The organism is Nocardia sp. NPDC058244 (assembly GCF_042882065.1).
Classification (GTDB): domain Bacteria; phylum Actinomycetota; class Actinomycetes; order Mycobacteriales; family Mycobacteriaceae; genus Nocardia.
In genome coordinates this window covers 165,488-222,432 of the sequence record NZ_JBHVWX010000004.1, presented here as the reverse complement: position 1 = coordinate 222,432, position 56,945 = coordinate 165,488, and the positions used below count along the sequence as shown (strand labels likewise).

Genomic DNA, 56,945 nt, shown 5'->3' with positions numbered 1-56,945 from the left:
ACCTGCAGACCGAAAAGGACAGGGCCACCGGCACACTCGTCAACATCAGCGGGCACGCCCATATCGATGTCCCGCTGTACTGGCAGCAGTGGAAACTCGACTCCCCCGCCCTGAGCAAGACCGCGGCGGCCATCGTGGCGGCCGCCGCGGACAAGCTGATCCAGCCGACGCGCTGATCGGCGAACCGTCACGTGGCGCTGATCAGACCTTCTTCACCACACTGGACTTCAGCTGCATCGGGCCGATGCCGTCCACCTTGCAGTCGATGTCGTGATCGCCGACGCCCTGCACCAGGCGAATATTGCGCACCTTGGTGCCCGCCTTGATGCCGGTCGGGCTGCCCTTGACCTTCAGGGTCTTGACCACGGTCACGGTGTCGCCGTCGGCGAGCACATTGCCCACGGCGTCGCGGATCACGTCCTCACCCGCGTCGTCGGCGCCCACGGGCGTCCACTCGTTGGCGCACTCCGGGCACACCAGCAGGGCGCCGAGCTCGTAGGTGTATTCGCAGGAACAGGCGGGACACGGGGGCAGCGAATCGCTCATCGGTAGTCCTTCGGGGCGGGTGATCAAGCGGCGGAGAGGAATTCGACGAGGACGCGGTTGATCTCGTCGGGCTGTTCGAGGTAGCCGTAGTGCCCGCAGCGTTCGATCTCGGCGTAGCGGGCGCCCGGGATCGCCTCGGCGACCTCGCGGCAGAACCGCGGCGGCACCATCTGGTCGTCGGCGAATCCGACGACGAGGCTGGGCACGGTGATCCCGCGGTAGGCCGCGCGCCGGTCCTGGGAGCGGTCCATCCCCAGCTGGGCGCGGGTGCCGGGGGTGCCCTTGCCCGAGGTGAATTCGAAGATGTCGAGCCACTCCTGAGCCTTGGCGGGGTCGGCCAGGGTGTGCGGGGACAGGTTCAGCATCGCCTTGACCGCCGCCGCGTACTCCGGCGGCAGCGCAATTCCCTTGTCGAACAACGCCTGTTCACCACGGTTGAGCGTGCTCGACACCGGATGCGGCCGCGCGGTGGCGGCGAACATCACCGCCTTGCCCAGCAGTTCGGGCCGCGCCAGCGCCAGCTCGGCCACCACCCGCGAGCCCATCGACGTCCCGACCACGTGTGCGGGCGCGCCCAGCTGCTCGATCAGCGCGGCCGTGTCGCCGACCAGGTCGGCCATGCTGATCCCCGCCGCCGATTCCGACGACGGCGCGATCCCCCGATTGTCGACCGTGACGACCTGGAAGCCCGCCTTCACCAGGGCGGGCACCTGATAGGTCCGCCAGACCCGGCCTGGACTGCCGCTGCCCATCACGAGCAGGACGAGCGGCCCCGACCCGGTGACGTCGTAGTTGAGCTGGATGCCGTTGAGCGAGGCGAGGGGCATATCTCTCCTGTTAGCCTGTTTGCTAAAGTTAGAAAACACCATACCGCCACAGCAGGACGGGGTTCGCCGCGGTGCCAGGACTGAGCAGGCCGCTGTACCAGATGAAGGCCGACTTCTTCAAAACCCTCGGCCACCCGGTCCGCATCCGGGTGCTGGAGCTGCTCAGCGAACGCGAACACGCGGTCTCGGAGATGCTGCCCGAGGTCGGCGTCGAGGCCGCGAATCTGTCGCAGCAGCTCGCGATCCTGCGCCGGGCCGGATTGGTGACCGCGCGCCGCGAGGGACTCTCGGTGACCTACGAACTCACCTCGCCGCGCGTGAAGGAGCTGCTGGTCGTGGCTCGCGCGATCCTCACCGGCGTCGTCGCCGGACAGGCCGAACTCCTCGAGAACCCCGAGTCCACCGTGGCCTGATCCCCTCCTCTTTCCCGCAGCTCTACCGCCGCCCATTGATTGCAGACTTTCTAAATTAGCCACCTAGCAAGTTGACAAGGAGAACATCCGTGACCGCGAGTTCCGCGCCGACGACGGTTCCGACCGACCATCCGGCCATCCTGCGCTGGGTCGACGAGATCGCCGCGCTGACCACCCCCGACCGCGTCGTCTGGTGCGACGGGTCCCGTGCCGAATGGGATCGCCTGACCGGCGAACTCGTCGAAAAGGGCACCTTCGTCCGGCTCACCGGCAAGCCCAACTCCTTCTGGTGCGCCTCCGACCCCGACGACGTCGCCCGCGTCGAGGACCGCACCTTCATCTGCTCCGCCGACGCGGCCGACGCGGGACCGACCAACAATTGGGTCGACCCGGTCGACATGCGCACCGTCATGACCGAGCACTACCGCGGCGCGATGACGGGCCGCACGATGTACGTCATCGCCTTCTGCATGGGCCCGCTCGACGCCGCCGAACCGAAGTTCGGGGTGCAGATCAGCGACTCGCCGTACGTGGCGGCGTCCATGCAGATCATGACCCGCTCGGGCACCCCGGTCTGGGAAAAGCTCACCGGCGACACCGAATTCGTGCGGTGCCTGCATTCGGTCGGCGCGCCGCTGGCGGCCGGCCAGGCCGACGTGCCGTGGCCGTGCGACAGCACCAAATACATCGCGCACTTCCCCGAATCACGCACCATCTGGAGCTACGGCTCCGGCTACGGCGGCAACGCCCTGCTCGGCAAGAAGTGCTTCGCGCTGCGCATCGCCTCGGTGATCGGGCGCGACGAGGGCTGGCTGGCCGAACACATGCTCATCCTCAAACTCACCTCGCCGCAGGGCCGCACGCACTATGTGGCCGCCGCGTTCCCGTCCTCCTGCGGCAAGACCAACCTGGCGATGCTGGAGCCCGCGCTGCCCGGCTGGCAGGCCGAGACCATCGGCGACGACATCGCCTGGCTGCGTTTCGGCGCCGACGGCCGGTTGTACGCGGTGAACCCGGAGGCCGGATTCTTCGGTGTCGCGCCCGGCACCGGCGCGCGCACCAACCCCAACGCGATCGCCACCATCGACCGCGGCAACTCCATCTTCACCAACACCGCGCTCACCGATCAGGGCGACGTGTGGTGGGAGGGCCTGACCAAGGAACCGCCGGCGCACCTCACCGACTGGCGCGGCGACGACTGGACCCCGGACTCCGGAACCCCTGCCGCACATCCGAATTCGCGCTACTGCACGCCGATCGAACAGTGCCCGTCGGTGGCGCCGGAATGGAACGACCCGACCGGCGTGCCGATCTCGGCGATCTTCTTCGGCGGCCGCCGCGCGAGCACGGTGCCGCTGATCGCCGAGACCTTCGACTGGGCGCACGGGGTATTCACCGCGTCGGTGCTGTCCTCGGAGACCACGGCGGCGGCCACCGGCGCGGTCGGCGTCGTACGGCGGGATCCGATGGCGATGCTGCCGTTCCTCGGCTATCACGTGGGCGACTACTTCGCGCACTGGCTGCGGCTCGGCGCGGCCGCCGACGCCACGAAGCTGCCGAAGATCTTCCAGGTCAACTGGTTCCGGCGCGACGCCGACGGCACCTTCCTGTGGCCCGGCTTCGGTGACAACGTGCGCGTGCTGAAGTGGGCGCTGGAACGCCTCGACGGCACCGCCGACGCCGAGTGGACGCCGATCGGCTTCGTCCCCACCACGGGCGCGCTGGATCTGGCCGGGTTCGACGACGCCGACCGCGCGCTGGTCGAACGGGCACTGGCCGTCGACGTGGACGAGTGGGTCACCGAGACCCGGTCCATCGACGAGTGGTTCGCCGGTATCGGCGGCAACCGGCTACCGGACGCGTTGCGCGAGCAGCTGGCCGCGCTGAAATTGCGTCTGCTCGGCAACCGCTGACCATGCGGGCACTGCTGCCGACCTGGTCGGAGTGGAAGCCCGCCTTCCGGGCGCCGGGCACGGATCTGATGGCGGGGCTGATCGTGGCGCTGGTGGCACTGCCGCTGGCGCTGGGATTCGGCATCAGTTCCGGGCTCGGCGCCGCCGCCGGTCTGGCGACGGCGATCGTGGCCGGTGCGCTGGCCGCGGTGTTCGGCGGCTCACGCTTTCAGGTGTCGGGACCGACCGGCGCCATGACCGTGGTGCTGGTGCCGATCGTGCACGAACACGGCGCGTCCGGGGTGCTGACCGTCGGGCTGATGGCGGGTGTGTTGCTGATGGCGCTGGCCTTCGCCGGTGTCGGCCGTGCGGTGCGGTTCATGCCGGCTCCGGTGATCGAGGGATTCACCGCGGGGATCGCGGTCGTGATCGCGCTGCAACAGGTTCCGGGCGCGCTGGGGGTATCGGGAGCCGAGGGCGAGAAGGTCTGGCAGTCGGCCTTCGACGCCGTGCGCCGGTTCGCCGAGCATCCGGACGCGACCGCGCCGGTGACGGCACTCGTCGTCGCCGTGGCGATCCTGATCGGGGGACGGTTCCTGCCGAAGCTGCCGTTCGCGCTGGTCGCCGTCGTCGCGGCGACGGTCGTCGCGAGCGTTTTCGATCTGCATCTCACCCGGATCGGGGCGATCCCGGCCGGGCTGCCCGCGCCGTCGCTCGACTTCGTGCAGTGGGGCGCATTGTCCGGGCTGCTGCTGCCCGCGCTGGCGGTCGCCGCGCTCGCCGCCCTCGAATCGTTGCTGTCGGCCACCGCGGCCGACGCCATGGCGGTCGGCACCCGGCACGATCCCGATCGCGAACTGTTCGGCCAGGGCCTGGCCAATATCGCCGCGCCGCTGTTCGGCGGTGTGCCCGCGACCGGCGCCATCGCCAGGACCGCGGTCAATGTGCGGTCCGGTGCGAGGACGCGGCTGGCGGCGCTCTTCCACGCGGTGGTGCTGGCCGCGATCGTCTCTCTGGCCGCCGGGCTGGTCGCCGACATCCCGATCGCGGCGCTGGCCGGTGTGCTGCTGGCAACCACGGTGCGGATGGTGGAAGCGGCGTCGCTGGCCGCGATCGCCCGCGCGTCGCGGGGGGACGCGATCGTCATGGCACTCACATTCCTCGTGACGGTGGCGTTCGACCTGGTCACCGCGGTGGTGGTCGGTATCGGCATCGCGCTGGTGCTCGCGGTGCGCGCGGTCGCGCGGGAGGCGAGCATGCAGCAGGTACCGCTGGACGAGGGCGACCATCTCGGCGAGGAACACGACCTGCTGCGCGACCATATCGTCGCCTATCGCATCGACGGCCCGCTGTTCTTCGCCGCCGCTCACCGCTTCCTGCTGGAGCTGTCCGAGGTCGCCGACGTGCGGGTGGTGATCCTGCGGATGTCGCGCGTCACCGCCCTCGACACCACCGGCGCCCTGGTCCTCGCCGACGCCGTGCGCAAGCTCCAGCACCGCCACATCACCGTGCTCATGTCCGGACTGCGCGACGACCATCGCGCCCGCCTCGCCACCATGGGCGCGCTGCCCGCCGGCGGCGACGACGCGGTGTTCCCCGACACCGGCACCGCCATCGGCTATGCCCGCCGCTTCCTCCCCACCCACCGAACCCACTGAGCACGAGCGCCACCCGGCACCACCCGGCCACTGGGTGCCGCAGCCATTACGCGGCATCCACCGTGCAGACAGCTGGAGCATCTCCCCCACCGCGACTCGGGCCGGGAACCAGCACGCTGGTGGACGGCACACCTCGCGTGACTCCGGCAACGGAAAGCAGCACGGCTGGGCGGCAGCACGGCGGAGCGGCAGCACGTCGGAGCGGCAGCACGGCGGGGTTCGACCGGCTGGCGGAGCCGGGGCCGGGGCCGGGCAGTGGCGCGACGCCGCCGTGAGCACGATGTCGATCCGCTGGTCGCAGCGGCGTATCCGGGGCGGTGCGCGGAACCGGCTGTGGGACAAGGGAGCCCGCGTCTCACGCGAGGTCGGTGCGGAACTGTCTGCGGTAGGCGGTCGGGGTGCGACCGGTCGCGGCGCCTAGGTGGGTGCGCAGGCTCACCGTGGCGCCGAGGCCGCGTGATGGCGCGACGCCGACGTGAGCGCGATGTCGATCTGCCTGCCCCAGCGATTGTCCGAGGCTGGTCGTCGAACTGGCTGTGGTGCAAGGGAACTCGCGACTCAGGTGGGGTCGGTGCGGAACTGTCTGCGATACGCGGTCGGGGTGAGGCCGGTCGCGGCGGCTAGGTGGGTGCGCAGGTTCACCGTGGTGCCGAGGCCGCGTGGTGGCGCGACGCCGAGTGAGCGCGATATCGATCTGCCGGTCCCAGCGGTTGTCCGAGGCGGGGCGTCGAACTGGTTGTGGTGCAAGGGAACTCGTGGATCAGGCGGGGTCGGCGCGGAACTGTCTGCGATACGCGGTCGGGGTGAGGCCGGTCGCAGCGGCTAGGTGGGTGCGCAAGTTCGCCGTGGTGCCGAGGCTGCTCGCGGTGGCGACCCGGTCGATCGGGAGGTCGCTCGCTTCGAGGAGGCGGCGGGCGTGGTCGAGGCGGCGGGCGGTGAGCCAGGACAGTGGGGTGCAGCCGAGTTCGGCGCGGAAGCGGCGGTGCAGGGTGGCCACGCTCACGCAGGCGTGGGTGGCGAGGTCGGCGACCGTGATCGGTTCGGTGGCATGGTGTTCGGCCCATTCCACCGTCGGCGCCAGGGACGGACCGGGGTCGCGGGGCACCGGGCGGTCGATGAACTGGCGCTGGCCGCCGCGGCGGTGCGCGGCGAAGACCAGGCGGCGGGCGACCGCGGTGGCGATCTCGGTGCCGTGGTCGCGGCCGACCAGGTACAGGGCGAGGTCGAGGGCCGCCGCGCTGCCCGCCGAGGTGAGGATGTCGCCGTCGTCGATGAACAGCACGGCGTCGTCGACCGCGGTCTCCGGGAAGCGGCGGCGGAACTCGGCCGCCCACTGCCAGTGCAGGGTGACGGTGCGGCCGGTCAGCACCCCGGCCTCGGCGAGGGTGAACGCCCCGCTGCACATACCCACCAGCCGGGCGCCACGGGCGTGCGCGCGGGCGATCGCCGCGAGGACGGCTGGATGCCGTGGGGTACCGGTGTCGGGGCGGTTCGGGACGATCACGGTGTCGGCGGCGTCGAGCAGGGTGAGGTCGGCCAGGCCGGTCATGGTGAAGAAGTTCTGCCGCATCGGCACCTCGCGCCGGTGCGCGCAGAGCCGGAAGTCGTAGAGCAGGCCGCCGATCTCGGGCCGCTCGATCCCGAACACCTCGGTCATGCAGGCGAGCTCGAACGGATTGGACCCGTCGTCGACGAGCGCCGCGATGCGGTGCAGTCCCGGCTGCGAGAAATCTTGCGACATGTGCCATTCATCGCACTGTTCGGCCCGCCACCGCAACCGCGACGATGAGGCATGACCGATCGACCGATGAATATCGACACCGCGCTCGCCAGCTTCGACACCCTGTGGAGCCCGCGCATCCTGGCCCGCGTCAACGACTGGGATGTCCGCCTGGCCAAGGTGCGCGGCGAGCACCTGTGGCACGCCCACCACGACACCGACGAGTTCTTCCTCGTCCTCGACGGCACCCTCGACATCGGCCTGCGCGCACCGGACCGTCGAATCACCCTGCACCGCAACGACACCTACGTCGTCCCGCGCGGCGTCGAGCACCGCCCGTCCTCGACCGAGGGCGCCACGCTGCTGCTGTTCGAACCCGCGGGCACCCTGACCACCGGTGACTATGCGGGCGAGGTCCCCGCCCACATCACCGCCACCACCGGCACCGCGCTCACCTGAGGCGGGACACCCCCGGCCGATGACCTGAGCGCACCGATTCCACGCCCCGGCCGAATACGGCAGCGGCGGCGCTGCCCAGCCGGACTGGAGGGGTCGGAGGCCACGGGCCGACCGCAGAAGGGCAGCGCAACCCAGCCGGATGGGGCCGGAGGCCGAACACAGAAGGCCGGCGCTGCCCAGCCGGACTGGGGTCGGAGGCCACAGGCCGAACACAGAAGGGCAGCGCAGCCCAGCCGGACGGGGCCGGAGGCTGAACTCAGAAGGGCAGCGCAGCCCAGCCGGACGGGGCCGGAGGCCGAACACAGAAGGCCGACGTAGCCCAGCTGGCCGGAGGCCGGAGGCCGCACGGCCGAGATCCGCCGGACCGGGCGCGATCGTCACGACCGCAGCGGAGGTTCGTCCGGTCAGCCCGCGGTCGCGGCGAAGTACGCGGTGCGCACGGCGACCTCCGGCGGGGGCGGGAAGTCGGGGTTGCCCGAGCCGAGCGGGCCGACCTGCACCGTCCACGTGCTCGACGACGTGTCGACCGCGGTGCGCGCGTTCGCGGGCTGGAGCACCACATCGTGGCTGCCACCGTCGCAGGAGTACGCGCCGACCAATCCGTCGGAGCGCCCACCCCACGCACCGCCGACCCGGATGCGGCAGTGCCTGCCGTCGGCCAGTTCCAGCGCCCACGGCTCGGGCGACTCGGTGCGGCCGACCGGCGTGAGCTGCGGTGTCACCGTGTAGCGCCGCAGCGTGCGCTGCCAGGGATCACTCGCGCAGAGCAGGGTGGTGTTGCCCGGCGGTGCCCAGCAGACATCGGCCGAGTCGGCGGACGCGCCGCAGCCGGAGTAGATACCGGGGGTGTTCCCCGAACGGCTGGGTTCGGCGTATTTGCAGTCCAGCGCGCCGTACGGATCGGGGCTGACGATGGCGAAGCCGTCGGTTGCCTGCCCGGCGGCGGTCACCGCGACGACCGAGACGACGGTGGTCGCCGGGCCGGACGGGGCGAGTGTGATCTGGCCCGAGGTGACCGGCGCCCCGGGGGCGGTCGTCGGGCCGGGTGTCCCTGGCTGCCCGGACGCCTGAGTCGGCGTCGCGCCCGACGGACCCGGCAGCCCGGTCGCCTGGGTCGGCGTCGCGCCGGACGGTGCCGGTGGCGCCGTCGACTGGGTCGGCGTCGCACCCGACGGTTGCCCGGTCGGCGTCGCGGAATCCGGCGACGACGAACATCCGGCGAGAACGATCAGCGCCGCGCCCACCGCACCGGCAACTCTTGCTCGAACAGTCATAGCCACCCCTGGGTTCGACGAGCCCGACCTACGCGTTGTCCATCGACCGTCAGCGCGAATCCGTTAACTGGGCAACGCGGTTCGGGCGTCGCTGGCCCCGACCACCTTCGCCGACAGCGACCGGATCGCGTCGCTCTCGGCCGCGTCGAGCCGGTCGACGAACACATCGCGCACCAGCTCGACATGCTCGGGCGCGGCCCGGCCGAGCACCGCGCGACCCTCCTCGGTCAGCGAGACGACGATCCCGCGCGCGTCGTCCTCGGCGGGCCTGCGGTCGACGAGCCCGCGCGCGGCCATCCGGGCCAGCTGCTTGGACAGCCGGGACTTGTCCCAGCACACCTCGCTCGCCAGTTCCTTGGCCCGCAGGCACCCGTTCGGCGTGGCGGAGAGCGGCACCATCAGCTCGTAGTCGGCCATCGACAGGCCGTGCTCGGCCAGCCCGGCCGCGATCGCCGCGTCCAGGCGCTGGCGCATGCGGATATAGGCCTGCCAGGTCTGCTGCTCTTCCTCGGTCAACCATCGGGTCACGGGAATGATCCTAGAACCTATTTGGTTGACATGGAAACAAAGCACGTGACCGACCAGGAGGCGCATCCCATGCCCGCAATCACCGTCGACGACATCATGGTGCTGCCCCGGCTGCCCCGGCCCGATGTCACCGAGACCCAGCGACCCGTCCGCCAGATCGTCACCGCCGCGCGCCAGCAGGAAGGCGCGGGCTTCGAGGTGACCCGCCCGTTCCCGAGCATCGATCTGCGCTCGGCCGACCCGTTCATCCTGCTCGACCAGATGGGGCCCGTCGCCTACGAGCCCTACGAGGCCAAGGGCGCGCCCTGGCATCCGCACCGCGGCTTCGAGACCGTCACCTACATGCTCGATGGCACCATGGTCCACCACGATTCCCAGGGTGGCGGCGGCGTCATCAGCGAGGGCGACACCCAGTGGATGACCGCGGGTTCGGGCATGCTGCACGACGAACTGCCCGAGGAGAAGCTCGTCATCTCCGGCGGCACCTTCCACGGCATCCAGCTGTGGGTGAACCTGCCGCGGGCGAACAAATTCGCCACCCCGCGCTACCAGGACCTGCGCGCGAGCGAACTGACCCTGGTCAGCTCGCACGACGGCGGCGCGCTCGTGCGTGTCATCGCCGGGGAGCTCGGCGGCTTCGCCGGTCCCGGCTCCACCTACACCCCGATCGCCTACGCGCACGCCTCGCTGGTACCCGGCGCCCAGCTGGAGACGCCGTGGCCCAAGGACTACACCGCGATGGCCTACGTGCTCTCCGGCAGCGGCACCGTCGGCGTCGATCGCAGGCCGATCAGCGCCGGCCAGCTCGTGGTCTTCGGCAAGGGCGACGCCATCACCCTGACCGCCGACCGCACCCAGCACAGCAGCACCGGCGATCTCGAGGTCCTGTTGCTCGGCGGAATGCCGTTGCGCGAACCCGTGATCCAGTACGGACCGTTCGTCATGAACACCCGGGAGGAAATCATTCAGGCCATGGAGGATTTCCAGGCCGGTCGAATGGGTACTGTTCCTGCCGAACATTCGACCGGACGCCGCCTGGGCGAATAACCGACCGCGATTCGCGGCGATTGGGGGCACCCGCGCGGTTGACAACCGGACGCCCCGTTCACGATTGTGGACGGGGCCGCCCGGGGTGCCAAGTGTCCGGGCCCACAACCGAACCGCAGCAGACATCGAGGAATTCATGAACGTTCGCCGGCTCTCCGTGAGCCTCGCCGCCGCAGGTCTCACCCTGCTCGCCGTCCCCGCCGCCCACGCCGATGTGGTGTCGGGCTCGGCGGGCACCGGCTCCTCCAGCTTCGACTCGCTCCTCGGCGCGACCGGCTCGGCCAACCTGGTCCAGTCCGGCTCGGCCGGCGGTGCCTTCCGCAGCTGCGACGACGCGATCGCGGCCGGGCGCGCCCCGCTGTTCCGCGGCGAAGCGGGCTACTCCCCCCACCTCGACCCCGACGGTGACGGGCTGGCCTGCCCCACGCAGTAGTCCCGCGCTCGAACAAGAACACCCGATGTGGCTCGGCCACATCGGGTGTTTTGTTTCGCCTGCTGGGTCAGCGGCGGAAGATCTTGACCAGGACCAGGCCTGCCACCAGGGCACCTGCGCCGATCAGCGTGTATTTGACCTTCGGCTCGTTCAACTTGGCGACCACGATCGCCTTGGTGTCGTCCGCGATCCGCTGTGGATCGGCGCGCACCGCCAGTTCGTCGAGCGTCGTCGCCAACCGGGCGCGCGCGATCTCGATCTCGCGCTCGATCCGGTCGGTGTCGTCCTTGGCCACCGTCACCTCCAATATGTGTCTGCTGCTCGCCGACGAGTCTATCCATGCGTTCGCCGGACCCGGTCGGTTACCGTGCGGTGGTGACCGACAACCATCGCCTCTCCCCCGGAGACACCGCCCCCGCATTCACACTGCCCGACGCCGACGGCAAGGACGTGTCGCTGTCGGACTACCGCGGCCGCAAGGTGATCGTCTACTTCTACCCGGCCGCCAGCACCCCCGGCTGCACCAAGCAGGCCTGCGATTTCCGCGACAACCTCGCCGAACTCGGCGGCGCAGGCATCGACGTCATCGGCATCTCGCCGGACAAGCCGGCCAAGCTGGCCAAGTTCCGCGACACCGAGGGCCTGACCTTCCCGCTGCTGTCCGATCCCGAGCGCGACGTGCTCAAGGAGTGGGGCGCGTTCGGCGAGAAGATGATGTACGGCAAGACCGTCACCGGCGTCATCCGCTCGACCTTCCTGGTCGACGAGCAGGGCAAGATCGAGCTCGCCCAGTACAACGTCCGCGCCACCGGCCACGTCGCCAAGCTGCGCCGCGACCTGTCGGTGTAGTCAGCCGCCGAAGGTGCGGATGAACACCTCGTAGCCGTCGAGCAGGCGAGCCAGCCCGAACTCGAAATCGGCTGCGCTCCAGTCGATATCGTCGGCGTCGAAGGCGGAGGCGGTCAGCGCGGCCGACACCGAGGGAAAGCGCTGCGGGTCGAGCACCCGCGCGAGTACCGAGGCGAAGTCGCCGTCCTCCTCCGCCTGCAGGTCGCGCACGGCCCGCCGCTTTCCCACCACGAACATCGACAGGTTCATCACCAACTGGAGCTTGACCGGCTCGGGCACCGCCGTCTCGCCGAGCACCCGCAGCCCGGCGTCGAGCCAGGCCATGTTGTTGGGCCCCAGTGGCGGCCGGTTCAGCGGGATGTCGACCCACCACGGATGTCTGCCGATCCGCTCGAACTCCGCGCTCGCCCACTGCTCGAGCCCGGCCCGCCACGGCGTCCCGGCCGCGATCACCGGCGGCACGCCGACCACCCGGTCCAGCAGCAGGTCTTCCAGCGTGTTCTTGCTGTCGACATAGCGATACAGCGACATGGCGGTGAAGCCGAGCTGCTTGGCGACCCGGCCCATCGACAGCGCCGCGTAGCCCTCCGCGTCGGCCACCTCGACGGCGGCGTCGAGGATCTGCTCGAGGGTCAGCGTGCGCCGGGGTCCGCGGGTGCCGGGCTGACCCAGCCCCCACATCAGCTCGACCGCCTTCGGTAGCGCCGCGTCCGTCATCCACTCTTCTCCTCCGCTCGGGTCGACTCTAGCGGGACCACTCTTGCGCCGATTAACTGCTTACTCTATAAACTATGTTTATCTCATAAACAGTTTCTCGATCGGAGAACTCATGACGCTCGAACCAACGCCCGCCCTCTCGGTCCGTCGGCTGCGCAAGAGCTTCGGCGCGCGGGTCGTGCTCGACGACCTCGAGCTCGAGGTCGCGCCCGGCACCGTCTTCGCGCTGCTCGGACCCAACGGCGCGGGCAAGACCACCCTGGTCCGCATCCTGGCCACGCTCGTCCGGCCCGATCAGGGCGACGCGCACGTCTTCGGGCACGACGCCGTGCGGGCGGCCGACACCGTGCGCGGCCTGATCGGCGTCACCGGGCAGTACGCCGCCGTCGACGGCGTCCTCACCGGTGCCGAGAACCTGCGGCTCACCGGCAGGCTGCTGCACCTGGGCACCGCCGAGACCCGGCGCCGCGGCGCCGACCTGCTCGACCGCTTCGACCTCGCCGACGCCGCCGACCGGCCGGTGTCCGCCTACTCCGGCGGCATGCGCCGCAGGCTCGACCTCGCCATGAGCCTGATGGGCAGGCCGCGCCTGGTCTTCCTGGACGAACCGACCACCGGCCTCGACCCGCGCAGCCGCCGCGACCTCTGGACCGCGATCCGCGACCTCGCGGCCCAGGGCACCACCGTCTTCCTCACCACGCAGTACCTGGAGGAGGCCGACCAGCTGGCCGACCGGATCGCCGTGCTCGACGGCGGGCGCATCGTCGCCGACGGCACGCCGGAGGAACTCAAACGGCTCGTCCCCGGCGGGCACCTCCGGTTCCGCTTCGCCGACCAGCGCCTGCTCGCGGCCGCCGCGCACGCCGTGGGCGACCAGGCGGGCCACCTCGACCCCGAGCAGCTGACCCTGCAGGTGCCCTCGGACGGCAGCGCGGTCGAGATCAAGCGGCTGCTCGACCGTTTCGCCGAGCTCGACATCGCCATCGACCAGCTCAGCGTGCACACCCCCGACCTCGACGACGTCTTCTTCGCGCTGACCGGCCGCGCCCACCGGGCCGCGTCGGCCGCCTGAACTCCCACGAAACGAGACCGACCATGACCACCCAGTCCCCCGTGCGCATCGCCCAGGACTCGATCACCATGCTGGACCGCAATATCCGGCACACCGTGCGCAGTCCCGACACGATGATCATGACCATCGCGCTGCCGGTGATGATCCTGCTGATGTTCGTCTACGTCTTCGGCGGCGCGATGCAGGCGGGCCCCGGCCCCTACATCGACTACGTGGTGCCCGGAATCATCCTGCTGTGCGCGGGTTTCGGTGCCTCCACCACGGCGGTGGCGCTGTCGACCGATCTGGCCGAGGGCATCATCGACCGGTTCCGCACCATGGCCATCGCCCGGTCGGCGGTGCTCACCGGCCATGTCGCCGAGAGCGTGCTGCGCAATCTGCTCACCTCCGCCGTCGTGATCGGGGTGGCGGTGGCGCTCGGCTTCCGGCCGACCACCGATCCGCTGCGCTGGCTCGGTGTCCTCGGGGTGCTCGCGATGTTCGTCTTCGCGCTGTCCTGGCTCGCCGCGGCGCTGGGCCTGCTCGCCCGGAATCCGGAGGCGGCCAACGGCTTCACCTTCTTCTTCATGTTCCTGCCGTACGTGAGCAGCGCGTTCGTGCCGACCGAGACGATGCCGACCTGGTTGCACACCTTCGCCGAGCACCAGCCGGTGACCCCGGTGATCGAGACGATGCGCGGGCTGCTGATGGGCACGCCGATCGGTGACAGCGCGCTGCTCGCCGTGCTGTGGTGCGCGGGCATCGCGATCGCCGGATATCTCGCGGCCGGTATGCTGTTCCGCCGCCGGACCAGCGTCTGACCGACGAGCAAGGGGCCGCGCGACGAATCGCGCGGCCCCTTTCCCGTGTCGCGGGCGGACTAGTCGGCCGAGGCCGAACGCGGGCCCTCCGGCACCGGCGCCTGGGCGGGCTGCATCCCCATCGGGATGCCGGTGCCCGGCAGGGTCGGCGCCGCGGCGGGCGTCTGCGGGACGACCGGTGCGGCGGGTTCCAGCGGCAGCGGCTCGTCCTGCGGCGCGTCACCGTAGAGCTGGGTGGGGTACTCGAGCGGGAACCGGCTCGGGTCGACCAGCTGCGGATTCGGCGACACCGTCTCGTACGGCGAGGTCGTCGACGGCTCGGCCGCCGGGCTCACCTGCAGGCCGCTGCTGGAACCGACGCCGCCGGTCGAGCCGGTCTCCGCGGACCCGGTGTCGGCCGTCTCGTGCAGCTGCGGCCCCGGCGACGCGACCGGCTCGGCCGGATGCGCACCGGGCTCGGAGGACACCGCGGTGTTGTCGACCGCCTGCGGCCCGCCGTTCATCACCGCGTACGACCCACCGGCGACGAGCCCGCCTGCCAGCAGGCTCGCGGCCGCGGCCACCAGCGCCGTGCCCCGCTTGGAGTGCGCGGCGGCGGCCACCGGCACGTCGACGGAATCACCGAGCGCGACCAGCGCGGCACCGGCGGCGGGGGCGAACGGCGCGAGCCGGCACGGCAGCACCGGCACGCCGAACCCGGCGGCCGCCTCGCGCACCGCGGGCGCGTCGGCGGTCGAGCCGACCAGCACCACCGCGCCCGGCTTCACCCCGGCCGCCTCGAACTGGTCCCAGGCCGCCGACACACCGGCGCGCAGCGCGTCGGGGGTCGGCGCGCCGGTCTGCGCGGAGGCGGCGAGCACGCGATGCCTGCCGGGATCGAGCAGGGTCATCGCCTGGTGACCCGGCACGGCCTCGTAGACCAGCAGATTGTCGAATTCGTCGAGCCAGGTCATCGCGCCCGCGACGAACAGATGCGCCGATTTGGCCGAGACCAGCGACGCCGTGCGCCACGGTGTCGACGCCAGCCGGGTGACGATCGCGCGCCGCTCGGCGGCATCGCGGTAACTCACTGCCACTCCGGCGATCTCGTGCTCGTCGTCGAGTTCGGCGGCCATCGTGTCCAGCGCGGTCTGCACCGCGACGGCGACCTCCGCCTTGCTGTCCCCGCCCGCACGCACCGTGCGCCGCAGCAGCATCCGGTCGGTGAGGGTCGCGCCCGACTCGGCGAAGGCGACCGCGTGCACGGCGCCTCGCTCGGTGCTGACGCCGAGGGTGATCACAGATCCTGCAGCCACAAGTCATGCCTTCCCTGTGCGAAACGATGCGGGACGGGACCGCACGGGGCCCATCACTTCGCGGTAGGTCGGTTGCGACGAGAGATCGCCGCGAATAAGCGTGCGGATGCACGCACGCTCATCTGATGATTCGTCACCAGCTGTGGCATGGATGGGAGGAATTTCGCCCAGTTGTTGACACGCTGTCGGTAGACGCGTGTCGGGGATGTGTGTATACCGCTAGCCTGGATGGGTGGAAGTACACGCGCAGGCCCGGTCCAAGCAGAGCCGTCCGGACCCTGCGCTGGAATTGCAGGACGACCCGCAGGAGCTGATGCCGCGCAAGCGGCCCACCCAGGAACGCAGCAAGCGCAAGTTCGACGCGCTGCTGGCGTCCTCGCGCGAACTGCTCGTCGAGGTCGGTTTCGAATCGTTCACCTGTGAAGAGGTCGCGCAGCGCGCCGAGGTGCCGATCGGCACCCTGTACCAGTTCTTCGCCAACAAGTACGTGATCGTCTGCGAGCTCAATCGGCAAGACCTGGTGGCGGTTTCCCGTGAGCTCGCCGATTTCCACGGCGAGGTGCCGTCGCTGGACTGGCTGCGGCACATGAACCAGTTCGTCGACCACCTGGCCGGCCTGTGGACCACCGATCCCTCGCGGCGCGAGGTGTGGCTGGCCATGCAGTCGACCCCGTCCACCCGGGCGACGGGCGCGCTGCACGAGAAGGAATTCGCCGAGGTGGTCTCGCAGATGCTGCGGCCGCTGACGCCGCGCACCCCGCGCGCCCGGCGCACGATGATGGCCGAGGTGCTCGTACACGTCGTCTACTCGATGCTGAACTTCTCCGTGCAAGACGAGCAGTCCAACGCCGACGCGGTCGCCGAGCTGAAGCGCCTGATGGTCGCGTACCTGCTTGTGGCGGAAAAGGAATCGCGCACCGCCACGGAGTGACGGTGCGCGATGTCTACCGGGTAGTTTCCCTACCCTCGATCAGATCGGCGAGTTCGCCGGGATCTTCCAGTACCACCATGGCCGCGGCCGTGTCGCCGTCGTGGGTCAGCGACAGATGGACGCGGGCGCGCGGCAGGAACTCCGCGGCCAGGCCGTGCAGCTTGATGCTCGGCCTGCCCCAGGCGTCGTTCACCACCTCGATCAGCGGATACGGGTTGTCCCCGATCTGCGGGCTGCGCGCGAAGCGAGACGATGCCCAAGCCTTGAGCACCGCCTCCTTCGCGGCCCAGCGTGCGGCGAAGCTGCGGGCCGGGTCCGTCTGCTTGCTCTGGCAGTAGCGGCGTTCACCAGCGGTGAAGCTCTCCCTGAGCATCGTCGTCCCCGACCGTTGCAGCTGCTCGGCGAACTCGGAGATGGTCACCAAGTCCAAACCGATTCCGAGAATCGTCACGAAGCGGCAGCCTACGACGCTTCGGTCGACTGCGGAGCGGAACCGATTCGCCCGGTGCCGCAACCCCATCCGTTCGCCTGGTACACACCGTCGCCGTCGAGCCTGGCCTCCGGCGAGAGCAGCATGTCGGCCTCGAGCTGACGGATCTGCTTGGCCGGGGTGCCGTCGGCGCCCAGGCGGCGATCCGCCGGCTTCTCGTACAGCGCGCCGCCACCGCACATCGCCTCGGCGAAGCGCTGCCGACCGGCGAGCTGACGCGCCTGTGCCCGCTCCTGGTAGTCGGCCCGCGCCGCCGGGTCGATCGCGGCCAGGAACGCCTGCGGATGCACCACCGCGAGCAGACCCGACACGTGGCCGAAGCCGAGCGAGGTCACCAGACCGGCCTTGAGCGCGAACTTGTCGCCGAAGCGCAGCGGCTCGCGCGCCCACACCAGGTGCGGGTAGGCCGACATCTTCTCGTCGACACAGTCCAGGCTCCGGTTCGGCGGCACCACACCGTTTTCCAGCACCTGGCACAGGCCGATGAGCTGGAAGGCCGCCGCGCCGCCCTTGGCGTGGCCGGTGAGGCTCTTCTGCGAGACCACGAACAGCGGGGCGCCGTCGGTACGGCCCAGCGCGCCGGCGAGCCGCTCGTGCAGCTCCGACTCGTTGGGATCGTTGGCGGCGGTGGAGGTGTCGTGCTTGGAGATCACCGCGATGTCGTCCGGGGTGACGCCGAGCTTGCGCAGTTCCGCGGCCAGTCGCGAGCCGCTGCCGCCACGACCGGCACCCAGCGCGCCGAGACCCGGTGCGGGGATGGAAGTGTGCACGCCGTCGGCGAAGGACTGCGCGAAGGCGAGCACGCCGAGCACCGGCAGACCCATCTCCACGGCCACGTCACCGCGGGCCAGCAGCACGGTGCCGCCACCCTGCGATTCCACGAACCCGCCGCGACGGCGGTCGTTGGCGCGGGAGAAGTAGCGGTCGCTGATGCCCTTGGCGCGCATGGCCGCCGAGTCGGCGGTGGCCGACATGTCACCGAAGCCGACGATGCCCTCGATACCGAGATCGTCGTAACCACCGGCGACCACGACCTCGGCCTTGCCGAGCCGGATCTTGTCGACGGCTTCCTCCACCGACACCGCCGCCGTGGCGCACGCCGCGACCGGGTGCACCATGGCGCCGTAGCTGCCGACGTAGGACTGCACCACGTGCGCCAGGGCGACGTTGGGCAGGGCCTCCTGCAGGATGTCGTTCGGGCGCGGCTCGCCGAGCAGGTTGTCGACGTAGAGCGAGCGCATCGAGGACATGCCACCCATGCCGGTGCCCTGGGTGTTGGCCACCAGGCTCGGGTGCACCCAGCTCATCAGCTCGTCGGGGCTGAAGCCCGCGCCGACGAACGCGTCGACGGTGCAGACGATGTTCCACAGCGCGACCCGGTCGATCGAGGCGGCCATGTCGGCGGAGACGCCCCAGATCGTGGGGTCCCAGCCGGTCGGGATCTGGCCACCGACCACCCGCGACAGCTTCGCCTTGCGCGGCACCCGGATCTCGGTGCCCGCCTTGCGGGTGACGGTCCAGTCGCCGGAATCGGCGACCGGGGTGATCACCGTGTGCTCGGGATCGGCGGTGTGGAACGCGCGGGCCTCGGCCTCGTTGGCGACGGTGAAGCTCAGGTCCTGGTCGAGGAAGACCGAGGTGAGCAGCGGCGCCGCGTTGTCGAGCATCGCGCCGTCGTCCTCGTAGCGGCGCACGCCGCAGCGCTCGACGACGGTGTCGTGGTAGCGCTCGGCCAGCTCCGACTCCGGCACGAAGTCCCCGGATTCGGTGTCGTACCAGCCCGGCTTCGGGTCGTTCTCCCAGCGGATCAGACCGGTGGTCCAGGCCAGCTCGAGCACGCCGGCGGCGGAGAGCTTGTCCTCGACCTCCATCTCGAAGCGGGTGCGCGAGGAACCGTACGGGCCGAGCTCCGCCGCACCGACGATGACGACCATGTCGGCCAGGTCGGCGGTCACCGCACCCCACTCCGGCACCGGCAGCGCCGAGCTCAAAGTGGGCGGCGCGGGCAGCGCGGCGATGGTGGCGGCGGTGCTCGCCTCCTCCTCGCTCGCGGCCGCGGCCTCCTGGGCCTGCTTGGCCAGTGCGGGCAGGTCGAGCTTGGCACGCGCCAGACCACCGGTGAGGTCGATCTGCTGCGGGCCGGTCTCGGTGACCTGACGCGCCCGCGAGGTGCACCACTTGAGCAGCTCGTCGGCCATCTCGGTGGTCGACCAGGTGTGCACGCCCGCCTTCTCCACGGCCTCGACCATCGGGTCGTTGTGGCCCATCAGCCCGGTGCCGCGCACCCAGCCGATCAGCGCGTGCACCATGGTGACCCGCGCGGACCACGACTTCTCGGCCCGCCAGCGGGTGACCACCGCGTCGAGCGCGGCCTTGGACTCGCCGTACGCGCCGTCGCCGCCGAAGAGGCCGCGGTTGGGCGAACCCGGCAGCACCACATGCAGTTTCGCGTCGACGTCGTGGTCGGCGCCGAGGGCGGACAGGCCGCCGATCAGCCGCTCGACCGACCAGAGCAGAACCCGCATCTCCATCTCGGCGCGGGCGCCCGCGTCGGCGAGATCACCGGCGACGCGCGGCGCCGCGAACGGCAGCAGCAGCGTCGGGGTCATGGCGTCCTTGACCTTGATCTTGGCGCCACCGGCGTTGTCGACCTGCTCGGTGCCGACCCAGTCGATCAGCGCGTCGAGGTCCTGGTAGGAGGCCATGTTCGCGGGGACGACCCACAGCGCCGCGCCGTGGCGGGCGTTGTCGCGGTAGAGCGCGCGGTAGAACCGCAGCCGCGCGTCGTCCAGGCGCGAGGTGGTGACCACCACGGTCGCGCCACCCGAGAGCAGCCTGCCGGTGACGGCGGCCGCGATGGAACCCTTGCTGGCGCCGGTGATCACGGCGACGTCGTCGGACCACAGACCGGGGTCGGTGGTGTCGAGGGCGGCGTCGGCGATCTGCGCGTACACCCCGGCCAGCACCGAGCGGGCCTCGTGCATGGCCCGCTGACGCCACCAGTTCGCCTGCGCGGCAACGGCCGCACCGGCGCCGACGTAGCCGCCGATCGACAGCTCCGCGGTGGCGGCGTCGTCGCCGAGCCACATGGTCGCGAGGTCCTCGCGGGCGGTGGCCCAGCGGTCGTCGATCAGGACGGCCTTGCGGGCGTCGAACGCCGGGGCGACCAGGCGCGGCCAGTCGGTGCCGAGTTCGGCCGAGACGAGGTCGACGAGGGTGTCCTCGGTGGCCTCGGGCGCGCTGACCTGCTCACTCAGGCCGAGCTGCTCGAGCACGACCCGGGCCGCGGTGGCGAGCACGCCGTCCCGGCCGGTGATCTGCTCGGTGAACTCGCCCAGTGCCGCCGCGTCGACGGTGCCGCCGGACGCGCCACCCGCCGAGGGCAGCGACACGGCGACACCGCGGCGCGCCGCCACCGCCTGCACGGCGGCGTCGATGGCCGCGTCGACCGAGGCGGCGTCGGACAGCGCGCCGCCGGCGAGCCCGCCGAGGTCGCCGCCGCGCACGCTGGCGCCCTCGCGGGTGCCGAGGGAGACCTCGGCGGTGACGTGGCTGGCCCAGCCGTCGCCGAGTTCCCAAGTCTTCTTGACCCGGTCGGCGATGGCGGCGGGCCGCTTGCCGGAGGGACCGAAGACCTTGCGCAGGTGGTCGCCGATGGCGTCGGTGAGCACCGTGCCGAACGGCTTGTAGGTGCGGGCCAGGCGCTCGACGGTGCCCGCCAGGGCGCCCATGTCGGCGTCGGCCGCGCCGTCGATGGCGCCGAGCGAGAGCTCGGAGCCGAGGTCGACCAGCAGCTGGTTGCGACGCGAGGACACGCCGTCGCAGAGGCCCTCGATGGTGTCGACCGGGCCGATCTGGTCCAGCCGCAGCTTGGTCCACAGCGCGATGAGCACCCGGGTGGCGTCGGCGGCGGTGAAGGAGATGTCGTCGGGACGCGGGCCACCGGTGGCGACCGGCGCCGCGGCGACCGGTGCGGCCGCAGCGGCGGGAGCGGCCGCGGGCGCCTCGGCCGGGGTCTCCTCGATGTCGTCGACCGGCGCGGGATCGGTGTCGGTGGCGTAGACGACCGCGGCGTCGCGCTCGACGTTGACCACCTCGACCGTCGCCCCGCCGAACGCGGGCAGCTTCAGCGTCTGGGAGGCCAGGTTGGCCACCGTCGGGGTGGCGCCGAGGCCGATCTCGACGAACCGCTCCACGCCGAGGCCGCCGTGCGCGGCATCGGTGAACAGCAGGTCCTGGGTCTCGATCCAGCGCACCGGGCTGGCGAACTGCCAGGCCAGCAGCTCGATCAGCACCACGCGGCACAGCTCGGCCTCGCGGTCGGCCCAGCTGTCGAAGTCGGCCAGCACCGCGGCGAGCGGCTCCGACGGCACGAGTTCGGCGATCTCGGTGAGGAACTCACGCCGCAGCGAGAACGGGCGCGGCACCAGGTTCGGGATGTAGCGGCCGACGAGCACCTCCGGGTGCACCTCGGCGGGCAGCAGCTGCTCGAGCTTGTGCCGGAACTCCGGGACGCCGTCGCGCAGCACCGAGGAATGGAACGGCACGTCGATGCCGGGCACCAGGATGAACGCGCGCTTGCCACCGAATTCCTCGCGGCGGCGGTCGATCTCGGTCTCCAGCGCCTCGAGCCCGGCGACCGTGCCAGCGATGGCGTACTGCGAGCCGCGCAGGTTCAGGTTGACGACCTCGAGGAACTCACCGGTCGCCTCGCCGATGCCGTTGACGAAGTCGATGACCTCGGCGTCGGGCAGCCCGATCTGCGACGGGCGGATGGCGGCCATCCGGTAGTCGCTGCGGCCCTTGGCATCACGCGGGACCAGCTCGTGCATGGCCGAGCCACGCTGGAACACCACCTCGAGCACGGCCTCCAGCGGCAGCACCCCGGCGACGGCGGCGAGCGCGTTGTACTCACCGACCGAGTGACCGGCGAGCATCGCGCCCTCGACGAAGGCACCGGCCTCGCGCAGCTCGGCGACCTGGGCGACGCCGAGGGTCGCCATGGCGACCTGGGTGAACTGGGTCAGGTGCAGCACGCCGTCCGGGTGCCGGTGCTCGACACCGCGCGCCTTGAGGTAGGTCGGGTTGTCGCGCACCACCGCCAGGATCGAGAAACCGAGGGCTTCGCGGGTGTGCGCGTCGGCACGCTCCCACACCTGCTTGGCCGCCTTCGAGCGGGTCAGCGCGTCCAGACCCATCCCCTTGCGCTGGATGCCCTGGCCCGGGAAGGCGTAGACGGTCTTCGGGGCGGCGGTGCGCCCGGTCGCGGTCATGACCAGGTCACCGTCGACGCGGCAGGAGACCTCGATGATCTCGCTGCCCGCGTCCACCGCGATCCGCTCCACCCGCACGTCCACGGTCGCGCCGGGGCGGACCATGCCGAGGAACCGGGTGGTCCAGGCCGTGAGAGTGCGTGCGGGAAGGGAGCTTTCGGGATCCACGGCGACGACCGCGTGCTGGGCGGCGGCCGAGAGCCACATGCCGTGCACGATCGGGCTGCCCAGCCCGGCCAGCTTGGCCGCGGCGTCGGAGGTGTGGATCGGGTTGTGGTCACCGGAGACCGTGGCGAACGCGTGCATGGCGCGCGGCGCGGTCATCGAGACGTCACGGCGCCGGCGACGCGGGGTGTCGGTGGCCTCGGCGGAGACCGCGCCGGCCGCGCGCGGCGGATCGGTGAGCTCGCCCGCGCCGTTGCGGCCGCGGATGGCGAACCGCTCGACCAGCCGGGCCAGCGGGGTCGGCTCGAGGCCCTGATCGAGGATCAGGCCGACGTTCACGGCCACCTCGACGACCCGGCCCATGTCGGTGTCGACGACCGCGCCGCTCTCGGCGCGCACGACGAGAATGCCGGTCTCCGAGGGCAGTTCGGTCAGCAGCTCGATCTGGTGGTCGAGGTGGACCAGGTCCAGCATGCCCTCGATCACCGAACCGCCGTTGCCGGTGCGGGCCGCGCCGAGCACCGCGAAGACCGCGGGCCAGCAGGCACCGACCAGCACGTCGGGCGCGGTGCGGCCGAGGGTGCTCAGGGTGGCGGGCAGACCGGAACCGGTGACGCCGGCGTGATCGGCGACCAGGTCCGGCATCCAGGCCAGGTTCAGGTGCGCCACACCGGATTTCACCTCGGGCAGCGACTGGCCGGCGGCCACGCCGAGCAGCGCCGACATGGCGGTCTCGGCGTCGGCCTCGGTGATCACCGGCGCGCCACCGGAGTAGACGCTCACCGGCACGGTGATGCGGATCTTCACGGCGTCGCGGCCGAGCAGCGGCACGGCCAGCTCGACGTAGCTGAATTCGGCTTCGGGACCGGAGATCTCGGTCAGCGTCGCGCCGGTGCCCTGATGCACCGCGCTCCCCTGCTCGACGATCCACTCGGCCTGCGCGCCGAGCCGGTGCACCGGGTTCACGGTGGTGCGCCCGGCCCACTGCACGTCGGGAGCCGCGAGCACGGTGTCGAGCGCGCCCGCCACCACACCGGCGACGCGCCGCGCGTCGACCGGCGCGGGCACGACGCCCGCGCGGACCAGGCTGTAGGCGGTGTCCTGCTCGAAGCGGTCGAGCAGCTCGCCGACCGGCTCGTCGACCCGGGTGATCCCGGCGACGGCGACGGTGCCGGGGATGACGCACACCTGGTCGGCCGAGTAGCGGGGGTCATGGGCCTGCCACAGCGAATCCGAGCGCCACCAGCGCCGCACGTCGCCGTCGACGACGGGCACGAAGTTCACCGGCTTGCCCGGGGTCTTGCACAGCGCGACGAAGAACGGCACGTCGGCCGGGTGCAGCACGGTCTCGGCGACCGAGGGGTACTGCTTCTTGAGCGCGCACAGCGCCTGCACCGGGTGCTCGAAGGCCTCGTCGTCGGCGAACAGGGTCTCGATCTCGCCGCTGTCGGCGGGGTGCAGCCGGGCTTCGGTGCGCCGCATCATCTCCGCGAACCGGTCGCGCCAGCTGATGTCGAGCCAGTCCGAGCGGGTGGCGTCGATGATCGCGTCGCCGATGTCGCTGCCGCAGTCGAACGAGATCGGGACCTCGCTCGAGACCGCCAGCGAGACATAGCGTTCCAGCCACTGCTGGTAGGTCATGGTGGCGACGTCGCCGAAGTAGGGCTTGGCGGTGGCGTCGAGCGCCGCGATGATCTCGGCGCGGCGGGCGGCGACGGCCTCGGCGTCACCGGCGACCTCGTCGAGCAGGCGGCCGGTGCGCGAGGCGGCGTTGTCGATCTCGTGGATGTCGGCGCCGAGCTGGCTGCGGCCCGAGGCCATGCCGCCGTTGGCGGTGCCCGCGCCGACCCAGTCGGGAGTGCCGGGGGTGTCGACGAGCAGCTGCTTCACCTCGGGGGCGGTGGTCGCCTCCAGGGTGGCCATGGCGGCGGTGCCGACCAGGACGCCGTCCAGCGGCATCACCGGGTAGCCGTGGGCGGTGGCCCAGGTGCCGGTCAGGTAGTCGGTGGCGCGCTCGGGCGTGCCGATGCCGCCGCCGACGCAGACCACCACATTGGCCCGGTTGCGCAGCTCGGCGTAGGTGTCGAGCAGCAGGTCGTCGAGGTCTTCCCAGGAGTGGTGCCCGCCGGCCTTGCCGCCCTCGATGTGCATGATCACCGGGTAGTCCGGCACGGCGTCGGCGATCCGCAGCACGGCGCGGATCTGGGCGACGGTGCCCGGCTTGAACGCGACGTGGCTGATGCCCGCCTCGGTCAGCTCCTCGATCAGCGCGACGGCTTCCTCGAGCTCCGGGATGCCCGCGGTGACGATCACGCCGTCCAGCGGCGCACCCGCCGCACGCGCCTTCTGCACCAGGCGCTTGCCGCCCAGCTGCAGCTTCCACAGGTACGGGTCCAGGAACAGCGAGTTGAACTGCACCGCGCGACCCGGCTGCAGCAGCTGACGCAGCTCGGTCATCCGGTCGGCGAAGATCTGCTCGGTGACCTGACCGCCACCGGCCAGCTCCGCCCAGTGCCCCGCGTTGGCCGCGGCGGCGACGATCTTGGCGTCGACGGTGGTCGGGGTCATGCCCGCCAGCAGGATCGGCGAACGGCCGGTGAGCTTGGTGAACGCGGTCTCGACGACGATGCGACCGTTGGGCAGCCGCACCGGCTTCGGCGCGAAGGCCGACCACGGGGTGGCGGGCTCGGGCGCGGCGCCCGGGGTGAGCAGGCTGCGCTGGCCCGGACGGGTGGCGGCGGCGATCACGCCGACGCCGGTGCCCTTGAGCGAACCGCCGGTGATCCGGGAGAGCAGGTCGCCGGGGCCGAGGTCGAGAATCCACTCCGCGCCCGCGGCGACGACGCCGTCGACGGTGGCGACCCAGTCGATCGGGTCGACCAGCACCTGCTGGGCCAGGGTCGCGGCGAGATCGGCGTCGAGCTCGCACTGGCGGGCCCAGCCGGTGACCAGGTCGACGGTCTCGGCCAGCGCCGGGTGGTGGAAGGCGACGTCGACGGAGATGTCCTCGAACACGGGCGCGAAGACCGCGCCACCGCGCGCCTTGCTCTCCCGCTCGCGGGTCTGCTCGTCGTGCAGCTGCGCGCAGCGCACCCGCACGCGATCGATCTGGGCCGGGGTCCCCGACAGCACGACGCGCCTGCGGCCGTTGCGGATCGAGATCACCGCGGCGCTCGCGGGGTCGACACCCTCGGCGACCTCGGCGACGATCGCCTGCAACTGCTCCGGATCGACATTGGACACCGCGACCATCGGCGAACGCTCGCCGATCGGCATCAGCCCGCGCCTGCGCGCGACCAGCCCGGCCGCGGCACCGATGAACTGGGCGATGGCCAGCAGCTCGGCGTCGCGCTCACCACGGGCCTCGACCGCGGCGGCGGCCAGCAGACCCTGCGAGTGCCCGACGATCGCGACCGGCGCGTGCTCGGTCGTGTCCAGGCCCTGCAACCGCAGCGCCTTGATGGCCGCGAGCTGGGCGAGCAGCACGCCCGGCATCGAGACCGCGGCCGAGCGCAGCACCGCGTCGGCGGGTGCCGAGGACGGCTCGTCCGGCTCGTCCAGCTCACTCTCCAGCATCCAGCCCATCGGGTCGAAGCCACCGGGGCGGACCACCAGCAACTGCGCCGCAACCGGCTCGACCAGCGCCTCGGCGGCGTGCACCAGCGCGGTCAGCTCGGATTCGAGCGCGCTGTCGCGGCCGATCTCCTCGAGCTCGCGCAGCCACTGCGCACCCTGCCCACCGAACGCCAACGCGTACCCGGCCCCGTTGCGCAGCTGCTCCAGCAGCGCTGCGCGGACACCCGATGCCTGGCCACGACCACCAGCTTTCGCGGTCGACCCTGTGCTAGTCAGGGCGTCTGCAGCCCGGGCGGGAGTGCTCGATTTCGCCACCGAACCTGGGCCCATCTCGGTGCTCTCGTTGATCGTCAAGACGCTCGACTTCCTTCTCCTGGCGCTCCGCCCACCGACGGCACGCACACGTATCCGGCAGCCCCTCGGGCCTGTTGGCAGCCACGATCGCACAAAATCATGAGGAAAGCCTCACGTTTCCCGCCCCGACGGCAGCTACCGCCGAGTATTTTTGTACGCCAGTACCAATTTTTTCTGAAACATGACCCCGCCTCATGTTCAAACCGCAGGTCCAGCCTGTTACTTCGCTTCGCAAACATGAGTGGCCCTCATGTTGAGGTTTATCAAATCGTTATAACCCCAGGTCGTGTTACCGACGAGTACGCCACGCCGCCCGAACGCTTCGCGAAGCCGGATTTGCCCGGTAGAGTTTGGACGGTCGTACACATCCAGCGCGAGTGGCGAAATTGGCAGACGCGCCAGATTTAGGTTCTGGTGTCCACGGACGTAGGGGTTCAAGTCCCCTCTCGCGCACAGATTCCTGGCTTTCGAGCCAGATCAGGGCTTCCGCGTGTTCGAGTGCACTCGCACACGGAGGAGACACGACATGCAGGGACCTGACCTGCGTAAACATGGTTCATCAGGTGGCAGCTGTGCCACTTTTCGCACCCTCCCGGCACCCCGTCACGGGCGTGGTGATCGCCGGTGATCGAGCCACTCATCCCGCCCAGACTGCACTCCAGGACCGCATCCACGGCCCGGTTCCGGTGTGCGTCGTACCGGGCACCGCCGACCCGGATCTTGCCTACGGCGTCGCCGTGGTCGGTGATGCCGGCCGTGTCGCCGACCGCGCGGTGCTTGCGGCGCTGAACTGGGCTCCGGGTACCCGGCTGGCGATGTTGTGCACGGAGGGCGGCCTCGTCCTTGTGCACGCAGTCAGCGACGGCCCTGTCCAGGTGACCGGCGCCGGATTCTTCCGCGTTCCGTTCCGCCAGCGCCGCCGCGTCCTGCTACTCGAAGGCGACCGGGTGCTGCAGGTAGCCCACCGCGAACGAAAGCGGCTGTTGGTCTATCCCCCGGCCGCGCTCGACGCCCTGACCCGTGAGAGCCGACGAATCTTGGAGGACTCGCTGTGACGATCTACAGCCCTGCCCGTCCGGCCCCCACCGCAGAGACCTTGGCCGCTGCACAGTTGCTGCTGACCCAGATGGGCATCACCGCAGCGGACCTCATCGGCAGTGCCCCCGCAGCACCGACGTTCGCCGAAGTGATCCCGCGTGTACGGGCACGGTTGTCAGCAGGCACCTCACGCACGTACGGAACTCATCTGGATCTGCTCGAATCCCGTTGGCCGGAAAGATCGTTGGCCGAGCCCACCCGTCACGAACTCGAAGAACTCACGCGCTCGGTCCAGGCGTCAGCCCGCAGGTAGCGCGCTGGCGCTGCGGCCCTCGGATTTGGATACCGGGCAGCGGCTGGTGAAGCTACGCGGGAAAGGCGGCACGGTTCATTGGCAGCCGGTTTCGTCGACATTGCTGGCGATGCTCACAGCCCAGTGCGATCGGGGCGCCGCGCCGGGTGAGCAGTTGTTGCGCTACCGGCACGGCCGCCCGATCACCCGCCGTCGCTACGACCACCTGTGGATGCGTGCGGGCCGTGAGCTGCCGTGGGTGACGACGCAGCAGATCAGCACGCACTGGCTGCGGCACACGGTGTTGACCTGGGTGGAGCGGAACTTCGGCTTCGCAGTCGCTCGGGCGTATGCCGCGCATGCGATCCAGTACACCCCCGGTGGCGCGACGTTGACCTATGTTCGGGCCTCCGTCCACGAGGTCGCGGGTGCGTTGTCCGCGCTCACCGGTGAGGTTCATCCGCTGGCCGAGGGCCAGTCGACCACCCCACCAGTGTTGGCGCCTTTGCCGCTACCAGGCTGGTCCAGTACGCGGCGCCGACGAACACGGCCGGATGTCACCTAGGCCGAGACGGTTAGCCCGGTCCGGATCTGCCGGCGGGCTGTGTGACGCGGGACGTGATGTCGTCACGAACGAGGCGCATACGTTCGATGACGCTGCGGCCGAGGAGTTCTTGTTGGCCGGGGATGCCGAGGCATCGGTTCGGTGCCGGTGATGCTGATGGGGTATTGGTGAAGTTCCGACCTCGGTGGCGGAGGGCCGCCACCCTTCACCAGCGACGGTCCTGCGGCTCCTGCGCGAGTACGACCGCAGTGGCGTGTGGTCGAACCCTCCTGACCCGGTGTCTCACTCCGCCGTGACGTCGAGGTCGCGGTGCGGGGATTCACCCGAAACAGGTGATGGCCTCACCGGGCCGGTCCCGCAGGATCGGGCTATGACCAGGGATCTGAGGGAAATCGCGTTCGACGTCTACCAGTACGCCTACCCGCTGGTGATCCTCGACACCACGATGCGGCAGGCCACCAACGTCCCCGACGCCGAGACGACCTATCTGCGCGCACCGGTGAACCAGTTCGCCCACGCCCGCTCCTATCCGGCGGCGGACTCGCGCGACGTGGTCCGGTTCAACTTCGACACCCTGTACTCGTTCGCCTGGGCGGACCTGCGCGACCAGCCCGTCGTGCTCACCGTGCCCGAGGGCGGCGACCGCTACTACCTGTGCCCGATCCTGGACATGTGGACCAACGACATCGCCGTGCCAGGCACCCGCACCACCGACGGCGCCGCGGGCGCCTACGCGCTCACCGCGCCGGGCTGGACCGGTCAGCTCCCCGACGACGTCGAACAGATCGTCACCACGACTCCGGTCGTGTGGATCATGGGGCGCACCCAGTGCAACGGCCCGGCCGACTTCGCCGCGGTCAACGCCTTCCAAGACGGGTTCACCCTCACCCCGCTCGACGCCTGGGGCACCGACTACACCCCGCCGCGTGACCTGCCGGTCGACCCGACCATCTCCGAGGCGGACCCGCAGTCACAGATCGACGCGCTCTCGGGCACCGAACTGTTCACCCGCTTCGCCGAACTGCTGAAGGTGTTCCCGCTGCGCGCCGACGACTACCCGATCAAGGCCCGGATGAGCGCGCTCGGCCTGATCCCCGGCAAGGACTTCACGCCGAACCCCGAACTGTCCGCGCTGATCGACGAGGCCGCCCGCGCCGCGCACGAGGACATGGTCACCACCGCCAACCACGGCGGGATCGGCGCGTTCGGCAACGGCTGGGCCTGGCTCGAGAACAACATCGGCAACTACGGCGTCAACTACCGGCCCCGCGCCGTCGTCGCCTGGGGCGGCCTCGGCGCCAACATGATCGACGACGCGGTCTACTACAACAACATCGCCGACGCCGACGGCGAACCCACCGACGGCGGCCGCCGCTACGTCCTGCACTTCGACAAGGCCGAGATCCCGCAGACCGACGCGTTCTGGTCGCTGACGATGTACGACGAGAAGGGCTTCCAGGTCCCCAACCCGCTCGACCGCTTCGCCCTCGGCGACCGCGACCCGCTGACCTTCAACCCCGACGGTTCCCTCGATCTCTACATCCAGCACACCAGCCCGGGCCCAGACCGGGAACCGAACTGGCTGCCCGCACCGGCGGGCCGGTTCCTGGTACTGCTGCGCGTCTACTCGCCGGGCCCCGAGATCGTGCGCAGCCGATACCGCGTTCCACCGGTACGGAAAGCCTGAGCCCGGCACGCTGCTAATGGCCCGAGCTGGCGGGTGTGGGCGCACACCCCGTCAGCCGCTGCTCGCCCACGCCCGGCTCCGGTTCGGTACCAGACCAACCGCGGAGTGGCATGTCCGCCGCCTCGACCACACCGAACCTGATCAAGGCGAACCCGAGCGGTTCCACCACAGCGGACCAGCGGAGGGCGCTGGTAGGACTCCATCGAACACGGCCCTGAACACGACTTCGAACATCACTGAAGCCGACTTCGGAAACTGACAAGGTGTACCGACCCACTCGCAGGCGGGGGTGTTCGGAAACAGGCAGGCTCGTTCTTGGTTGTCGAACACGTTTCCCGAACGGGCGGAGGCGCAGTCCAGGCGCCGGTGTCGCTGTCGATGTTCGAAGTCGCGTTCATCGATGTGCGGAGTGGCCGTGCTGAAGACGAGTACGAGACACGCCGATGATCGCTAGTCCCGTTCAACCGCAACAGAATCCGCAGGTCAGCACTGAACAGGACTCCGACAATCGACAGGTTCCGGTCCGGGTCGCCGACTGTCGTAAAACGAACGATCGACACCGACCGCGTGGCCTCCTACAGCGTGATGCGGTCGAGCTCGATGAGTCGGTATCTGACGACGACCCGCCCGGATCTGGGGCACCGGCTGGAGCGGTCACGCGCGGGTGATGTCGTGGTCGGCCCCGTGGGAGCCGAGGACGGCGGGTCGCGCACGATACTCTTTGATGTCTGACATCTATCAACGAGCGAGGTGGCGATGGCTGAGAAGACGTCCGGTGTCCCCGATGCGACCGAAGAGCCGGAGGGCACGCAGAACACCACGAAATCCGCGCCGCACGACTACGAATCGTTCGTCGATAAGGGCTCGCAATTCATCATCGAGCCCGGCGTGTGGTCCAGCGTGCGGCCCGACGAGGAGGACAGCTACTGATCTGTCGCCCATCCGGAAATCCGGGCCCTGAACGCCGGTGACCACCGCCGGTGGGCGGGCCTACACCAACCCTCAGCGCCCTAGGAGTTTCGGGGGAACTCGCGCAGGGGCGTCGGCGGCGGCATGCTCGGCGACGAAGGCAACATACGGTGAGACGGCTGTGCGCTCGACACAGCTCGTAGACCACGGTGCGGCAGCGAATCACCCTGATCAGCAGTGTCGAAAGCCAGGGGCTCGCCATGTGGGTTGTATCGTTGCGCGAAATCGGGTGACAGGCAAAGGAGCAGCCAGTGACTGATGACGAGACCTCGTTGCACCCGGCAGGGGAGACAGCGACCGGTAAGCTCCGAGCCGTCGATCCGGACAACGTCACCCAATTGGTCGCCAGCGACGGTGACAACATCCCCGGAACGATTCCGGTCGTGAACGACGACGGCGAACCCGTCGCCGTCTACACAGCTGGCAAGTTGCCCCGGCTAGGACTCCCTGGGGGCAGTGCCAACTTCATCAGCAAATGAAGTCGTCGACCTCGGCGGCGGCGGGCGTGGCTGCAGGGTTTGTCGGGTTCCCGGCGCTCACGGACAGACTGACTCCTTCGCGGCCTTCACCTCGCCGTGGACGACAGCCCGGCTGACCCCGACCCCACGGGAGATCTCAAGCTGTCCGACGTACCGATCCATCGGGTCTTCGACAGGCATTCTCGTTCCTATGGAGCGGGCCCGCTCGAAGGCCCGCTCGTTCAAGCCGGGAGCGCCGCGATCGATCGTGGCCTTTCGTTCGGCGAACTTGGCCAGCGCCTGCCTGAGGTCGGACAGTTGCGCGGGTTCCGCTGAATCCAGATCGAGGTTCCGCATCTGTCGAATCTCGACCTTCAACGCCTCCGCCTTGGCGGGCTGATTCGAGGTTCGCGGTGTTGACAGCGTCGTGTGTGCTCATCCACCGATGGCGCATCGGCAGTCCGACAACTCCACGGCCGCAGAGGATCTGACCTGCGGCGCTCCCGCAGCTGCGAGCAATCTCCAGCGGTGAGCGAGCAGGGCTGATCCACGAACGAGATGTAACCACCACGGCCGCGCCGCAGAAACACTACGTGACCCGTCCAGCCAGCTACACAAGTTTGGCCGGAACTCACCGGCACCCCCGCACAGATTGGCTGGGCGGCGACCATCCGCGCGGCGAGGATGAGTGAGTTCGACGCCGCCGAGATGACCGCTGCAGCCCGGGCCGCGTTTCGCGGCGTGCTGCTGGAGGTCACCACCGCCAGCGATTGGATCGACACACGATCCCATGCCCATTGGCACCTCGGCGCCATCGCGCGGCTGGCGATGACCTTCGATCGCCGCGAACCTACGATCCGGGACTGGATCGCTGCCGCCCGCCGGCGAGGGTTCCTCGCACCGGTGGCCCCCGGCCGACGGTCTGTGGCGCCCGGCCCGAACCTGCCGACTCCCGACGCAGCGCCGTAGGCATCGGTGTTCGGAACGACGGTCTTCGGCTGCTCGGCGAACGGGAACGAGGGTTTGTCGGTCGTTATGCGCAGGTAGTGGGAGCGGGTTGTCCGGTCAGGCGCTGGTGTATCCAGTCGAGCATCACGGTCGGGAAGGCGGTGATGAGGTTGAGGCTGTGCCCGATGATCAGGCCGGGGGCGATGGTCGGGATGGTGGATTCGTGTAGCGCGAGGGTGGTTCCGCGTGCGCACCAGCGGCGGGCGAGTTCACGGACCGAGTCGGCGGGTAGGTCGTCGTTGTCGCCGGTGATCAGCAGGATCGGGACGGTGGGTGTGTGGTTTCCCAGTGCGAGCCGTTCCATCACTTCGCGCAGAACGGGCTTTTCGGTGAGGACGTCGAGCAGCGGTCGCCCGTCCACGCTCCAGGCATTCGGGTTCTGGAAGCCGTGGCGTAGGACGGTTTCGGCGGCGCACTGGCCGGTGACGGAGTCCATCAGCGCCCGGCCTGCCGGGGACAGCGATTCGGACACCGCTTGCGCTGCTTGCGATGACTGCGCGGCGAGGGTGTGCAGCAGGTATCCGCTCACGCCGCTGAGGGCGCCGATGGTGGCGGCGTTGAACAGGGTCGCCATGTCGACCGGTACCGATCCCGCGACGACGCCGCGCAGGTCGAGTTCGGGTGCGTAGGACGGCTGTTGTTCGGCCAGACCGGCCGCGGCGTTACCGCCTTGGGAGTAGCCGGTCACCACGACCGGCCCTGTGGCCGGGATCGCGGGGTCGCCGAGGTGCTGGGCCGCGCGGATCGCGTCGAGCGCGGTGCGGGACTCGGCGATCGGGTCGAGCGCTGAGGGCCCGCCGGCGACGCCCAGACCTGGGTAATCGGGGACGACGACGGAAAACCCTTGCGCGAGTAACAGATACAGGAAGGGCAGCTCGTATTCGGCCATCACGTCCAGCGGTGGGGTGTATTGGATCCCTCCGGGGATCTGGATCGAGGGCGCGCACTGGCGGCCCATGCCGTGCACGCCGTTGAGATAGGCGATCAGCGGCTGGGGTCCCGGCCCGCGCCAGGGCGTGGCGGGGGTCAGCACGAGACCGGTGGACACCGCCGCGGCGTCGTGGGTGTCGCGAGTGTGGAACATGATCCTGGTGGCCTTGCCGGGCAACGCGCCGGCGGGGGTGGGCACGGCCAGGGTCAGGGGCACCGCTTCGCTGCTGACGAGCGAACCGGCGGGTCCGGCCGGCCCGGCGGGCAGATCGTAGAACGCGGGCAGGTTCGCGCCGGGTTGCGCGGCGGCGGGAGCGGTGAGCAGGCCGGGGCAGACGAGCAGGGCGATGCTCAGCGCGCCGATGAGGGTGTGTCGCAGCGTCATTGCTGATTTCCTTGGCAGGTCGGAGAGCGGTCAGGCGTCGCGGCGAACGCGGGCGTCGTAGTCGGCACGGGCGCCGGTGTCGAGGCTGTGCAGCACCCGGTCGCGGGTGAGATGACCGCGCACGGCCGCCAGAACCCGGTCGGGCAGGACCGCGGCGGCCAATTCGTAGGCGCGCATCCAACCCGGCACCGCGACCAGGGTGCGCCGGCGGTGACAGGACGCGACCACGGCTTCGGCGATGCGTTCGGGCTCCACGGTCGGCAGCACCCCACCGAGTTGCACACCGGCGACCAGATCGGTGCGCACGGCCGAGGGCAGGACCGCGGTCACGGTCACACCGGTGCCCGCGAGTTCGTCACGCACCGATTCGGTGAACCCGATGACCGCGTGCTTGGAAGCGCAATACGAGGCCAGACCCGCGGCGGGAACCTCACCGAGGTAGGAGGCGAGGTTGACGATGTGGCCGTGGCGGCGGGCGAGCATGCCGGGCAGGGCGAGTTTGGTGCCGGTCAACACGCCCTTGAGGTTGATGTCGATGATGGCGTCGGTCACCGCGTCGTCCTCGTCGGCGAAACGGCCCATCGGCATGATCCCGGCGTTGTTCACCAGCACGTCGAGCGGTCCGTCGACTGCGCCCAGGAACGCGGCGAACGACTCGCGGTAGCGAACATCGAGTTCGTGGCCGGTAGCGCCGATCTGGTCGGCGGCGGCTTTCGCGGCGACCGGATCGATGTCACCGATGTGGACCCGAGCCCCCGCGACGACGAAGGCCTTCGCCGTGGCCAGCCCGATCCCGCGCGCGCCGCCGGTGATCGCGACAGTGGCGCCGGGTAGCGGTAGCGCGGTCACCGGGCGCCGCCGGTGGTGTCGAGGGTCTCGTACCAGTGGGCGATCACCGGGTAGCCGCCCTTGCCGTTGTGCCATGTCTTACGGGCCAGATGCACGCCCGGAATGATCTGCACGACCTCGTCGCGGATGCTGCGACCCAGCTTCGGGTTCGCCGCGACCGTGGAGAAGTCCAGGATCAGGGCGTTCGTGCCGGGCGAGGAGTAGGCCTTCTCGACGTAGGTGACCATCTCGAGGCCCTCGTAGAGACCCCCGACCCGGCGCAGTACTCCTGGGAACAGGAACCGCGCGACGGTGCCGAACAGCGGAGTCCACTCGTTGGTGCTGTTGCCCTCGGCGTTGTACTTCTTGCCCAGCCAGAACCGCGAGGAATCCACCCGCGTGCAGACGGCCTTGATCACGGTGAAGAGCGCGCGCCCGGTCGGGTCGATGCCCTGCCAGTCGGCCCAGCCGATCACGTGACCGCGCGACGGGCCGACCGGGTGCGGCGGCGTGCCGAGCGCGAAGAGTTCCGCGATCTCATCCTTGATCTCGGGCTGGGCGTAGTCCCTGGTCAGGCGGGCGAACCAGCCCAGGACCGCGTCACGGGCAGCTTGGGGATCGGTGTCGGCCTGCGCGCGCAGCACGGTCAGACGGCGGGCGACCGTGGAGGTGGAGTCGGTGGTTGCTGTGTCGTGGGTCATGCCGCAATCAAACCTAAAAATGACTGGCGAGTCAATAATTGATCAACGAATCATTCTGCGTTCGGCAGGTCAGTTGATGACTCGCGTAGCATCGTCGGCATGGCCGAGACCCTGTCGCGGATGCAGCGCCGCAAGCTCGAGACCCGCCGCGACATCCTCGACGCGGCGTATGAGTGCTTTGCCGAACGCGGCTACCACGGCACCTCCATCGCGCACATCGTCAAGAAGGTCGGGATCGCGCAGGGCACCTTCTACCTGTACTTCCAGACCAAACGCGACATCATCGACAAGGTCCTCGACGACCTCGTCGACCGCTTGACAGTGGCCCTGGCCGCGATCCCGCCGGAAGGCTCGGCGACGCTGGCCGACTACCGCGCACAGGCCGAACAGCTCACCGACACGCTCACCCGCGTGCTGACCGAAGACCCCCGTGCGACCCGGCTACTGCTCTTGCAGGCCGCCGCGGTCGACGACGAGATGGCCGACCGGATCCTGTCGCTGCACGAACTGGCCGCGGCCTGGCAGGCCGGCTACCTGCAACACGGCGTCGACGCCGGTTACTTCCGAGCGGACCTGGATGTCGAATCGGCGGCTCGCGCCGTCAACGGCATGATCTTCGCCGCCGCGATGTATCAACTGCGTGATCCGGGTGCTGCCGACATCGACCGCCTGACCCGCACGATTCGCGACATCATCTACCGAGCACTGGCCGCCGGCGACGGCGCGTAACTCCCCGTCGGTCGAGGTGGGATGTTCTCAGGCGCGGCTCCGCTACTTCGCCTTCGACCGACCCGAGAACATCGTGGCGTTCGACCCGCACCTGCTCACCCAGCCGCTCCCGCGCGCCGATCCACGCACCCTCCTACTCACTCACGTCGACCTGGACGCAGCGGGACCCGACGAGGTAGCCCGCGCACATATGTCGATGTACGGGCACGGTTGTCGGCGAGCACCGATCGCACCTACGGAGCCCACCTGGATCTACTCGAATCCCATTGGCCGGACCGGTCATTAACCGAGCCCGGCCGTCACGAACTCGAAGAACTCACTCGCTCGGTCCAGGCATCTGCCCGCACCAACCGAGCCGCCCGAGGCGGGACCAGTGCGGTCGAACACTTCGTCGCCCGCGGTGCTCGACGCGGTCGCCGTGCCGAGGCTGCTCGGCGGCCCGCCGCGACGTAACCCGGATCGGGTCCTGGCCGACAAGGCGTATTCCTCGGCGGCGAGTCGAGAGCTGTTGCGAGGCAGACGAATCGAAGCGGCGATCCCGCAACGATCCGATCAGGTCGCCAACAGGAAGCGTCGTGGACGTGCTGGTGGACGCCCGCCGGGGTTCGATTCCGATGCCTACAAAGGTCGCAATGTGGTCGAGCGGGCACAACCCGGGACATGGCCCCGTCATGGAAGGAGAAAGAGCCGCTCACACGGCAGGCGTGGCCACAGCCGCAGATCGTCGGCCGGCGCGCTGGTCACTTCGATAGCGCACCAATGCTTTCGACTCCGGTCGAGGAGGAGATTGCGTGCTGCGACCGCAGCCGCCGTGTAGTCGAAAGCCATGTCAGCCAGCCAAATTCGCACATGAACATCGCCGTCGGGCGCTGGGCAGGACGCGGCGGTCATAGCCGTCCGCCTTCCCGTGCGGCCACGCTCCAGACAGAGCAGAGGCGCTCCCGGTCGGTGAACAACGAGTGCGGGTTGGCACGGAGGGCAGGGGTGCCCGCTTCGAAGGTGTATCCAGCCACAACAACTACCGATTTCGTTTCAGTGGAGTGGAAGCTCAGTCGAGCGTGCGACAGCCTGGCGGCCATGCACCGTTCGATCGGCCCGTGGAGACAGCCGGGTGATCTACCGCAGCTCTCCATTGACTGACCTATCGTCCCAATTGTAGGACAATGCGACAGTCCGAACAACCGGTAGTTCCAGCCGACCAGGTCAATAGCGCCAGCGAAGCCGGGAGTCAGGCCGATGCCCGCTGCGCGGCCACCCGGTCCCGCAGCGTACAGATCGACTCGGCAACCATCCGCGCGATCAACGGGCGGGCGATCCGCTCGGCGACCGAGCCGAGCCGCCCACCCCGGAACCGGTAACCGAACCGGCATTCGAGCAATGTCCGGTCCTTGCTCGCCGGGACGAGCGTCCATGCGATATCCGCCCTGCCGTCGGGCACACATGTCAGCCGCAGGAACTCCGACGGACGCAATCCGGTGATTTCCCAGGTACCGAACCAGACCCGGGCGCCGAGGCGCAGCCGCCCGGAGTACCGCGCACCGACCTCGACCCCTCGATCGGCAGAACCGTGCAAGCTCATCAACCCTGCCCACCAGTGCGGAACTTCCTCATGCGCGCACAGCGCAGCAAACACCACCTCGGCTCCGACGTTGAATTCGGTCAGATAGCGCAGCTCTTGCATGGATACCCTCCGTCGACACTGATTCCTGCCGCAGCCGCCCGGCCCGACTCGGCGCGACCGCACACCCATGGACACTAGCAACAGGTATTGATACAACTGTAGCGAAGGCATGGCGAACAGCGCCGATCTCGTTTCACAGGAGCAACTGAGATAGCCCTCGACCACACCTGTCGGTCGTCCAGCTCGTCTACGGACTTCACCCACAGGTGGGGCAGGACGATCGCCCGCCACCGACGGCCGATACCCGCTGTCGCGCGCGCGATAGCATTGGTGATGCCTCGGAGTTCACCTCGAAGTGAGGCGTGATGACCGGACCGATAGAGGACGCTACAGCTGCTGCCGATCCGCGATCGGGGCTGCCGGTCGGCGGTGAGCTCGAGCCCGGGGACCGGATCGACGACTTCGACTTGCTGCTCGAGCTGGGCGCCGGCGCGTTCGCCAGGGTATTCCTGGCGCGGCAACGCTCGATGCAGCGCCTGGTAGCGGTGAAGATCTCGGCCGACCACGGCACCGAGCCCCAGACACTCGCGCGATTGGAACACGAGTACATCGTTCGGGTCTACGACCAGCGTTCACTACCCGGCCACGCACTGAAACTGCTGTACATGCAGTACGTGCCGGGCGGAACGCTGGCAGCAGTGCTGAAGCGCGCTCGCGAGACGGCCCCGGAGCGACGTAGCGGACAAACACTCTTGGACGCCGTCGACGAGGCGTTGGCAGCCAAAGGTGAGATCCGCACGTCGGGCGTCCGGGTTCGCGACGAGATCGCCGCCCTGTCGTGGCCGGAGACGGTGGCCTGGCTGGGGCGTCGGCTCGCCGAGGCAGTGGACTACGCCGAGACTCGGGGCGTGCTGCATCGCGATATCAAGCCCGCCAATGTGCTGCTCTCCGCCGACGGCGTGCCGATGCTCGCCGATTTCAACATCAGCTTCAGCGACCACCTCGCGGGCAGCAATCCGGTGGCGTACTTCGGCGGATCCCTCGCCTACATGTCTCCAGAGCACCTCGAGGCGAGCCATCCGACGCTGCCGGGAACGGTCGACGACCTCGATACCCGCAGCGACATCTACGCCCTCGGCATCGTGTTGTGGGAACTGCTGACCGGCCGACGACCCTTTCCCAGGATCGAGGCGAAGGATTCTCGGGCAGCCGTCGAGCAGCTACTCGAGCTGCGTCGCCGTCCGATCGCACAGGAATTCCTGGACGATCTCCCCGCTGACTGCCCGGCCTCGCTGCGCCGGGTGCTGCTGACCTGCATGGCGCCGGAACGTGAGGATCGGTGGGCCCACGGAGCGGAGCTGGCCCGACAATTCGAACTGTGCCTCGACCCCCGTGCACGGGACCTGGTCGATACACCGCAGCGAAGCCACCGGCCGACTGGGCCGCTGTGGCCGATACCGGTCCTGGTGATCGCGATCGGACTGCCGAATGTCGCGGCAGCGGCGTACAACTACTACTACAACAAGACGCTGATCGTCAGCAAGCTCACGCCGGAAGCACAGCGCTCGTTCGACTATGTCGCCGCCATACTGTATCCACTCGCCATCGCGATTGCCGCCGTGCTGATCCTCTACGCTTCGCGCCGCCTCATTCTGGTACTCACCGGCTTGCGCATCGGCAGGAAGTTCCCCGAGGAAACTCTCACTCGCGCCCGCATCGACGCGCTCGGGCTCGGCAATCGGGTGGCCTGGATAGCTTTCGCCTTCTGGGCGCTCGGCGGGATCACGTTCCCCGTGCTGCTGAATCTCATCGCCGGGGGTGTTCCGAGCGGCACCTATGCCCATTTCATATTGTCGGTGTTCGTCTGCGGCGCGATCGCGGTGGCGTACCCCAACTTCGCCATAACCTGGTATACGGTTCGGTGTCTTTACCCCGTCCTCCTGGTGCACGGACGTTCCGACGCCGCCGACGTCGAACACCTGCGACGACTCTCCTCGCGCACCGGTTTCTACCTCACCGTCGCGGCCGCGATACCACTGGTCGGCGTCACCGGTATCACCTTGCTGCCCGGGACCGAGATCGATTCCATCGTCTGGGCGGTCCGCATCCTGTGTATCGGCGGCATCATCTGCTTCGTACTCGCCTATTTGTTGTTCGGCGTCATCAAAGAGGACCTCCAGGCGCTCGAACGCGTAGCCACAGCATCCGCAGGCGTCGCCTCGATCACGCCGGCGGACGCCGCCGGCCCTTAGCTCGGCGGGAGAATGGGCCCGAGCGCGAATTCGAGCATCACCTTCACATCCCAATTACTGGGGATGACCACCAGTCCGAGGATGGTGCGCACCAGCAACTCGGAGGTCATGTGTGGATCGGCGGCGCGCATCTGCTGCGTCGCCATGGCCGCGGTGACGATCGGCACCCCGATGTCGGTGAGCCGGGCCAGCAATTGCTCGCCGAGACCGGTTGTCAGGATTCCCCCGATGATCTCGGGCTCGTGTTCGAGCATGCGCCGAACCAGCGGGTGCTCGCGGATGACGTCGATGACCCGCGCGATGGTGTCGATGAGAAGCTGCTGCCAATCCTCCCCGCTGAGTAGTGCCTGGCCGGTTTCGTCGAGGAACTCGTAGAGCACTCGCGCACCGCACAGCGCTAGTGCCTGATCAACGGAATCCACCTGCCGATACAGGGTCGTGCGCGCCACCCCGGCTTCGCGCGCGAGATCCGACATCGACGTGCGCGCGAAGCCGTACCGCGCGACCGCGCGTTCCGTCGCATCGATGAGCGCGTTGGCCGAATCAGGCGGGCGCGGAATCGAATCCATCGCCAACAAGGTCTCCAGCATCCGAGACGCGCGATCGATGCCGGAGGCGCCGACCTTGTCCGAGGGTGTAGCTCGTCCGGCCATGTCGCAACTCTATCGACGTCGAAAAACGCACGCAATGTAGCACTGTCCGGACAATCAGGACACCGACTGACACTGTTGTACCGCAGAGGTGACGCGATAGTGGCCTGGGCGGCTTCCGGTCCACCGTTTGAATGCCCGGGAGAAGGCCGCGCTGTCGTGATAGCCGAGCCGCACGGCGACCTCGTCGACGGTCAGCCGCCCCTCGACCAGCAGTTCGACAGCCAATGTCGTGCGCACTTCGTCGACGAGTTCGCGGTAAGAGGTGCCTTCCGCCGACAACCGCCGCCGCAGCGTCCGTTCATCGATCCGGAGCTGGTGGGCAATCGCCTCCATACCGGGAGGCGTGGGCAGTTGCGCGAAGATTCGCTCCCTGACCTGCGCGGCGACACCTCGCCGACGACGACGCTTCTGCAGCAACTCGGCACACTGTGCCTCCATCGCCTGCACTACGACCGGATCACCTTGCGGCATAGCGGAATCGAGCAGCTCGCGACTGAACACCAGCGCGTGGTCGGCATACCCCGCCAGGACGGAACGTCGAGGAGCCAGGCGATGCAACGCGTCGGCACGTGTGTCGTCGAACGAGGTCTCCACATGAAACCCCGGCCGGGCGCCGACGATGAACGGTTCGAGCGTCAGAATCTTCGCGAGTTCACGTTCGACGAAGAACGATCGCACGTCGTCAGGAATGTCGTCCGCGTCGTAGACGACCCGACCACCGGTGTCGTCTTCGAGGTACCTCGGGCGGATGAACGCGAAGGACAGTCCCGCATAGCGCGTTCCCAGCTTGGCCAGGTCCCGCACGGTGGGACTGGTCAGCATGGTGAACCCCCAGATCCCGAAACTACCCAGGGTGTAGCGGCTACCCGCCTGCGCGCCGAGTCCTGGTCGGTCCCCGGTGACGCGCAGGAGATTCCGGGCGATAGCCAGCTCCTGTCTGCCCTCGATCTCGGTCGCCGGATCGTCGAGGTCGGTACGACGCAGCCCGGACCCGGCGAGCAGCGCGGCCGGCGAGATACCGCGCTCCTCCCCCAGGTCGAGGAGGATGCGAGCGGCGATCCCGCTCCGTGTCTGGTCCCACCAAGGGCGCGGTTGAGTATCCATGTGTCCGGAAATGACATTACCCTGTCCGCGCCGGTCATGTCCGCACGTGCCCGACTGTCACTACGGTCGCCGGACCGCATGTGAACAGGAGGAAGAATGACCGATCCGGCATCAATCGCGATCATCGGATGTGGTTTCGGTGGTGTCACCGCCGCGATCGAATTGCGGCGGGCAGGCATCGCCGATTTCGTCATCTTCGAACGTGCCGGCGATGTCGCCGGCGTCGACGAGTTCGATCTGCGCGCGGATATCCGATTCGGTACCGAGGTCACCGAGGCGGCTTTCGACGATGCCGCCGGCGGATGGACACTGACGTTCGGAAACGGCAGGCCCCCAGCGAGCTTCGACGTGCTGATCTGGTGCACCGGCAACGCGGCGGGCGATCTCGTCGCGCCCGTCGTCATCACCGGTCGCGGTGGGCTCGACATCCGCACGCACTGGGAGCACGGGGCTCACGCCTACTTCGGTGTGTCGACCATCGGATTCCCGAACCTGTTCCTGTTGCTCGGCACGAGTACCACCAGCTCCACCGACGCCGATGTCTTCGTGTCGGAGCGGCAGGCGGCCTACATCCGGCAGGCCATCGAACACAAACGGCGCCATCGACTGCCCACGCTCGAGGTCAGGCGCGACGTCTACCGGGACTTCCAGAAGGGGCTCGACCGCAGTCCGGACAAGACCGCCGCGGCAGGCCCAGACGGCACAACCACCGCCAGGTGGCCGCAGTCCCCGCTCGAATACACCTGGGCCAGCGTCAATTTCCGGCCTGGCGACTATGCCGTGTCCCATCGACCGCTCAACTACACCCGCGTGGGACAGGGCGAGCCACTGATCCTGATCCATGGCACCGCCGGGCACCTGCACACCTGGAACCCGGTCATCGCCGAGCTGGCCACGCGGTTCGATGTGATCGCTGTCGACCTGCCCGGCTGCGGCGGGACCGCAATCTCGGGAAGCTACGCGATCGCCGACCAGGCCGACAGCGTCGTGCGGTTGATGGACAGCCTCGGCATCGACCGGGCCCATCTGGCGGGCAATTCACTCGGTGGCACGCTCGCACTCGAGATCGCGGCACGCGGCCGTGCCCGGTCGGTGATCGCGTTCTCACCGGCCGGGTTCTGGTCGCGTCCGGGCCGGGTCTGGTTCCAGGTCCTCATGCGAGGAATCCACGCGCTCGGTTCGCTGCTACGGCCCGTTCTGCCGGTCCTGCTGCGCAACACGATCACCCGCACCGCTCTGTTCGGGCCGTTCGTCGGCCGGGCTTGGACGCTGCCGCCGGAAGTCGCCGAAGCCGAAGCGAACGCGGTCCTCGACTCGGCGGCATTCGCCGGGACGCTGGCAGCGTTCTGGACCTACCGCGCGGACAGCCGGATCGACACCGTCGCCGTGCCGACCACCATCGCGTGGGGAAAGCGTGACGCGCTGCTCACCTACCCGACCCAGAGCCGCCGGGCCGCGCGAGCGCTTCCGGCCGCGATCCACATTCCGTTGCCACGATGCGGGCACATCCCCTTCTTCGACGATCCGACCCGGTGCGCGGAATTGATCGCATCCAACGCACTGCCGACCGAACACCCACGGAAACGGTGAACTCATGACCTCCACAACACCCTCGGCGCGCCTGTCGAGCACCATCGTCGACCTGCTCACCGCGCACCTGTCCGGCTCCGGACCCGAAGTCACCAACTTCGCACCCGCCACCGGTGAACCCCTTGCCACACTGCGACATTCGCTCCCCGGCGATGTCACGGCGGCCGTGTCGACGGCACGTCGCGCACAGCAGCGGTGGGCCGCGACGGCCCCACGCGACCGCAGAGCTCCCTTTCTCCGTTTCCACGACCGGATACTCACCGACGCGACCGCTCTCGACATCGTCCAAGCCGAAACGGGCAAGGCCCGGGCGAATGCCTTCGAGGAGGTGCTCGACGCCGCGGGTGTCGCCTTGTACTACGGCCGCAGAGCTCCGAAATTCCTGGCCCCCCGGAACAGGGCCGGCGCGATTCCGTTCGCCACGCGGACCCACGAGCTCCGCAAACCCAAGGGCCTTGTCGCGGTGATCTCGCCGTGGAACGCGCCGTTGTCGCTGGGCATCGTCGACATCATCCCCGCGTTGCTCGCGGGCAACGCAGTCATCCACAAACCGGCCACCCAGACAGCCCTCACCGCCCTCTATGCGCGCAACGTACTGGTCGAGGCCGGACTCGACCCCGATCTCTGGCAGATCGTGGTCGGGTCGAGCAGCGTCGTCGGAACCCCCGTCATCGACAATGCCGACCACATCTGCTTCACCGGATCATCCGCCGCAGGCCGGATCATCGCCCGTCAGGCCGCCGACCGGCTCATCGGCTGCTGCCTCGAACTCGGCGGCAAGAATCCGATGATCATCCTCGACGACGCCGATATCGCCAAAGCGATCAAGGGCGCGGTGCGAGCCTGCTTCGGCCACACCGGGCAGCTGTGCCTCGGCATCGAACGCATCTATGTCGCGAGTTCCCGCTACGACGAGTTCGTCGACAGGTTCGCTGCCGCGACCGAGCAGCTCGTGCTGGGCCGCGGCCTGAACTACTCCTATGACATCGGGCCACTGGCCAATACCGCCCAGCTCGACACGGTCACCCGCCACATCGCGGACGCGCGCGCCGCCGGCGCGACAGTCCGCACCGGCGGTCGAGCCCGCCCGGATATCGGACCGCTCTTCCACGAGCCGACCATCCTGGAAAACGTCACGCCGGACATGGAGGTCTGCGCCGAGGAAACGTTCGGGCCCGTCGTCTCGGTGTACAGATTCGACAGCGAAGACGATGCCGTGGCGCTCGCCAATTCCACCCAGTACGGCCTGAACGCGAGCATCTGGACCGAGAACCTGGCTCATGGCCGACGCCTCGCCGCGCGGATTCGCTGCGGCACAGTGAATATCAATGAAGGCTACGGGTCGGCCTATGCGTCCAACGATGCCCCCATGGGCGGCATGGGCGCTTCCGGGCTCGGCCGCAGGCATGGCATCCAGGGGCTACTCGCCTACACCGAACCGCAGACCGTGGCCAGCCAGCAATTGATCGGCTTCGATCCGCCGCCCGGATTCACGCCGCAACGTCACGTCGACCTGTTGCGGACGACCTTCCAGCTGGCGAAACTGTTCCGGCTCAAGTGAGTTGATGGTCGATCCGTTCATACCCACGGGCACCCGTCGAGCGACGGTCTCTCCCGAGCTGAAACACTCGATGGCGGACCACCATTCGTGGACCGCCATCGAATGTTCAGATGCTCGGATCAGGACGGCGCGTGGATGTAGTCCGCAGGATCCTCGGCGTAGAGTTCGGCGATCTCGGCCGTGTACTTCTCGGCGATCACCTTCCGCTTCAGCTTCATGGTCAACGTCACCTCGTCACCACCCGCTTCCCAGAACACCGGCAGGATACGGAACCGCTTCACCTGCTCGACCCGCGACAACTTCGCGTTACCCGCAGCCACACCCGCCGCGATCTCCTTGACCACCTCGGGGTTCGCAGCAAGGGCCGCGACGGAGGCATCGGGCAGATTGTGCTGGGCCGCATACGGTTCGGCGCTCTCTGCGTCGAGCACGATAAGCGCCGTGTTGTAGGGCTTGCCGTCACCGAGGGTGGCCATGGCACCGATCAACGGGGTGGCGGCCTTGATGGCGTGCTCGATGGTCGTCGGGGACATGTTCTTGCCCGCGGCGTTGATGATCAGTTCCTTCTTGCGGTCGACCACCCGCAGATAGCCGTCGTCATCGACGGTCACCACGTCACCGGTACTCAGCCAGCCCTCGGCGTCGACAGCCTCGGCGGTCTTCTCCGGCTCGCCACGGTAGCCCTTCATCACCAGCGGGCCCTTCACGAGCAGTTCCCCGTCCTCGGTGATCCGCGATTCCATGCCCGCGAGCAGTCGCCCGACCGTGCCGAGCCGGGTCTCGCCCGGCGCGCTGACACTGCAAATGCACGACAGCTCCGACATGCCCCAGATCTCCGAGATCGGCACCCCGAGCCCGGCGAAGAAACCCAACGTCTGCGGCGGGATCGGCGCCGCGCCCGAGAGCGCGAAACGCAGCCGATCGAACCCCAGCTTCGCCCGCAACTTCGACAACACCAACTCGTCGGCCTTGGCCCACTCGGCGGCCACCTCGTCGGGAATCGGTTGTCCGGCGAGCTGGTATTCACTGCGCTTGGCGGCCACCGCCAAAGCCCACTGCATCCCCTGCTTGCGCGTCTCATCGGGCTCGTTCGCCACGACGAATTCGATAGCGGCCTTCAGCTTTTCCCACACCCGCGGCACCGCACCCCAGATCGTCGGGCGCAGATCCGCCAGCGCAGCAGCGATCAGCTTCGGATCCGACACCGCGGTGACCTGGGTACCGAACACCTCCTGCAGATACAGCGCGGTCAACCGGTCGGCGATGTGCGCGCTCGGCATGAACGAGGTGATCGAATCACCGAACTCGAAACCGAGCACATCACCGATCCCGTACGCCTGGAACATCAGATTCGCATGGGTGGTCTCCACACCCTTCGGGTTCCCGGTGGTGCCCGAGGTGTAGATCAACGTCGCCACATCACCGGGCTCGACCGCCCGCCAGGACGCCTCGAAATCGAAATCCGCTGCACCACCGGCGATCATCTCGGCCACCGGCACCGTACCCTCGACCGCGTCGTCGACGCAGACGACGTGGTCCAGCGCAACACCGCTCTCGCGCAGACGCGACACATACTGTGACTCGCAGATCACTACGCGCGCACCCGCGTTGCCGAGGACATGCGCGAGCTGCTCGGCGGAGAGCGTGTTGTAGACCGAGAACGAGGTCGCACCCAGGTGCTGGGCGCCGACCTCGAGGGGATAGAACTCGACGCGATTGCCCATCATCAACGCGACGGTGTCACCGCGCCGCACGCCCAGCGCCGCCAGACCCGCCGCCGCGGCACGCACGCCATCGGCGTACTCGCGCCAGGTAAGGGTCTGGACGTCGCCCGGGGTGCGCAGCGCTACGGCATCCGGATCGATCGTGGCGTTGTATTGGAAAGCAGCACAGAGGGTTTCGAAACGAGGTGTCGACATAGTGAGGTGACTTCCGTGTTCAGACCGCTGTCGCGGCTTGGGTATCGAGGAGGGACGTGATGAATCGGCCCGCCGCGCCGAAGGCGAAACGGGCTTCGGGCGCCAGTGCGGGCATGACCTGGAAGACGTGCATCTGATCGGGCCAGACCTGGAGTTCGCACGCCACGTCGGCCCGGCGCAATCGGGCAGCCAGTTCGATCGCGTCGGCGGCGAAGTATTCCGCGCCACCGGTCTGGATCAGGGTGGGCGGCAGGGCCATGCCCAGTTCCGGCCGCAGTTCGAGGTGTTCACCGGTGAACTGGGCGACTGCCTTGGCTGACAGCGCGTGGGAGATCACACCATCGCGATTTCGGCCGCCGCCTCCGGCGATCCGCAGGCCGAGGTCGGCCATGGGTGAGAACAGCACCAGCCCGGCCGGTCCCGGAATCCGCAGGCGCGCGTTGGCGAAAGCAAGGTCGGCGGCCAGGAAGCCACCAGCCGAGTCACCCGCGACCACGATCCGGTCCGGCGCGTATCCGCGCCGCAGCAGCCACCGATACGCTCGCGCCACATCGAGCTGGGCGCACGGGCTCGGGTGCTCCGGCGCCAGCCGATATTCGACGACGAAGACCCGGCTGCGCGTTGTCGTCGAAAGCCGGGACGCCACACCGCGGTATGCCTCGACAGAGCCAGGCAAGCTGGGCCCGACGACCCGCATTGCGGTGTCGATCGCCAGCCGCGCCACCGGCAACGTCGCGGTATCGACTGGGATCGCCGCCACCAGCGGCAGCACCGTCCGCTCCGCGACCAGCCTCGCGGCCCGGGTACGCAGTGACCCTCGTCCGAGCGGCGTCATGAGGCGCTCACCTCGTACGACTCGGCGTCGAACGCACTACACCGGGAGCCGACGATTTCGCGACGGCGCGCCACGACGCAGGGGAACTCGCCGCCACCGCAGCAGCGGCAGCGGCGAGCCCAACGACGTCGCTGGGCGGCTCAAGCCTTGCGACGTCGGTTCGAGGCGCAGTCCCGCAGGCCGACCCTGGCTCGCGCTCGGCGCAGAGAACCAGGTCGACCCGCCTGCGGCAACACGAGGAAAGTTCTCGGCTTTGCCTCTCGATCGACAGCGCTCGACCGAGGGAGGAACAGGGCATGGAACTGAGCCTTCTTACACGCTCGACCGCGGGCCGGATCGGTCGATCTCCCAGTCGGACGGATCGATCCGGCTGAGCAGTTCTTTGTGCCGTGCCACGCTCCACGGCCAGATCGTGGGCGTCCCATCCGGGCCCATGTACCAGCTCTCGCAGCCCCCGGTGACCCAGATCGTGGCGGGCATGGCCGCACGGACGTCCTCGTTGAATCGATCGGTGGCGTCTACCGACGGGGACATCCATTCGAATTCGCCTGCCCGCCATTCCTGCACGCGGTCGATCACGAATTCGATCTGGGTCTCGGCCACCCCGAACAGTGACTGGTTACCGAACGGGGACTGCGGACCGATCAGGGTGAACAGATTCGGGAACCCCGGCAGCGCCACCGAGCGGTAGCCGTGGATCCGTTTCTCCCACAGATTCGACAGCCGGACTCCTTCGCGACCAACGACTTCCATCGGTCGCAGATACAGCTGCGTGTCGAATCCTGTCGCTGTGATGATCACATCGAGTTCGTGCAGTTCGCCGTCGCTGGTGCGAATGCCGTTCGGCTCGATCCGTTCGATCGGAGTATCGACCAGACGTGCGACGCCCTTGTCGAACAGCGAGTAGAAGCCGCTGCCGATGATCAGCCGCTTGCAGCCCGCGACGTAGTTCGGGGTGAAGCGCTTACGCAGCTCGCGATCGCCGATACTGCGCAGGTGCCGGTTACAGGCGGCGCTGATCATCCTGCGCTCCCACCCGTCCTTGATCATGGCATTGCCGTACGGCTTCACCGTGATGAGATCCCACGCCGCGCCTTCCCACTTGAACAGCCGGGGCCACCTCCGGTGTAGTGCCTTGACAAAGCCCGGGTACCGGAAGTTCGCCCAGGGCAGGATCCACTGCGGAGTGCGCTGGTAGAGCTCGAATTCGGCGGCGATCGGCGCCAGCGACTTGGTCAGCTGCAGGCCTGTGGAGCCGGTCCCGATCACAGCAATCCGTTTGCCCGCGAGGTCGAGCGAGTGATCCCATTCGGCGGAGTGGAACCTTTGCCCCGCAAAGGTTTCCAGACCAGCGATATTCGGCGTTCTCGTCCGCACGAGGACACCGGTCGCCGAGACGACGAAGTCGTATTCGGCGCGATCACCGCGGTCGGTCTCGACAATCCACCGATCGTTGTCCCATCGCACTTCGGTGACCTCGGTGCCGAACGAGGCATTCTCGCGCAGCCGGAATTGTCGGGTCACCTGATCGAAGTACTGCCAGATCTCCGGTCCGGTGCTGTGCAAGGCCGACCAGTTCGGGTTGGGCGCGAAACTGTACTGATAGTTGCGCGATGGCACGTCGCAGGCCAGCCCCGGGTAGCTGTTCGCGAACCAGGTGCCGCCGACATCACTGTGACGCTCGTAGATGTGGAACGAATCGACACCGATCATTCGCAGCCGGATCGCCATTCCGATCCCGGACATACCCGCTCCGATGATCGCGACGCGTGGTGTCCGGCGAATGTGTGCCTCAGTGTCCATGGCCTACCTTTCGGTGTCTTCTCGATGTCCCGAAGTTAGAGACAACTCGCGGCTGCGGGTATGTCAGAAGCGGACGGTCACATGTCATTTCCGGACAGACCCCATGGCAGCACTCGTCCGACTCCACCCGCCGAGGAAGGTCTCGACCGCCGGATGCGCAGTCACCGCCGCCTCGACATGCGTGACGCATAGAGGGAACTCGCCGCCACCGAGCGGCGGCGGCGAGTCAGTGGACGCCGTACCGGACGGCGCGGGCGAATCACATTCCGACGGAGGAGATGTCGATCATCGCCGATGCACTCGAACCGGGAGCCCGCCGGCGAGTCCGATCGACAGGTGCAGCTCATGGCGCGGCTTCCAGCCCTCGCGGACTTCGAAGGTGTAACGCTGGAGAATCGACGCAAGGGTGAGGACACCGCTGATGTAGGCCATCCGGCTGCCCATGCACTTGCGTGGGCCGGTACTGAACGGGACGAACGCGTTCTTGTCGATGTCGTCGGTCACCCAGCGATCGGGGTTGTACCAGTCGGGATTCACCCAGAACCGCGCATCCCGCTGGAGACCGTACGGGGAGATCAGCACATGGGATCCGGCCGGAATGCGGTAGCCGCCGATTTCGTCGTCTTCCGTCGATGTGCGCCCGTTCAACGGCGCGGCCTGCAGCCGTTGTGCCTCATCGAAGCAGGCACGCAGGTAGGAAAGCTGTTCGACGTCGGTATACGCGACGGTGCGGCCACCGAGTGCGTCGACAGCGGCGTACGCCTTCGCGAGAGCATCCGGAGTCTGGGACAGCATCGCGATAGTCCAGGCGAGAGCCTCGGCGGTGGTATCGAATCCGGCGAACACCAGCCCCGACAGCTCCGACCGCATCCGTCGGTACTGCTGGTCCTCGTCCCCCTCGAATTCCATGCCGAGCAAGACATCCAGCACGTCCTTCTGCTCCCGTTCGGGGGCAGCCAGCCGCGCCTTGATCATGCTGTCGAGTTCCCCCAGGAACAAGGACTGGGCGGCGCGCCCCTTGCGCTCGCGCGGGCGCGGGATCCAGGACGGCAGGGGTCCCATCAGCCCGCGGACCATGATGTATCCGCCGAAGTCCGTCGCCGCGTCGACCCACCGGTCCACCGTTGCGTTGTCGACCGAGTAGGTGAACATCGACTGCAACAGCGTGGACATCACGATCGAGCCGAATTCGTGCTCCAGATTGACGAAATTCCCGCTGTCGGCGAAGGCTTCCCAGCGCTCGAGCTGGCCGATCGTCGTGGTCACCATCGCCTCGGTGACGTTCGCCAGCGCCTTCTCGGCGAAGTACGGGTTGACCTGACGCCGCACCCGCTTCCATTCCGCGCCGGCGAGAATCGGCAGCGCGGGCGGTTCACCGGCGGTCAATTCGTTGGTGAGGGCGAGCTTCGCGTACCGCTCGTTGTTCTTGATGAAGACGTGCTCGACGTGGTCGGGGTGGCTCAGCAGCGTCGCCGTCAGACCCGGAATCGGCAGGTCGACGACATCGCCGTACTCGGCCGCGATCCGCGGCAGGTAGCCGAACAACATATCTCGTGGCGCCTTCGCCAGGATCCGGGTAGCGGCCAGGACACCCGGACCGGGTGGACGACCCTGCTTGCGCGTGCTCCCGCCGCGATCGGCATGGCGTGCTTGCGTCACCATTGACGCCCCTTTCATTGTTTGTCCCACTGTCTCATTTATAGGATTGTGGGACAGAAATGTCAACGGGGCGCAGCTCGGCTTCCCGTCACTTGGTCGGCAACGCCCCGTCCAGTCCCCCGACATCGGTGATCTGCCACCCAGTGTTCTCATCCACCGTGATCGCATAGGTCACGGTGGTTCGCAGGCCCTGTGGGTTCTGGGCATTCGTCGAGTTGACGTTCAAGAAGGCGTTGACCTTGTAGATGCCCGGGGAGTCCGAGGTGACGGCGGCGGTAATCGGTGCGGCCGTCGAGGTCCACTGCAAGGGCACCATGATCTGCTCCAGCTGCGCGGCGGTGGCATCGAACTTGGTCGACAGCGCGGCGTTTGTGCCCTTCTTCAGGCTCGTGAACCACGCCTGGGTGTTGCGATAGTCGACAGTCGCGGCGCCGACGGCGTAGTCCATCGCGATCTGCTTCGCGTGTTCGCTGCTCTGCGCCGCCGCGTCCCGGCCGGAGAGTTCGTCGCGAGCATGCCAGTACAGCAGCCCGAAAGTCGCCGTCGCCGCCGTCAGGACGGCCACTGCCGCGGCCGTCGAGACGGTGGCGACCGACAGAGTCACCTTCTTGGCCGCAGTACCGCGGCGCGACGGCACCGTGCTCGTCGTGTCGGTGTTCGGCTCGGATCCCACGACACTCTCGGTGTCGGTCGTCGTTGAGGCCATCGTTGTTCCTGTCCCGGCGAGTCGGTCGCCGTGCTGGTCTATTTCACTTGCAGTCGGAGGTGCACCACACCGTCGTCGCCGACGGTGCCGAGCGCCTGGACGATGAGGGAGCTGATGTCCACCCGCGACAGCGCCGTGCTCCCGTGGGCGGACAGCGTCTGCAGCAGCGGTACGGCAGCCTGCATGCTCGGGCCCAGATCGGCCATCAACTCGTTCAGCCTGCCGAGGAAGGGGACGACCCCATCGCCGGTCAGATAGTCGTTCGGATCACGCTTGCCGCTGAGTTCGGCGGCTTCCCCGATCGCCTCTTCGAGCCGACCGCCGAGAGCGACCCACTCCGGACCCGAATCGTGGAAGGCGGGTCCCGCCCACGCGGTATCGCCGCCGATCGTCTGGAGGTCGAGCAGCAGCTGATGGATCGAGGCGGTGCGACTGAGAATGGTCGCCGCCAGCAATCGCGTGGCTCGCTCCAATCCGGGTAGTTCGGATTCGGTGCCGCGCACCGCGCGGTCGGCGGTGTCGACGAGCGAGGAGATCGCCGCGGGATCGAGTTGCTCGACCACCGCGACGATCCGGGCCGACATCTGCGGGATCGACACCGGCGGCGTGATCGTCCGCGTGTCGACTCGCTCCCCGTTCCGCAAGTAGGGGCCACGATCATCGATCGGGGTGAACTCCACGTATGGCTCGCCCAGCGAGGACAAGGCCTCGATTTTCACCGCGCTGGAGACCGGAATCCGATATTCGTCGCGGATCCGCAGGTGCACTTCCACACCGGTGGCGGCCTTGCGGACCTCGGTCACCGATCCCACCTCGACGCCGGTCAGCAGAATCGGTGAGTCGACCGCGAGTCCGCCGGAGGTGGGCAGCGTCATCCGTATGTTCGTGTATTTGGCGAAGGGGTTGATCTCGAGCACACCGACCGTCATGTACAGCACGCCCGCGACGAACAGCACGATGATCGCGCCCAGCGATACGACCGATTTCAGTTTCACCGCACTGCTCCGATCATGCGCAGGGTTCGGATGATCCGATCCGCCTGTTCGGCGGCTGGCATATCGGCGGCGGCACCGGTGACGCGCACACCCTGGACATCGACCTCGGGGCCCAGTTCTACGAACGGGATCAGCTTGTGCTGGATCAGGTCCGACAGCTTCCGCAGGTTCGACGGTTTGCTCAGATCGAGTGGGTTCCCCGTGAACAGAACCGGCATGACCGCCCGTGCGGTGTCGTCGAGCGACTGCACCAGCGGCGCCAGCCAGACTCCGTTGTGCGACAAGGGCCCTAGTTCGGTCAACGCGAACAGGATCTGCAGAACCGAGTTGAACACCGCGGTCACGTGCTCCACGCCGTAGTCGGTGAGCAGGCCGGCGAGCATGTCCCGATCCTGCAGGACGGTGGCCGCAGTCGAGTTGAGCCCGTCGAGCAGGGAGTCCAGCGAGGACAGATCTGACGACACATCCATCAGGTCCTTGCCGACGACGTCGAAGATCCGTGCCGTTTCCGCGGGATCGGGGGGAAACACCGTGTTCAGCTGTCGCACGATGTCCTGGAAGCTGGTGATCGACCCGCCGGTCACCGCGGCGGCCAGTCCGGACATCGTGTCCTCGACCTGCGCGGCCTGCGTCGTCTGCGAGCGAGGCAAGGTGGAGCCCGAAGCCAGGAACGGCCCGGGGCTTCCCGGCGTCGAAGTGAGCGCGATGTGGACGTCCCCCAGCGGCGTGGCTTGGCGCAGTTCGGCCGTGGTGGCGGCAGGTAGCCGCAGGTCGGCTCGGATCTCCACGTCGGCGACCACGAATCCCTGACCTCCGTCACGAGGTTCGAGAACCCGGACGCCGATCAGATTCCCGACCTGTACGCCATTGGCGATCACTTTCGCACCCGGCGGCAGGTTGAGCACGTTCGAGAACTCGATGTGCAGAAGTTGTTTGTCTCCGGAGATCGTGGCGCCGGGCACCGGCACCGCGGCAGGGTCGAACGCGCAACTTCCGGTGACGAATACGGCGGATACCGCGAGCAGCGCCGCGATTGCCCGAAGCCCGATTCCTCGCGGCGCGTTCATCGCGTCACCACCGACGCCAGGACGAGACGGGTGAGATCGAGCTGCGCGAGCCCGTCCGCGCCACCGCCGCAGGTGCCTGGAACCAGCATGCCCAAACCCGCGCACACCTGGGCAGCCACCGGTTCGGACAGTTGCACTCGTGGTGGTGAATAGGACAGCCCGATCCGCCCGGTCGCCGGATCCACCGCACGTTCGAACGCGGACGTGAAGATCGGAAGCATGTCGAGTATCTCCTGGAACGAGCCGATGCCGGCGGCGATCAGTTGCGGCAAGTTCTCGATCGAGTCGAGGCGGCGCAGCCCTGGCCCCGCCAATCGGGTGATGTCGTCGATCGCGGGCAGCAGGTCACCTGCCTTGTCGACGATCTCGATGACCGGTGGCACGATGACCTGATTGATCAGATGGATCGCCTCGGCCATCCGGGTGACCATCGATTCGACGTCGGACCACCCGCTGGCGGCACTTCGGCTCAGCGCCGCAAGAGCGTCGATCAAGCCGCCGAGGTGACCTACCGCTTCGTCCGGTGAGGCGAACGCGGATCCGAGGCCACGGATGATGGCGTTGATCTGGTCTCCGGTTCCTGCCGAAGCGGCGCTGAGCGCACGCAGTCCGTCTTTGACGAGATCGGGATGTGCCGGGTCCCCCGCACCGTTGAGTTCGTCGGCCAACCGGGAGATCGCGGCGAAGGTCTCGGTGATGCTCTTGGGTGTGACGGTTTTGGTGATGCAATCCGACGACGCACGACTCGGAACGCCGGACTCGGCACCGACGATCGCCAGCCGGCGATCGGCGATCAAGGTGTCCGACAGTGTCGCCGCGCCGGCGTCGGCGGCCACGGTGTAGTTCTCGTAGACGGTGAACTCCACCCGCGCCTGCGCCCCGGCGGGCGCGACACCGGTGACTTCGCCGACCGGGAGTCCCCGGATGGTGACCGCGCTGCCCTCGAACAGACCGATGGCATCGGGCATCAACGCGCAGTAGGCGCGCGCCGGGGGTTCCTGCTGTATCAGGCGGAACCCGACAACACAGAGCACCGCGACCAGTGCAACCAGCGAGAACGACAGCAGACCGCGCGAGCCCAGGATCCTGTTCACCATCAGCACTGCCTTCCCGCCATCGGGACACAGGGAGCGACCGCGACCACGCCTGCCGACTGGTCGATCGTGACGCCCCCCGGACCGGAGATGATCGGTTCCAGGACCCGGCCCAGTTCAGCGAGTGAACGCAGCAGGTCATCGAGCTCGGCGCCGATCCCTTCGAGCTGCGGTATCGCCGCACGCAATTGCTGCACGAGTCGGCTGTTGCCTGCCTGCCACTCGCGCCCGAGCGGGGCCACCGCGGCCAGGATCGCGGCAGTGTTGCGCAGGGATTCGCCCACCTGCACGTGATAGGTGATCACCTGGTTCTCCAGCAGATTGAGCGCGTTGATCGCGCGAACCAGAACAGGCTTGGCCACATTCAACGCCGACAGGTACTCGTCGGCCAGCGCCAGTGACCGGGTCACTTCGTCGTTCTGTTTGTTCATGATCGACACGATGCTGTTCACCGCCCCGACGGCCGCCGCGAACGACTGCGGGCTGCTGTCCACCGCTTTTGCCAGTTCGCCCAGGTTCTGACGTAATACGCCACCGTCGATGTCCTCGATCGGCCGCATCGCGTCCTGGAAGATCTCGGTCAGGTTGTACGGCAGCACGACGCGATCGGCGGGAATGACAGTGCGGCCCAGCGGTTGTGTCCCCGCCGGTATCAACGCGACATAGTGGCCGCCGACGATGGTCAGCATCCGCACGCTCAGCGTCGATTGCGCGCCGACGAAGACCGCGTCGTCGACGGTGAACGTCATCGCGACGTGTCCGGGCCGCAGTTCCAGAGATTCGACATTGCCGACGTGGATGCCCGCGACCCGGACCTCGTCACCGACCCGGACCGACCCGGCGTCGGGCATCTGGGCCGAGTACGTACGGGTACCGATGTCCACGACATAGACGACCCCGAAGGCGGCGACGATCACCACGACCAGGACCAATCCGGCTATCCCCCACTGCAAGTCGGAGAACCGAGGCCGGCCGTGCGGCCGGGCACTCCTCCGTGACCGCCGGGCACGCGGCGGGCGATTCATGGATTGCACAGCGAAACCTTTTGTCCGGCAACGAGTATTTGGAAGGGCGCGGGCAACGCGAGCGAGCCTCGCGAGCACGAGAGGTCCACATTCGGCCCGGTCTGCGGGATCAGCCCCTGGAACGACTGCAGCAACCCGGGAAGGCTGCGCAGAACCTCGCGCGCTTGCGCGGGGTCGGGGAACGCAGCGTCGAGGGCGGAGGTCAGATACGGGTTGGGGTCACCGGTGAGGCCAAGTTGAGCGAGCAGGTCACGCGCGGGCACCAGGACCGGAGGGAAGGTCAGGCCGAAGTCGATCAATCCACTGGCCTTCTGCTGCAACGTGTCGAACAGCACGGTGAGCTGTTCGAGCAGCGACACCGCCTGCGGTGACTTTCCGCCGATCTCCCCGGAGACCATGGCCAGATTGCGAATCAGCGTCGAGATCAGCTGCTGGCGGTCGACCGCGTACCGGCTCAGCTTCTCGATGGCGTCGAAGGCAGGCCCGATACCGCTGCCGTCGCCTTGGACCACGGCGAGCAGACTTTCGGAGAACTGGTTGAGGTCGGCGGGTGTGAGTTCGGCGAGTACGGGCTGCAATCCGTTGAACAGCGTCGTGACATCGAACGCGGGCACCGTGTGCTCGATGCCGATGACCGCCCCGGGGCGGAGGCGTCCGGTGGGCTGCGCCGCGTGCTGGACGTCGACGTAGCGCTGACCGGTCAGGTTCTGGTATCTGATCGCCAGGGTGCTGTTGTCGTAGAGCGGGCGGTCCCGGCGCAGCGCGAAGCGGACTTCAGCCCTGTCACCCTTCAACGCCAGACCGGCGACGGTACCGACCCGCACACCGTAGACCCGGACGTCATCGCCGGGTTTCAGCCCGTTCGCGTCGGTGAACATCGCGGTGAAAGCGTCGGTGTCCGCGCCGACCGGGCGATCGATGGTCTGGACGACGGCGACCAGCAGCAGCCCCATCACCGCGGCGAAGAGCCCGATTCGGGTGATCAGAACCCGCATCGACGTCATCGGGGGCCTCCTGGGAGCAGCGGTGGCGCACCAGCCTGCAAGGGCCCGGCGAGACCGGGTACCAGCCCCAGGTCGATGTCGATGTCGGCGTCGACGCGGACCACAGGCCCGTCCGGAGTGGGTTGGAAGGCCCGGTCTGTGCGATCGA

The 56,945-nt window shown here is 68.6% G+C and carries 51 protein-coding genes and 1 tRNA gene (2 of these 52 running past the window's edge); 23 read left to right on the top strand and 29 right to left on the bottom strand.

Annotated elements, in window-relative coordinates:
• On the top strand, positions 1 to 176 hold the 3' portion of the coding sequence (locus tag ACFVW6_RS14100) for a LysR family transcriptional regulator ArgP (RefSeq protein WP_378827777.1). Its footprint begins 724 nt before the window's first position; 176 of the gene's 900 nt are visible here — the last part of the coding sequence; its start codon lies beyond the left edge, outside the window; the stop codon is at positions 174 to 176.
• A 25-nt stretch (positions 177 to 201) separates the two neighbouring features.
• Here the strand turns inward: ACFVW6_RS14100 and ACFVW6_RS14095 are convergent, their stop codons facing one another.
• Complete coding sequence (locus ACFVW6_RS14095) at positions 202 to 546, bottom strand: zinc ribbon domain-containing protein YjdM (protein WP_378827779.1); 345 nt, start codon at positions 544 to 546, stop codon at positions 202 to 204.
• A gap of 23 nt (positions 547 to 569) precedes the next feature.
• Positions 570 to 1,373, bottom strand: coding sequence for an alpha/beta fold hydrolase (locus tag ACFVW6_RS14090; protein ID WP_355276860.1), 804 nt, complete (start codon positions 1,371 to 1,373; stop codon positions 570 to 572).
• Positions 1,374 to 1,474: 101 nt separating this feature from the next.
• Here ACFVW6_RS14090 and ACFVW6_RS14085 point away from each other — a divergent pair, with 101 nt between their 5' ends.
• The 3 genes from ACFVW6_RS14085 to ACFVW6_RS14075 all read left to right on the top strand — a co-directional run bounded on the left by ACFVW6_RS14085 (position 1,475) and on the right by ACFVW6_RS14075 (position 5,336).
• On the top strand, positions 1,475 to 1,786 hold the full coding sequence (locus tag ACFVW6_RS14085; RefSeq protein ID WP_355277188.1) for a metalloregulator ArsR/SmtB family transcription factor: 312 nt from the start codon (positions 1,475 to 1,477) through the stop codon (positions 1,784 to 1,786).
• Positions 1,787 to 1,875: 89 nt separating this feature from the next.
• Positions 1,876 to 3,699 carry a phosphoenolpyruvate carboxykinase (GTP) gene (locus tag ACFVW6_RS14080; RefSeq protein WP_378827782.1) on the top strand — a complete coding sequence of 608 codons (1,824 nt, stop codon included), beginning with the start codon at positions 1,876 to 1,878 and terminating at the stop codon, positions 3,697 to 3,699.
• 2 nt (positions 3,700 to 3,701) lie between these two features.
• Positions 3,702 to 5,336: a SulP family inorganic anion transporter gene (locus tag ACFVW6_RS14075; RefSeq protein WP_378827784.1), complete on the top strand. Its 1,635-nt coding sequence runs from the start codon at positions 3,702 to 3,704 to the stop codon at positions 5,334 to 5,336.
• Positions 5,337 to 6,096: 760 nt separating this feature from the next.
• On the opposite strand, the gene ACFVW6_RS14070 is transcribed toward ACFVW6_RS14075, so the two are convergent.
• Complete coding sequence (locus tag ACFVW6_RS14070; protein WP_378827786.1) at positions 6,097 to 7,077, bottom strand: GlxA family transcriptional regulator; 981 nt, start codon at positions 7,075 to 7,077, stop codon at positions 6,097 to 6,099.
• A 51-nt stretch (positions 7,078 to 7,128) separates the two neighbouring features.
• On the opposite strand from ACFVW6_RS14070, the gene ACFVW6_RS14065 reads away from it, so the two are divergent.
• Entirely contained in the window at positions 7,129 to 7,515 is a 387-nt protein-coding gene (locus tag ACFVW6_RS14065) for a cupin domain-containing protein (protein WP_378827789.1), read from the top strand.
• Positions 7,516 to 7,919: 404 nt separating this feature from the next.
• Here ACFVW6_RS14065 and ACFVW6_RS14060 read toward each other — a convergent pair whose 3' ends face one another.
• A complete protein-coding gene (locus ACFVW6_RS14060; protein WP_378827791.1) occupies positions 7,920 to 8,789 on the bottom strand; it encodes a hypothetical protein in 870 nt (289 codons plus the stop codon).
• Positions 8,790 to 8,852: 63 nt separating this feature from the next.
• Positions 8,853 to 9,317 carry a MarR family winged helix-turn-helix transcriptional regulator gene (locus ACFVW6_RS14055; RefSeq protein WP_378827793.1) on the bottom strand — a complete coding sequence of 155 codons (465 nt, stop codon included), beginning with the start codon at positions 9,315 to 9,317 and terminating at the stop codon, positions 8,853 to 8,855.
• Between the two features lie 69 nt (positions 9,318 to 9,386).
• On the opposite strand from ACFVW6_RS14055, the gene ACFVW6_RS14050 reads away from it, so the two are divergent.
• Entirely contained in the window at positions 9,387 to 10,364 is a 978-nt protein-coding gene (locus tag ACFVW6_RS14050; protein ID WP_355276849.1) for a pirin family protein, read from the top strand.
• Positions 10,365 to 10,500: 136 nt separating this feature from the next.
• On the top strand, positions 10,501 to 10,797 hold the full coding sequence (locus ACFVW6_RS14045) for an excalibur calcium-binding domain-containing protein (RefSeq protein ID WP_355276847.1): 297 nt from the start codon (positions 10,501 to 10,503) through the stop codon (positions 10,795 to 10,797).
• 67 nt (positions 10,798 to 10,864) lie between these two features.
• On the opposite strand, the gene ACFVW6_RS14040 is transcribed toward ACFVW6_RS14045, so the two are convergent.
• The gene (locus tag ACFVW6_RS14040; RefSeq protein WP_373291758.1) at positions 10,865 to 11,098 is read right to left on the bottom strand and encodes a DUF3618 domain-containing protein; all 234 of its coding nucleotides are present in this window, start codon (positions 11,096 to 11,098) and stop codon (positions 10,865 to 10,867) included.
• A 74-nt stretch (positions 11,099 to 11,172) separates the two neighbouring features.
• Between ACFVW6_RS14040 and bcp the strand changes: the two genes are divergently transcribed.
• Positions 11,173 to 11,646 carry a thioredoxin-dependent thiol peroxidase gene (bcp, locus tag ACFVW6_RS14035; RefSeq protein ID WP_355276845.1) on the top strand — a complete coding sequence of 158 codons (474 nt, stop codon included), beginning with the start codon at positions 11,173 to 11,175 and terminating at the stop codon, positions 11,644 to 11,646.
• Here the strand turns inward: bcp and ACFVW6_RS14030 are convergent, their stop codons facing one another.
• A complete protein-coding gene (locus tag ACFVW6_RS14030) occupies positions 11,647 to 12,363 on the bottom strand; it encodes a TetR/AcrR family transcriptional regulator (protein ID WP_357348255.1) in 717 nt (238 codons plus the stop codon). It abuts the gene before it with no gap.
• A gap of 112 nt (positions 12,364 to 12,475) precedes the next feature.
• Between ACFVW6_RS14030 and ACFVW6_RS14025 the strand changes: the two genes are divergently transcribed.
• Positions 12,476 to 13,435 carry an ATP-binding cassette domain-containing protein gene (locus tag ACFVW6_RS14025; protein WP_378827798.1) on the top strand — a complete coding sequence of 320 codons (960 nt, stop codon included), beginning with the start codon at positions 12,476 to 12,478 and terminating at the stop codon, positions 13,433 to 13,435.
• A gap of 23 nt (positions 13,436 to 13,458) precedes the next feature.
• Complete coding sequence (locus ACFVW6_RS14020) at positions 13,459 to 14,235, top strand: ABC transporter permease (RefSeq protein ID WP_378827800.1); 777 nt, start codon at positions 13,459 to 13,461, stop codon at positions 14,233 to 14,235.
• Positions 14,236 to 14,294: 59 nt separating this feature from the next.
• Here the strand turns inward: ACFVW6_RS14020 and ACFVW6_RS14015 are convergent, their stop codons facing one another.
• Positions 14,295 to 15,530 carry a hypothetical protein gene (locus ACFVW6_RS14015; protein WP_378827802.1) on the bottom strand — a complete coding sequence of 412 codons (1,236 nt, stop codon included), beginning with the start codon at positions 15,528 to 15,530 and terminating at the stop codon, positions 14,295 to 14,297.
• Between the two features lie 313 nt (positions 15,531 to 15,843).
• On the opposite strand from ACFVW6_RS14015, the gene ACFVW6_RS14010 reads away from it, so the two are divergent.
• Positions 15,844 to 16,461 carry a TetR/AcrR family transcriptional regulator gene (locus tag ACFVW6_RS14010; protein WP_355277186.1) on the top strand — a complete coding sequence of 206 codons (618 nt, stop codon included), beginning with the start codon at positions 15,844 to 15,846 and terminating at the stop codon, positions 16,459 to 16,461.
• Positions 16,462 to 16,474: 13 nt separating this feature from the next.
• On the opposite strand, the gene ACFVW6_RS14005 is transcribed toward ACFVW6_RS14010, so the two are convergent.
• Together ACFVW6_RS14005 and ACFVW6_RS14000 are read right to left on the bottom strand one after the other, a co-directional pair.
• Positions 16,475 to 16,912: a holo-ACP synthase gene (locus ACFVW6_RS14005; RefSeq protein ID WP_189032848.1), complete on the bottom strand. Its 438-nt coding sequence runs from the start codon at positions 16,910 to 16,912 to the stop codon at positions 16,475 to 16,477.
• A gap of 11 nt (positions 16,913 to 16,923) precedes the next feature.
• Positions 16,924 to 26,319, bottom strand: coding sequence for a fatty acid synthase subunit beta domain-containing protein (locus ACFVW6_RS14000; protein ID WP_378827804.1), 9,396 nt, complete (start codon positions 26,317 to 26,319; stop codon positions 16,924 to 16,926).
• Positions 26,320 to 26,690: 371 nt separating this feature from the next.
• Here ACFVW6_RS14000 and ACFVW6_RS13995 point away from each other — a divergent pair.
• The 7 genes from ACFVW6_RS13995 (at position 26,691) to ACFVW6_RS13965 (ending at position 31,349) form a co-directional block, all read left to right on the top strand.
• A tRNA-Leu gene (locus tag ACFVW6_RS13995) sits at positions 26,691 to 26,772 on the top strand.
• A gap of 158 nt (positions 26,773 to 26,930) precedes the next feature.
• Positions 26,931 to 27,374, top strand: a complete 444-nt coding sequence (locus ACFVW6_RS13990) for a hypothetical protein (protein WP_378827806.1) — start codon at positions 26,931 to 26,933, stop codon at positions 27,372 to 27,374.
• Positions 27,371 to 27,670 carry a hypothetical protein gene (locus ACFVW6_RS13985; RefSeq protein WP_378827808.1) on the top strand — a complete coding sequence of 100 codons (300 nt, stop codon included), beginning with the start codon at positions 27,371 to 27,373 and terminating at the stop codon, positions 27,668 to 27,670. Before ACFVW6_RS13990 ends, ACFVW6_RS13985 begins: the two co-directional genes overlap by 4 nt.
• Positions 27,671 to 27,716: 46 nt before the next feature.
• Positions 27,717 to 28,214, top strand: coding sequence for a tyrosine-type recombinase/integrase (locus tag ACFVW6_RS13980; protein ID WP_378828183.1), 498 nt, complete (start codon positions 27,717 to 27,719; stop codon positions 28,212 to 28,214).
• A gap of 370 nt (positions 28,215 to 28,584) precedes the next feature.
• Positions 28,585 to 29,901 carry a DUF1254 domain-containing protein gene (locus ACFVW6_RS13975; RefSeq protein ID WP_378827810.1) on the top strand — a complete coding sequence of 439 codons (1,317 nt, stop codon included), beginning with the start codon at positions 28,585 to 28,587 and terminating at the stop codon, positions 29,899 to 29,901.
• A 756-nt stretch (positions 29,902 to 30,657) separates the two neighbouring features.
• Positions 30,658 to 30,831 (top strand): hypothetical protein, encoded by a 174-nt coding sequence (locus tag ACFVW6_RS13970; RefSeq protein ID WP_378827812.1) that lies wholly within the window; start codon positions 30,658 to 30,660, stop codon positions 30,829 to 30,831.
• Positions 30,832 to 31,121: 290 nt separating this feature from the next.
• Positions 31,122 to 31,349 (top strand): hypothetical protein, encoded by a 228-nt coding sequence (locus ACFVW6_RS13965; RefSeq protein ID WP_378827814.1) that lies wholly within the window; start codon positions 31,122 to 31,124, stop codon positions 31,347 to 31,349.
• Between the two features lie 57 nt (positions 31,350 to 31,406).
• Here ACFVW6_RS13965 and ACFVW6_RS13960 read toward each other — a convergent pair whose 3' ends face one another.
• Positions 31,407 to 31,706, bottom strand: a complete 300-nt coding sequence (locus tag ACFVW6_RS13960; RefSeq protein WP_378827816.1) for a hypothetical protein — start codon at positions 31,704 to 31,706, stop codon at positions 31,407 to 31,409.
• Positions 31,707 to 32,012: 306 nt separating this feature from the next.
• On the opposite strand from ACFVW6_RS13960, the gene ACFVW6_RS13955 reads away from it, so the two are divergent.
• Positions 32,013 to 32,297 carry a hypothetical protein gene (locus ACFVW6_RS13955; RefSeq protein ID WP_378827818.1) on the top strand — a complete coding sequence of 95 codons (285 nt, stop codon included), beginning with the start codon at positions 32,013 to 32,015 and terminating at the stop codon, positions 32,295 to 32,297.
• Positions 32,298 to 32,361: 64 nt separating this feature from the next.
• On the opposite strand, the gene ACFVW6_RS13950 is transcribed toward ACFVW6_RS13955, so the two are convergent.
• Genes ACFVW6_RS13950 through ACFVW6_RS13940 form a run of 3 tightly spaced genes read right to left on the bottom strand, consistent with a single transcriptional unit; the run spans position 32,362 to position 35,180 of the window.
• A complete protein-coding gene (locus ACFVW6_RS13950) occupies positions 32,362 to 33,651 on the bottom strand; it encodes an alpha/beta fold hydrolase (RefSeq protein WP_378827820.1) in 1,290 nt (429 codons plus the stop codon).
• A gap of 30 nt (positions 33,652 to 33,681) precedes the next feature.
• Complete coding sequence (locus ACFVW6_RS13945; protein WP_378827823.1) at positions 33,682 to 34,500, bottom strand: SDR family oxidoreductase; 819 nt, start codon at positions 34,498 to 34,500, stop codon at positions 33,682 to 33,684.
• Complete coding sequence (locus ACFVW6_RS13940; protein WP_378827825.1) at positions 34,497 to 35,180, bottom strand: hypothetical protein; 684 nt, start codon at positions 35,178 to 35,180, stop codon at positions 34,497 to 34,499. Before ACFVW6_RS13940 ends, ACFVW6_RS13945 begins: the two co-directional genes overlap by 4 nt.
• Before the next feature lie 99 nt (positions 35,181 to 35,279).
• On the opposite strand from ACFVW6_RS13940, the gene ACFVW6_RS13935 reads away from it, so the two are divergent.
• A complete protein-coding gene (locus ACFVW6_RS13935) occupies positions 35,280 to 35,909 on the top strand; it encodes a TetR/AcrR family transcriptional regulator (RefSeq protein WP_378827828.1) in 630 nt (209 codons plus the stop codon).
• 669 nt (positions 35,910 to 36,578) lie between these two features.
• Here the strand turns inward: ACFVW6_RS13935 and ACFVW6_RS13930 are convergent.
• Both ACFVW6_RS13930 and ACFVW6_RS13925 read right to left on the bottom strand, forming a co-directional pair.
• Entirely contained in the window at positions 36,579 to 36,800 is a 222-nt protein-coding gene (locus tag ACFVW6_RS13930; RefSeq protein ID WP_378827830.1) for a hypothetical protein, read from the bottom strand.
• Between the two features lie 337 nt (positions 36,801 to 37,137).
• Complete coding sequence (locus ACFVW6_RS13925) at positions 37,138 to 37,590, bottom strand: SRPBCC family protein (RefSeq protein ID WP_378827832.1); 453 nt, start codon at positions 37,588 to 37,590, stop codon at positions 37,138 to 37,140.
• 305 nt (positions 37,591 to 37,895) lie between these two features.
• Between ACFVW6_RS13925 and ACFVW6_RS13920 the strand changes: the two genes are divergently transcribed.
• Positions 37,896 to 39,782 carry a serine/threonine-protein kinase gene (locus ACFVW6_RS13920; protein WP_378827834.1) on the top strand — a complete coding sequence of 629 codons (1,887 nt, stop codon included), beginning with the start codon at positions 37,896 to 37,898 and terminating at the stop codon, positions 39,780 to 39,782.
• Here the strand turns inward: ACFVW6_RS13920 and ACFVW6_RS13915 are convergent.
• Both ACFVW6_RS13915 and ACFVW6_RS13910 read right to left on the bottom strand, forming a co-directional pair.
• On the bottom strand, positions 39,779 to 40,435 hold the full coding sequence (locus ACFVW6_RS13915; RefSeq protein ID WP_378827836.1) for a TetR/AcrR family transcriptional regulator: 657 nt from the start codon (positions 40,433 to 40,435) through the stop codon (positions 39,779 to 39,781). The two genes, ACFVW6_RS13920 and ACFVW6_RS13915, sit on opposite strands and share 4 nt — an antisense overlap.
• Before the next feature lie 54 nt (positions 40,436 to 40,489).
• Positions 40,490 to 41,539, bottom strand: coding sequence for an AraC family transcriptional regulator ligand-binding domain-containing protein (locus ACFVW6_RS13910; protein ID WP_378827839.1), 1,050 nt, complete (start codon positions 41,537 to 41,539; stop codon positions 40,490 to 40,492).
• A 96-nt stretch (positions 41,540 to 41,635) separates the two neighbouring features.
• On the opposite strand from ACFVW6_RS13910, the gene ACFVW6_RS13905 reads away from it, so the two are divergent.
• Both ACFVW6_RS13905 and ACFVW6_RS13900 read left to right on the top strand, forming a co-directional pair.
• The gene (locus tag ACFVW6_RS13905; protein ID WP_378827841.1) at positions 41,636 to 43,129 is read left to right on the top strand and encodes an alpha/beta fold hydrolase; all 1,494 of its coding nucleotides are present in this window, start codon (positions 41,636 to 41,638) and stop codon (positions 43,127 to 43,129) included.
• A 4-nt stretch (positions 43,130 to 43,133) separates the two neighbouring features.
• Positions 43,134 to 44,690, top strand: coding sequence for a succinic semialdehyde dehydrogenase (locus ACFVW6_RS13900; RefSeq protein WP_378827843.1), 1,557 nt, complete (start codon positions 43,134 to 43,136; stop codon positions 44,688 to 44,690).
• 119 nt (positions 44,691 to 44,809) lie between these two features.
• Here ACFVW6_RS13900 and fadD11 read toward each other — a convergent pair whose 3' ends face one another.
• The 11 genes from fadD11 to ACFVW6_RS13845 form a co-directional block, all read right to left on the bottom strand.
• On the bottom strand, positions 44,810 to 46,609 hold the full coding sequence (gene fadD11 / locus ACFVW6_RS13895) for a fatty acid--CoA ligase FadD11 (protein WP_378827845.1): 1,800 nt from the start codon (positions 46,607 to 46,609) through the stop codon (positions 44,810 to 44,812).
• Positions 46,610 to 46,628: 19 nt separating this feature from the next.
• Positions 46,629 to 47,444, bottom strand: a complete 816-nt coding sequence (locus tag ACFVW6_RS13890; protein ID WP_378827847.1) for an alpha/beta hydrolase — start codon at positions 47,442 to 47,444, stop codon at positions 46,629 to 46,631.
• 312 nt (positions 47,445 to 47,756) lie between these two features.
• The gene (locus ACFVW6_RS13885; RefSeq protein WP_378827849.1) at positions 47,757 to 49,247 is read right to left on the bottom strand and encodes a flavin-containing monooxygenase; all 1,491 of its coding nucleotides are present in this window, start codon (positions 49,245 to 49,247) and stop codon (positions 47,757 to 47,759) included.
• 285 nt (positions 49,248 to 49,532) lie between these two features.
• Positions 49,533 to 50,972 (bottom strand): cytochrome P450, encoded by a 1,440-nt coding sequence (locus tag ACFVW6_RS13880; RefSeq protein ID WP_378827851.1) that lies wholly within the window; start codon positions 50,970 to 50,972, stop codon positions 49,533 to 49,535.
• A 22-nt stretch (positions 50,973 to 50,994) separates the two neighbouring features.
• Positions 50,995 to 51,579: a hypothetical protein gene (locus ACFVW6_RS13875; RefSeq protein WP_378827853.1), complete on the bottom strand. Its 585-nt coding sequence runs from the start codon at positions 51,577 to 51,579 to the stop codon at positions 50,995 to 50,997.
• A 71-nt stretch (positions 51,580 to 51,650) separates the two neighbouring features.
• A complete protein-coding gene (locus ACFVW6_RS13870; RefSeq protein ID WP_378827855.1) occupies positions 51,651 to 52,607 on the bottom strand; it encodes an MlaD family protein in 957 nt (318 codons plus the stop codon).
• Positions 52,604 to 53,674, bottom strand: coding sequence for an MlaD family protein (locus ACFVW6_RS13865; RefSeq protein ID WP_378827858.1), 1,071 nt, complete (start codon positions 53,672 to 53,674; stop codon positions 52,604 to 52,606). The genes ACFVW6_RS13870 and ACFVW6_RS13865 overlap by 4 nt, the downstream gene beginning before the upstream one ends.
• Positions 53,671 to 54,771, bottom strand: coding sequence for an MlaD family protein (locus ACFVW6_RS13860; RefSeq protein WP_378827860.1), 1,101 nt, complete (start codon positions 54,769 to 54,771; stop codon positions 53,671 to 53,673). The genes ACFVW6_RS13865 and ACFVW6_RS13860 overlap by 4 nt, the downstream gene beginning before the upstream one ends.
• Positions 54,771 to 55,793 carry an MlaD family protein gene (locus ACFVW6_RS13855; protein WP_378828185.1) on the bottom strand — a complete coding sequence of 341 codons (1,023 nt, stop codon included), beginning with the start codon at positions 55,791 to 55,793 and terminating at the stop codon, positions 54,771 to 54,773. The genes ACFVW6_RS13860 and ACFVW6_RS13855 overlap by 1 nt, the downstream gene beginning before the upstream one ends.
• A complete protein-coding gene (locus ACFVW6_RS13850) occupies positions 55,790 to 56,797 on the bottom strand; it encodes an MCE family protein (protein ID WP_378827862.1) in 1,008 nt (335 codons plus the stop codon). The genes ACFVW6_RS13855 and ACFVW6_RS13850 overlap by 4 nt, the downstream gene beginning before the upstream one ends.
• Positions 56,794 to 56,945, bottom strand: partial view of an MlaD family protein gene (locus ACFVW6_RS13845; protein WP_378827865.1) — the 3' end only. The gene runs 922 nt beyond the window's last position; only the last 152 of its 1,074 coding nucleotides appear in the window; its start codon lies off the right edge, out of view — the gene reads right to left on this strand; it ends in the stop codon at positions 56,794 to 56,796. The genes ACFVW6_RS13850 and ACFVW6_RS13845 overlap by 4 nt, the downstream gene beginning before the upstream one ends.

Excerpts from the sequence above, each read along its gene's own strand:
- ACFVW6_RS14095 (WP_378827779.1), bottom strand. The coding sequence starts at position 546 with ATGAGCGATTCGCTGCCCCCGTGTCCCGCCTGTTCCTGCGAATACACC.
- ACFVW6_RS14090 (WP_355276860.1), bottom strand. The coding sequence starts at position 1,373 with ATGCCCCTCGCCTCGCTCAACGGCATCCAGCTCAACTACGACGTCACC.
- ACFVW6_RS14085 (WP_355277188.1), top strand. The coding sequence starts at position 1,475 with ATGAAGGCCGACTTCTTCAAAACCCTCGGCCACCCGGTCCGCATCCGG.
- ACFVW6_RS14075 (WP_378827784.1), top strand. The coding sequence starts at position 3,702 with ATGCGGGCACTGCTGCCGACCTGGTCGGAGTGGAAGCCCGCCTTCCGG.
- ACFVW6_RS14070 (WP_378827786.1), bottom strand. The coding sequence starts at position 7,077 with ATGTCGCAAGATTTCTCGCAGCCGGGACTGCACCGCATCGCGGCGCTC.
- ACFVW6_RS14065 (WP_378827789.1), top strand. The coding sequence starts at position 7,129 with ATGACCGATCGACCGATGAATATCGACACCGCGCTCGCCAGCTTCGAC.
- ACFVW6_RS14060 (WP_378827791.1), bottom strand. The coding sequence starts at position 8,789 with ATGACTGTTCGAGCAAGAGTTGCCGGTGCGGTGGGCGCGGCGCTGATC.
- ACFVW6_RS14050 (WP_355276849.1), top strand. The coding sequence starts at position 9,387 with ATGCCCGCAATCACCGTCGACGACATCATGGTGCTGCCCCGGCTGCCC.
- ACFVW6_RS14045 (WP_355276847.1), top strand. The coding sequence starts at position 10,501 with ATGAACGTTCGCCGGCTCTCCGTGAGCCTCGCCGCCGCAGGTCTCACC.
- ACFVW6_RS14030 (WP_357348255.1), bottom strand. The coding sequence starts at position 12,363 with ATGACGGACGCGGCGCTACCGAAGGCGGTCGAGCTGATGTGGGGGCTG.
- ACFVW6_RS14025 (WP_378827798.1), top strand. The coding sequence starts at position 12,476 with ATGACGCTCGAACCAACGCCCGCCCTCTCGGTCCGTCGGCTGCGCAAG.
- ACFVW6_RS14020 (WP_378827800.1), top strand. The coding sequence starts at position 13,459 with ATGACCACCCAGTCCCCCGTGCGCATCGCCCAGGACTCGATCACCATG.
- ACFVW6_RS14010 (WP_355277186.1), top strand. The coding sequence starts at position 15,844 with ATGCCGCGCAAGCGGCCCACCCAGGAACGCAGCAAGCGCAAGTTCGAC.
- ACFVW6_RS13975 (WP_378827810.1), top strand. The coding sequence starts at position 28,585 with ATGACCAGGGATCTGAGGGAAATCGCGTTCGACGTCTACCAGTACGCC.
- ACFVW6_RS13970 (WP_378827812.1), top strand. The coding sequence starts at position 30,658 with ATGGCTGAGAAGACGTCCGGTGTCCCCGATGCGACCGAAGAGCCGGAG.
- ACFVW6_RS13955 (WP_378827818.1), top strand. The coding sequence starts at position 32,013 with ATGAGTGAGTTCGACGCCGCCGAGATGACCGCTGCAGCCCGGGCCGCG.
- ACFVW6_RS13950 (WP_378827820.1), bottom strand. The coding sequence starts at position 33,651 with ATGACGCTGCGACACACCCTCATCGGCGCGCTGAGCATCGCCCTGCTC.
- ACFVW6_RS13940 (WP_378827825.1), bottom strand. The coding sequence starts at position 35,180 with ATGACCCACGACACAGCAACCACCGACTCCACCTCCACGGTCGCCCGC.
- ACFVW6_RS13935 (WP_378827828.1), top strand. The coding sequence starts at position 35,280 with ATGGCCGAGACCCTGTCGCGGATGCAGCGCCGCAAGCTCGAGACCCGC.
- ACFVW6_RS13930 (WP_378827830.1), bottom strand. The coding sequence starts at position 36,800 with ATGACCGCCGCGTCCTGCCCAGCGCCCGACGGCGATGTTCATGTGCGA.
- ACFVW6_RS13925 (WP_378827832.1), bottom strand. The coding sequence starts at position 37,590 with ATGCAAGAGCTGCGCTATCTGACCGAATTCAACGTCGGAGCCGAGGTG.
- ACFVW6_RS13920 (WP_378827834.1), top strand. The coding sequence starts at position 37,896 with ATGACCGGACCGATAGAGGACGCTACAGCTGCTGCCGATCCGCGATCG.
- ACFVW6_RS13915 (WP_378827836.1), bottom strand. The coding sequence starts at position 40,435 with ATGGCCGGACGAGCTACACCCTCGGACAAGGTCGGCGCCTCCGGCATC.
- ACFVW6_RS13910 (WP_378827839.1), bottom strand. The coding sequence starts at position 41,539 with ATGGATACTCAACCGCGCCCTTGGTGGGACCAGACACGGAGCGGGATC.
- ACFVW6_RS13905 (WP_378827841.1), top strand. The coding sequence starts at position 41,636 with ATGACCGATCCGGCATCAATCGCGATCATCGGATGTGGTTTCGGTGGT.
- ACFVW6_RS13900 (WP_378827843.1), top strand. The coding sequence starts at position 43,134 with ATGACCTCCACAACACCCTCGGCGCGCCTGTCGAGCACCATCGTCGAC.
- fadD11 (WP_378827845.1), bottom strand. The coding sequence starts at position 46,609 with ATGTCGACACCTCGTTTCGAAACCCTCTGTGCTGCTTTCCAATACAAC.
- ACFVW6_RS13890 (WP_378827847.1), bottom strand. The coding sequence starts at position 47,444 with ATGACGCCGCTCGGACGAGGGTCACTGCGTACCCGGGCCGCGAGGCTG.
- ACFVW6_RS13885 (WP_378827849.1), bottom strand. The coding sequence starts at position 49,247 with ATGGACACTGAGGCACACATTCGCCGGACACCACGCGTCGCGATCATC.
- ACFVW6_RS13865 (WP_378827858.1), bottom strand. The coding sequence starts at position 53,674 with ATGAACGCGCCGCGAGGAATCGGGCTTCGGGCAATCGCGGCGCTGCTC.
- ACFVW6_RS13860 (WP_378827860.1), bottom strand. The coding sequence starts at position 54,771 with ATGGTGAACAGGATCCTGGGCTCGCGCGGTCTGCTGTCGTTCTCGCTG.
- ACFVW6_RS13855 (WP_378828185.1), bottom strand. The coding sequence starts at position 55,793 with ATGAATCGCCCGCCGCGTGCCCGGCGGTCACGGAGGAGTGCCCGGCCG.
- ACFVW6_RS13850 (WP_378827862.1), bottom strand. The coding sequence starts at position 56,797 with ATGACGTCGATGCGGGTTCTGATCACCCGAATCGGGCTCTTCGCCGCG.